This window comes from Cytobacillus oceanisediminis (assembly GCF_004366035.1).
GTDB lineage: Bacteria > Bacillota > Bacilli > Bacillales > Cytobacillaceae > Cytobacillus > Cytobacillus oceanisediminis_C.
In genome coordinates, this window is sequence record NZ_SOEE01000005.1 from 403,700 (window position 1) to 461,370 (window position 57,671).

At 41.0% G+C, this 57,671-nt stretch carries 55 protein-coding genes and 4 tRNA genes (1 of these 59 cut by a window edge); 7 read left to right on the forward strand and 52 right to left on the reverse strand.

Features of this window, described 5'->3' with window-relative positions; all coding sequences use genetic code 11:
* Positions 1-276, forward strand: partial view of a phage tail protein gene (locus DFO72_RS15190; protein ID WP_113882483.1) — the 3' portion only. The gene continues 189 nt to the left of window position 1, outside the view; 276 of the gene's 465 nt are visible here — the last part of the coding sequence; its start codon lies off the left edge, out of view; the stop codon is at positions 274-276.
* Between the two features lie 373 nt (positions 277-649).
* On the opposite strand, the gene DFO72_RS15195 is transcribed toward DFO72_RS15190, so the two are convergent.
* From DFO72_RS15195 to DFO72_RS15205, 3 genes are all read right to left on the reverse strand, one after another.
* Positions 650-1,864: a TerD family protein gene (locus DFO72_RS15195; RefSeq protein ID WP_113882484.1), complete on the reverse strand. Its 1,215-nt coding sequence runs from the start codon at positions 1,862-1,864 to the stop codon at positions 650-652.
* Positions 1,865-2,064: 200 nt separating this feature from the next.
* Complete coding sequence (locus DFO72_RS15200; RefSeq protein WP_113882485.1) at positions 2,065-2,613, reverse strand: DUF488 domain-containing protein; 549 nt, start codon at positions 2,611-2,613, stop codon at positions 2,065-2,067.
* Between the two features lie 105 nt (positions 2,614-2,718).
* Entirely contained in the window at positions 2,719-3,165 is a 447-nt protein-coding gene (locus tag DFO72_RS15205; RefSeq protein ID WP_113882486.1) for a DUF4385 domain-containing protein, read from the reverse strand.
* Positions 3,166-3,656: 491 nt separating this feature from the next.
* On the opposite strand from DFO72_RS15205, the gene DFO72_RS30720 reads away from it, so the two are divergent.
* Complete coding sequence (locus DFO72_RS30720) at positions 3,657-3,761, forward strand: DNA/RNA helicase domain-containing protein (RefSeq protein ID WP_113882487.1); 105 nt, start codon at positions 3,657-3,659, stop codon at positions 3,759-3,761.
* Positions 3,762-4,000: 239 nt separating this feature from the next.
* On the opposite strand, the gene DFO72_RS15215 is transcribed toward DFO72_RS30720, so the two are convergent.
* From DFO72_RS15215 to DFO72_RS15235, 5 genes are all read right to left on the reverse strand, one after another.
* Complete coding sequence (locus DFO72_RS15215; protein WP_113882488.1) at positions 4,001-4,498, reverse strand: LURP-one-related/scramblase family protein; 498 nt, start codon at positions 4,496-4,498, stop codon at positions 4,001-4,003.
* Positions 4,499-4,937: 439 nt separating this feature from the next.
* The gene (locus tag DFO72_RS15220) at positions 4,938-5,465 is read right to left on the reverse strand and encodes a DUF3231 family protein (RefSeq protein ID WP_113882489.1); all 528 of its coding nucleotides are present in this window, start codon (positions 5,463-5,465) and stop codon (positions 4,938-4,940) included.
* A gap of 65 nt (positions 5,466-5,530) precedes the next feature.
* Complete coding sequence (locus DFO72_RS15225; protein ID WP_113882490.1) at positions 5,531-7,231, reverse strand: GMC family oxidoreductase N-terminal domain-containing protein; 1,701 nt, start codon at positions 7,229-7,231, stop codon at positions 5,531-5,533.
* A gap of 26 nt (positions 7,232-7,257) precedes the next feature.
* Positions 7,258-7,746: a hypothetical protein gene (locus DFO72_RS15230; RefSeq protein WP_134177262.1), complete on the reverse strand. Its 489-nt coding sequence runs from the start codon at positions 7,744-7,746 to the stop codon at positions 7,258-7,260.
* A 452-nt stretch (positions 7,747-8,198) separates the two neighbouring features.
* Positions 8,199-8,819 carry a LysE/ArgO family amino acid transporter gene (locus DFO72_RS15235; protein ID WP_113882492.1) on the reverse strand — a complete coding sequence of 207 codons (621 nt, stop codon included), beginning with the start codon at positions 8,817-8,819 and terminating at the stop codon, positions 8,199-8,201.
* 119 nt (positions 8,820-8,938) lie between these two features.
* Between DFO72_RS15235 and DFO72_RS15240 the strand changes: the two genes are divergently transcribed.
* Entirely contained in the window at positions 8,939-10,393 is a 1,455-nt protein-coding gene (locus tag DFO72_RS15240; protein ID WP_113882493.1) for a PLP-dependent aminotransferase family protein, read from the forward strand.
* A 392-nt stretch (positions 10,394-10,785) separates the two neighbouring features.
* Entirely contained in the window at positions 10,786-12,231 is a 1,446-nt protein-coding gene (locus tag DFO72_RS15245) for a DEAD/DEAH box helicase (protein WP_113882494.1), read from the forward strand.
* A gap of 199 nt (positions 12,232-12,430) precedes the next feature.
* Here the strand turns inward: DFO72_RS15245 and DFO72_RS15250 are convergent, their stop codons facing one another.
* From DFO72_RS15250 to DFO72_RS15275, 6 genes are all read right to left on the reverse strand, one after another.
* A complete protein-coding gene (locus DFO72_RS15250) occupies positions 12,431-13,222 on the reverse strand; it encodes an HNH endonuclease (RefSeq protein ID WP_113882495.1) in 792 nt (263 codons plus the stop codon).
* A 67-nt stretch (positions 13,223-13,289) separates the two neighbouring features.
* The gene (locus DFO72_RS15255; RefSeq protein ID WP_113882496.1) at positions 13,290-14,324 is read right to left on the reverse strand and encodes a restriction endonuclease PLD domain-containing protein; all 1,035 of its coding nucleotides are present in this window, start codon (positions 14,322-14,324) and stop codon (positions 13,290-13,292) included.
* A 176-nt stretch (positions 14,325-14,500) separates the two neighbouring features.
* On the reverse strand, positions 14,501-14,983 hold the full coding sequence (locus DFO72_RS15260) for a TIR domain-containing protein (protein WP_113882497.1): 483 nt from the start codon (positions 14,981-14,983) through the stop codon (positions 14,501-14,503).
* Positions 14,983-16,428, reverse strand: a complete 1,446-nt coding sequence (locus tag DFO72_RS15265) for an SIR2 family protein (RefSeq protein WP_113882498.1) — start codon at positions 16,426-16,428, stop codon at positions 14,983-14,985. The genes DFO72_RS15260 and DFO72_RS15265 overlap by 1 nt, the downstream gene beginning before the upstream one ends.
* Before the next feature lie 99 nt (positions 16,429-16,527).
* Positions 16,528-16,860: a hypothetical protein gene (locus tag DFO72_RS15270; RefSeq protein WP_113882499.1), complete on the reverse strand. Its 333-nt coding sequence runs from the start codon at positions 16,858-16,860 to the stop codon at positions 16,528-16,530.
* Between the two features lie 312 nt (positions 16,861-17,172).
* Positions 17,173-17,433, reverse strand: a complete 261-nt coding sequence (locus DFO72_RS15275; RefSeq protein WP_113882500.1) for a hypothetical protein — start codon at positions 17,431-17,433, stop codon at positions 17,173-17,175.
* A gap of 88 nt (positions 17,434-17,521) precedes the next feature.
* On the opposite strand from DFO72_RS15275, the gene DFO72_RS15280 reads away from it, so the two are divergent.
* A complete protein-coding gene (locus tag DFO72_RS15280; RefSeq protein ID WP_258549815.1) occupies positions 17,522-17,905 on the forward strand; it encodes a restriction endonuclease subunit S in 384 nt (127 codons plus the stop codon).
* A gap of 111 nt (positions 17,906-18,016) precedes the next feature.
* Here DFO72_RS15280 and DFO72_RS15285 read toward each other — a convergent pair whose 3' ends face one another.
* From DFO72_RS15285 to DFO72_RS15410, 26 genes are all read right to left on the reverse strand, one after another.
* On the reverse strand, positions 18,017-19,606 hold the full coding sequence (locus DFO72_RS15285; protein WP_134177264.1) for a DUF262 domain-containing protein: 1,590 nt from the start codon (positions 19,604-19,606) through the stop codon (positions 18,017-18,019).
* Between the two features lie 137 nt (positions 19,607-19,743).
* Positions 19,744-20,223, reverse strand: coding sequence for a 23S rRNA (pseudouridine(1915)-N(3))-methyltransferase RlmH (gene rlmH / locus DFO72_RS15290; protein ID WP_009332442.1), 480 nt, complete (start codon positions 20,221-20,223; stop codon positions 19,744-19,746).
* An 80-nt stretch (positions 20,224-20,303) separates the two neighbouring features.
* Positions 20,304-20,474, reverse strand: coding sequence for a CxxH/CxxC protein (locus DFO72_RS15295; RefSeq protein ID WP_374940688.1), 171 nt, complete (start codon positions 20,472-20,474; stop codon positions 20,304-20,306).
* A gap of 147 nt (positions 20,475-20,621) precedes the next feature.
* Complete coding sequence (locus DFO72_RS15300; protein ID WP_113885500.1) at positions 20,622-21,851, reverse strand: S1C family serine protease; 1,230 nt, start codon at positions 21,849-21,851, stop codon at positions 20,622-20,624.
* A gap of 373 nt (positions 21,852-22,224) precedes the next feature.
* On the reverse strand, positions 22,225-23,019 hold the full coding sequence (locus DFO72_RS15305) for an MBL fold metallo-hydrolase (protein ID WP_113885498.1): 795 nt from the start codon (positions 23,017-23,019) through the stop codon (positions 22,225-22,227).
* A 15-nt stretch (positions 23,020-23,034) separates the two neighbouring features.
* Complete coding sequence (locus DFO72_RS15310; protein ID WP_113885497.1) at positions 23,035-23,838, reverse strand: two-component system regulatory protein YycI; 804 nt, start codon at positions 23,836-23,838, stop codon at positions 23,035-23,037.
* Positions 23,825-25,162: a YycH family regulatory protein gene (locus DFO72_RS15315; RefSeq protein ID WP_113885496.1), complete on the reverse strand. Its 1,338-nt coding sequence runs from the start codon at positions 25,160-25,162 to the stop codon at positions 23,825-23,827. Before DFO72_RS15315 ends, DFO72_RS15310 begins: the two co-directional genes overlap by 14 nt.
* Complete coding sequence (walK, locus tag DFO72_RS15320; protein ID WP_113885495.1) at positions 25,159-26,991, reverse strand: cell wall metabolism sensor histidine kinase WalK; 1,833 nt, start codon at positions 26,989-26,991, stop codon at positions 25,159-25,161. The genes DFO72_RS15315 and walK overlap by 4 nt, the downstream gene beginning before the upstream one ends.
* Positions 26,992-26,999: 8 nt before the next feature.
* Positions 27,000-27,710: a response regulator YycF gene (gene yycF, locus DFO72_RS15325; RefSeq protein WP_009332454.1), complete on the reverse strand. Its 711-nt coding sequence runs from the start codon at positions 27,708-27,710 to the stop codon at positions 27,000-27,002.
* A gap of 356 nt (positions 27,711-28,066) precedes the next feature.
* Entirely contained in the window at positions 28,067-29,542 is a 1,476-nt protein-coding gene (locus tag DFO72_RS15330; protein WP_113885494.1) for a peptidoglycan DD-metalloendopeptidase family protein, read from the reverse strand.
* A gap of 366 nt (positions 29,543-29,908) precedes the next feature.
* Positions 29,909-29,981: transfer RNA gene (locus DFO72_RS15335), tRNA-Phe, on the reverse strand.
* A 29-nt stretch (positions 29,982-30,010) separates the two neighbouring features.
* Positions 30,011-30,087, reverse strand: a tRNA-Asp gene (locus tag DFO72_RS15340).
* A 61-nt stretch (positions 30,088-30,148) separates the two neighbouring features.
* A tRNA-Glu gene (locus DFO72_RS15345) sits at positions 30,149-30,220 on the reverse strand.
* Between the two features lie 13 nt (positions 30,221-30,233).
* Positions 30,234-30,309: transfer RNA gene (locus DFO72_RS15350), tRNA-Lys, on the reverse strand.
* A gap of 411 nt (positions 30,310-30,720) precedes the next feature.
* Positions 30,721-32,013: an adenylosuccinate synthase gene (locus DFO72_RS15355; RefSeq protein WP_113885493.1), complete on the reverse strand. Its 1,293-nt coding sequence runs from the start codon at positions 32,011-32,013 to the stop codon at positions 30,721-30,723.
* A gap of 219 nt (positions 32,014-32,232) precedes the next feature.
* Positions 32,233-33,597: a replicative DNA helicase gene (dnaB, locus tag DFO72_RS15360; RefSeq protein WP_113885492.1), complete on the reverse strand. Its 1,365-nt coding sequence runs from the start codon at positions 33,595-33,597 to the stop codon at positions 32,233-32,235.
* Between the two features lie 360 nt (positions 33,598-33,957).
* Positions 33,958-34,404: a 50S ribosomal protein L9 gene (gene rplI / locus DFO72_RS15365; protein WP_113885491.1), complete on the reverse strand. Its 447-nt coding sequence runs from the start codon at positions 34,402-34,404 to the stop codon at positions 33,958-33,960.
* Positions 34,401-36,374: a DHH family phosphoesterase gene (locus DFO72_RS15370; RefSeq protein WP_113885490.1), complete on the reverse strand. Its 1,974-nt coding sequence runs from the start codon at positions 36,372-36,374 to the stop codon at positions 34,401-34,403. Before DFO72_RS15370 ends, rplI begins: the two co-directional genes overlap by 4 nt.
* A 31-nt stretch (positions 36,375-36,405) precedes the next feature.
* Positions 36,406-37,341 carry a YybS family protein gene (locus tag DFO72_RS15375; protein WP_113885489.1) on the reverse strand — a complete coding sequence of 312 codons (936 nt, stop codon included), beginning with the start codon at positions 37,339-37,341 and terminating at the stop codon, positions 36,406-36,408.
* A 242-nt stretch (positions 37,342-37,583) separates the two neighbouring features.
* Positions 37,584-37,823 (reverse strand): 30S ribosomal protein S18, encoded by a 240-nt coding sequence (rpsR, locus tag DFO72_RS15380; RefSeq protein ID WP_009332461.1) that lies wholly within the window; start codon positions 37,821-37,823, stop codon positions 37,584-37,586.
* Positions 37,824-37,880: 57 nt separating this feature from the next.
* Positions 37,881-38,390, reverse strand: a complete 510-nt coding sequence (gene ssb / locus DFO72_RS15385; RefSeq protein WP_009332473.1) for a single-stranded DNA-binding protein — start codon at positions 38,388-38,390, stop codon at positions 37,881-37,883.
* A 37-nt stretch (positions 38,391-38,427) separates the two neighbouring features.
* Positions 38,428-38,715 (reverse strand): 30S ribosomal protein S6, encoded by a 288-nt coding sequence (gene rpsF, locus DFO72_RS15390; protein ID WP_113885488.1) that lies wholly within the window; start codon positions 38,713-38,715, stop codon positions 38,428-38,430.
* Positions 38,716-39,093: 378 nt separating this feature from the next.
* Positions 39,094-40,194, reverse strand: a complete 1,101-nt coding sequence (ychF, locus tag DFO72_RS15395; protein ID WP_113885487.1) for a redox-regulated ATPase YchF — start codon at positions 40,192-40,194, stop codon at positions 39,094-39,096.
* A gap of 162 nt (positions 40,195-40,356) precedes the next feature.
* Entirely contained in the window at positions 40,357-42,360 is a 2,004-nt protein-coding gene (locus tag DFO72_RS15400) for a molybdopterin-dependent oxidoreductase (protein ID WP_113885486.1), read from the reverse strand.
* Positions 42,361-42,387: 27 nt separating this feature from the next.
* Positions 42,388-42,585 carry a DUF951 domain-containing protein gene (locus DFO72_RS15405; protein WP_009332477.1) on the reverse strand — a complete coding sequence of 66 codons (198 nt, stop codon included), beginning with the start codon at positions 42,583-42,585 and terminating at the stop codon, positions 42,388-42,390.
* A gap of 2 nt (positions 42,586-42,587) precedes the next feature.
* Entirely contained in the window at positions 42,588-43,484 is an 897-nt protein-coding gene (locus DFO72_RS15410) for a mechanosensitive ion channel family protein (RefSeq protein WP_113885485.1), read from the reverse strand.
* Between the two features lie 277 nt (positions 43,485-43,761).
* Between DFO72_RS15410 and yyaC the strand changes: the two genes are divergently transcribed.
* Positions 43,762-44,391, forward strand: a complete 630-nt coding sequence (yyaC, locus tag DFO72_RS15415; RefSeq protein WP_113885484.1) for a spore protease YyaC — start codon at positions 43,762-43,764, stop codon at positions 44,389-44,391.
* 128 nt (positions 44,392-44,519) lie between these two features.
* Here yyaC and DFO72_RS15420 read toward each other — a convergent pair whose 3' ends face one another.
* The 12 genes from DFO72_RS15420 to rpmH all read right to left on the reverse strand — a co-directional run bounded on the left by DFO72_RS15420 (position 44,520) and on the right by rpmH (position 55,222).
* Positions 44,520-44,711 (reverse strand): hypothetical protein, encoded by a 192-nt coding sequence (locus tag DFO72_RS15420; RefSeq protein ID WP_113885483.1) that lies wholly within the window; start codon positions 44,709-44,711, stop codon positions 44,520-44,522.
* Between the two features lie 38 nt (positions 44,712-44,749).
* Positions 44,750-45,466 carry a DUF554 domain-containing protein gene (locus tag DFO72_RS15425; protein WP_113885482.1) on the reverse strand — a complete coding sequence of 239 codons (717 nt, stop codon included), beginning with the start codon at positions 45,464-45,466 and terminating at the stop codon, positions 44,750-44,752.
* 120 nt (positions 45,467-45,586) lie between these two features.
* On the reverse strand, positions 45,587-46,432 hold the full coding sequence (locus tag DFO72_RS15430) for a ParB/RepB/Spo0J family partition protein (protein WP_113885481.1): 846 nt from the start codon (positions 46,430-46,432) through the stop codon (positions 45,587-45,589).
* The gene (locus DFO72_RS15435) at positions 46,425-47,186 is read right to left on the reverse strand and encodes a ParA family protein (RefSeq protein WP_113885480.1); all 762 of its coding nucleotides are present in this window, start codon (positions 47,184-47,186) and stop codon (positions 46,425-46,427) included. The genes DFO72_RS15430 and DFO72_RS15435 overlap by 8 nt, the downstream gene beginning before the upstream one ends.
* Before the next feature lie 210 nt (positions 47,187-47,396).
* Entirely contained in the window at positions 47,397-48,278 is an 882-nt protein-coding gene (noc, locus tag DFO72_RS15440; RefSeq protein WP_009332483.1) for a nucleoid occlusion protein, read from the reverse strand.
* A gap of 140 nt (positions 48,279-48,418) precedes the next feature.
* The gene (gene rsmG / locus DFO72_RS15445; RefSeq protein WP_113885479.1) at positions 48,419-49,135 is read right to left on the reverse strand and encodes a 16S rRNA (guanine(527)-N(7))-methyltransferase RsmG; all 717 of its coding nucleotides are present in this window, start codon (positions 49,133-49,135) and stop codon (positions 48,419-48,421) included.
* Between the two features lie 43 nt (positions 49,136-49,178).
* Positions 49,179-51,068, reverse strand: coding sequence for a tRNA uridine-5-carboxymethylaminomethyl(34) synthesis enzyme MnmG (gene mnmG / locus DFO72_RS15450; RefSeq protein WP_113885478.1), 1,890 nt, complete (start codon positions 51,066-51,068; stop codon positions 49,179-49,181).
* A 132-nt stretch (positions 51,069-51,200) separates the two neighbouring features.
* Entirely contained in the window at positions 51,201-52,586 is a 1,386-nt protein-coding gene (gene mnmE / locus DFO72_RS15455) for a tRNA uridine-5-carboxymethylaminomethyl(34) synthesis GTPase MnmE (protein ID WP_113885502.1), read from the reverse strand.
* Between the two features lie 504 nt (positions 52,587-53,090).
* Positions 53,091-53,717, reverse strand: coding sequence for an RNA-binding cell elongation regulator Jag/EloR (gene jag / locus DFO72_RS15460; RefSeq protein WP_113885476.1), 627 nt, complete (start codon positions 53,715-53,717; stop codon positions 53,091-53,093).
* Positions 53,714-54,499: a YidC family membrane integrase SpoIIIJ gene (spoIIIJ, locus tag DFO72_RS15465; RefSeq protein WP_113885475.1), complete on the reverse strand. Its 786-nt coding sequence runs from the start codon at positions 54,497-54,499 to the stop codon at positions 53,714-53,716. The genes jag and spoIIIJ overlap by 4 nt, the downstream gene beginning before the upstream one ends.
* A gap of 138 nt (positions 54,500-54,637) precedes the next feature.
* Positions 54,638-55,006, reverse strand: a complete 369-nt coding sequence (gene rnpA / locus DFO72_RS15470; protein ID WP_113885474.1) for a ribonuclease P protein component — start codon at positions 55,004-55,006, stop codon at positions 54,638-54,640.
* A gap of 81 nt (positions 55,007-55,087) precedes the next feature.
* Positions 55,088-55,222 (reverse strand): 50S ribosomal protein L34, encoded by a 135-nt coding sequence (rpmH, locus tag DFO72_RS15475; RefSeq protein WP_019382473.1) that lies wholly within the window; start codon positions 55,220-55,222, stop codon positions 55,088-55,090.
* Between the two features lie 985 nt (positions 55,223-56,207).
* Here rpmH and dnaA point away from each other — a divergent pair.
* Positions 56,208-57,554, forward strand: coding sequence for a chromosomal replication initiator protein DnaA (gene dnaA / locus DFO72_RS15480; protein WP_113885472.1), 1,347 nt, complete (start codon positions 56,208-56,210; stop codon positions 57,552-57,554).
* The last annotated feature ends 117 nt before the right edge of the window (positions 57,555-57,671 follow it).

The window sequence follows — 57,671 nt, forward strand, 5'->3', positions numbered from 1 at the left end:
AAAGAACGTGATATAGAGTTTGCAGCCAAACCTTTAGAAACGTCGCAATTTCAAGTCGAAAATATCAAATGGACCTACGTCTTTTACGAGGATGGTCTTAGTGTGAACGTCATGTATACGGTTGATGATCCTAAGAAACGTGCTGTTGGTTTTAAGCTTTCTGAGGGGATGGAAGTACCAAAGGAGCTAGAAGGGAAGTTTAAGTTTGCCAGGCGGAAGTCTAAGCTGGCGGGGGTTATTCGGGGGTCGTTTTTTGTTGTTAAAGGGGAGTATTAGGGTTAGAAATAATTCAACACTAAGGACAATATAACAATGATACAGACAAATACATGCAGGCAATCACAAACAGCACCCTCTTCATCGTATTAGGGGGTGCTGTTACTTTTTCGTAAAGTACAGAGTGCATAACATTATTGAATAGTTAGATTTTATAATATATGCTGTTACAGAAAATATACCGGAAAGGAGGATAAGTAATACAACCATAATGGGTATTAATATGTTTGCTTTTATTCTTATAAAGAAAAAAATGATTATTATACTGATAAAAAAGCATTCATAATTAATATATTTTCTATAATTAGTTATCCTCCCGATTGTATATATTTTAGTCCGGGTTTAAGTATTTCTGTTTGTCATATTTCTTCTTTTATTTGTAATCATTTCTAGGCCCTGCATCCATTACAACCTCTACCATATTGGAAGGCCCCATTCTGAGTTTAGGTCTATACTCAGAATCTGGTAAACTGTACAGCTCCAATGGACTTATGATTACTCCATCTTGCGTATTATGGAGGATTCCGGGCACGCAGGTATAAATGCGGTCATCATTGTTGGCATTTTTGGCTGATATCGTAACGGAGGTGCCGTTATGATTATCGATACTCATGGACACTTTGTATCTGTAGAAAGAACCCGTTCCATTAGACTGGGCAGAATAAACGACAGGCACGACTGCCAGGATATCATTATTCAGCCTCAATTTAATTACTTCTGTCTTCGTTGAACTGTAATCTCTTCTAACATCCCCCATATGTTCAACTGCTCCGTTTGCAAAACTTCTAAGTGGAGGTGTGCTGCTTGCACCAAACATTGCGACATCGATCTGCCTGCCATCCTTTGTATAAACCAGAGCATAGATATCATAATCTGTTCCAGTTTTCCAAGATACCGTGGCTGTAATCGTTGGTGTTTTTTCAATGATCACCGGCTTTTGACCTTTGTCGAGACTGATTGTGCCCTTCACCTTTTCAAGAGTGATCGCGTTTTGGAAATTTTTGTTTTCGGCAGTAACAGGAAGAGACTGAACGGTCTTATTTTCAGCAGGCTTATTTTCCTCAGTGGAATCAATTTCCACACCGTAATTTTCACATAACCCTTCAAGCCCGGATTCAAATCCGCGCCAGATTGATTTTGCCTTTATCTGACCATTCCTTACATATAATTCTAAAACCACAATCCCATTTTCCTTTGTAAAACTCGATGGTGTTAACTCGATGGTCGTATGACCCGTACATATATCTGCTTTTAAATTCCTTACATTCGAGAACCCCATGTGGTTATCCTCTGTCAGAGTAATCGCTATTTTATGAATGCCTGCAGGGACTTTACTCATATCAAATTGAATAGTATGTACTTTCCTATTCCCTTTATTATCAGCCGGCAATAGAGCCGCTGCACCAGATGGGCTCTTTGGCTGGTTATAAAAAATAATCCCGCTGTCTCCTTGTACCTTATCTGGATCCGTTAAAAGGAAAGCAGTTAAGGAAATATCGATCAAATGAGACATATCGTAGCTAACAGTAATATAACCATTTGGGGAACTTAACACTGTATTTCCCCCCATTTGCAGCATTGAATTCAATTAAACCACTCCTGTTTCTCTATTTAAAAATAGTTGCAGATCCTTTATATTAAAATAATAATCTCACTGTAAATTATACCATTTTATTGAAACCATATAGGTGAAAACTACTGCAAATTAAAAAGCAGCCACAATATAGCAGCTGCTTCGAAAAGAGGTTCCAGAGCAGGTCAGGCACCTTTTTTTTGCGTTTCCCATTTTTATAGTTTCGGATACACGACGGTTCCATCTTCTTCAATGATTGGCATGGCTCCCCACTTCCCCAATTCATGAGGGACAATCTTCAGATTCCCCTTGGAGTCAGGAATGAGATGGCGCACATCCCATCCATTTGCCTGCAGCCAGTTGCTGATGAGAAGGCGGTGGCATCTTGCCGGATGATATTCTGAACACATATAGACGAGCGTCGTTGCTGCGGCCTGTTCCTTGAGCTGTTCCAAAGCATACTGAAAATCATCCGTCAGTGTATAATCCGCATAGTTGTGAAACGAGCGGTTATTCCATCCTTCATTCAATTGCTCCCCTACCTGGCCCGACATATTCCTTCTCCCGCCAAGACCGGGAAAATGGCGATAATGAATCCCCGCTTCTTTCAGCCACTGGGACATGTTTTCTTTTTTAAAGTGTGAATTCCTGCGGCTTGCAGGAAATGCCCGGACATCTGCCACAAAGCTAATTTCAGCTGCTCCCAGAAACTGTAAAAATTGTTCGATCGAATGGTTATAATGTCCAATCGTATAGACTTTCATGATCATCTCCCCCTTAAAACTCTATTTCGGGCGGCCCTTGGAAAGCGAGTGCCACGGAGTTAAGAGATAATATGGCTGCACGCTGAGTACAAAGTACATGTTGCTTCAGCCATAATTCTTCTGATGCTCTTTTTTTCGCTTAAGATAATCCTCATCCTCTCGCGCGAGCTTCCATTTTTCCATAAAGATGGACGCTGATTCTGCCTTCTCCGGATCATTCTGCCTTTCGTTTACCTTGCCATTCTCATCATATTTTTTTCCGCCTATGTAATTCGTGTACCGGCGGGCTCTTGTATATCCCATCTGCAGAAATTTTCTTGCCATGTCCATACCGACAAAATCTTCCTTCTCCTTATAATCGAGAAACATTTGATAGATTTTATCAGATGACTCTTCAGCAATTTCCAGATTCTTAAATCGCCAATACTTCAGGATTTCACTCTTATAAGGCTCCACCAGCAACACCCCCTGTTCTCCTCTGCCAACCCTATACAGTTCAGGATTTTTGCGAAAATCTATGTTGTCAAAGTCCAAATCGTAATCGAAAGCCATGCCTGTCACCCTTTTTATTTTGGGTTTACCCTTGGCAGTCTTTTTGCATGCAAAATAAAGTTATTTAGTACTTTCAGGAAGCAAAGGGGTGGTTCTCGTTTTCATTCCGCGTCCTGGATCAGGAAAACATATGAGAAAGTCCTTTCTTTCCCAGTTGAGCTATTTTAATTAATTCCCTTCTATTTCTTTGGGGTTTTTTTGTGGGAGTATAGCTCAAAAGGGGATTGCTGGTCTCGCGGATTCCTGCAAGCAAGGAATCTACTTCAAGAACTTTCACGCTTCCATTTTATTCTATTTTTGTCTTAAAGGACTCGGGCAATTAGTTGAATAGGAATTTTGGCATGAAGTGGTGTAAAAAGTTCCTTGGAAATTGTTTGTTCCTCTAAATATGCTGTAGTCATCATTGATCCCGACATAAGTTATGAGAGTGGCAAGGTAATTCAAACTTGCCATAACAGCCCAATCTTAATAAAACTCTAGCTAAAAATAATTTGGAGCAGGCACAAGCAGTAGCTGACCAAATTATACGCAATACTTATCGGACTCTTATGAGCAGAGGACAAAAAGGATGTTTTGTATTTTGTTCTGATCCTTAGTTGAATGCTTACTTTAAAGAGCAGTTGAAGCTAACAAGAACATACAATGATGTTCTACTGGAAGAGTATTGAAAGTGGATGAGGATCGGGAGGTTTATTAGAAAGAGAAATAAAAAAATAGAAAAAGTGCCTTTTCCCTTTATAACATCTAGGTTGGACACTTTTTTTATTGTTATTACTTCTGTAAGGTTCACCGGACCTTTTTTAAATTCTTCAGCCTTTTATTATTTATTCCCACGTTATGGTGTCGCTGCGGAGGAAGCAGCTGCCTGGTCAGCCTTCACACAATCAATTGCAACAACGAGTGCAACTATGATAGCTTCCATCTCTTCCTCTAAAATTTGAACCTTGTAGCTGTCGCCCCAAGTAAACCATTCCTTGCTCACTTCCCCAACAACTTCGCCATGCAGTAATACCTGAAAATCCATGTCCCACCAATTACCATGTACTTCAATGCCTGCCGCATCAATCGTATATCGCGCTTTAAAGAAGGATAACTCCTTCTTAATCGTCAGCACCTCTCGACCATTTACCTCAACAAAAAATTTCGGTAAAAAGCTAAACACCTTTTTCGTAATGAGGGCTATTTCACCTCTTGCTGTATTCATAATGGAGAACGTCTTAGGAATTTTCATAAAACTTCCCTCTACGTAATATACATCGTTCTCCTGCTGATCCTTTACTGTAAATTTGCCACTAAGACTGAATACTTTCTGCTTTATATAAAGCTGCCTCACTTTATGACCCCCTTTTATATAACCTATTACAAATTAGTATAATCTTGTTCTAATTGATATGAAACATCAAAAAGGGAACTCCATGTAACTAATCGGATTTCGAAAAACCGTACCTGCTTATGGTACGGTTTCCTTCATTATATGAGGTTTGTGAGCGATGAGTACTCTCTACTAGAACAACTGAGAACACCATTTTCCTTTGCCTTAAAAACAACTTTTTCGCCTTCCGGTAACTTGATCGAACACCATTGACCATAATTGTTAGTACCACATCTTCTTTTTAGTAAAATCATAGATTTTAAACGCAAAATAATTAACGCAGTACCATTTGTTATAATCAAGTTAAACATTATGTTTGTGATCTTTATTTTAAGACATAGAAGAAATAGCCATAGATTAAAAGGATTTTATTTTGAAATTTGTCTGCCTCTTACAAGTATTATGATTTGTAAGACGGCGGAATGCGCAGCCATTTATTCTGCTCTAAGTATTGTTTTACCTGTAATCCTGCAAGTGTCTTCTTCATTATTATCTTTGAAAACAACAGTCCAACATCTGCCCGAATGGATTCAGTGAGTCCTCTAGCGGCATATGTAACTCCTGAAGCTAAATTATATGACATTAAATTTGCAAGTTCCTCATCGTTTAATTTAGCACCCTCAGGCAGATTCTGAAAATCTCCCACTGGTTTTTCTGGAGTGCTTTGTGGAAGCGGGACTCCTTCCTTTGTTAAAAAATCTCTTATTTCATTCCTTATTGGAATATGTAAATTATTTTTCATATCAAGGATAATTCTTTTTAATTCCTCATCTTCGCTGAGATTGTAACCCAATTCCTCATTACGCAATGTCGTTTCAGTACCTAATAAGAAAAACCATAAATTCGTTACTTCCATTACATTTAAAGGCTTTTTTTCTCCGTCTAAAAATGGTTCGAATGTGTCATGAATCAATTCAAATAGTTTCATCAGAAAAATCCTCCTGACATACTAATTTCTATAGTAGTATCATGACCATTCGCCTAGAATAAATACTAGTTATAATATTTCTCAAACAGTTTTTCAGCTGTGCGTGTGGCTAATGCCTGTGTAGTAAGAGTTGGGTTAATCCCGCCTAAACTGTTAACATGCACACTATTATCAACGATAAATAATTTCTTTACCTGATATGCTTCGCAATTACAATCAACTACAAACCCCATTCTCATCGTACTTTCCAAATGAATCATCATACCTGCTGGCCAATTAGATGAGATAATTTGTTTGGCACCTGCCTTATACAAAATATCATTGGCTATTTTAATTAATTCCCTTCTATTTCTTTGGGATCTTTTTGTGGGAGTATAGCTCAAAAGGGGGACTGAACCGTGTTCATCACTAATCGTAGAATGAAGTTTAACTCCATTTTTTTGATCAACCTCATCATCTGTCATGATTAGTATATTTAACGATCTCCGATAACTTATCATCAGGTTTCTTAATTTATTTCCAACAATATGATTATGAAAATTCGATTTAGGATGTTCCGTTTGATATATATTCCAGCCAAATTGACTAATACCATAAGAAAGAGAAGCTGTTAGACCTGGGCTCATCCCAACAGACTGCAAAGAACCTAAGCCTGGAAAATCCAGCCGTGCACCAGATGTATGTCCAACAAATGGATTTATATCACGTTCGCCTATGCTGGAAATGAGTTCCTTTTCATCAAAAATTCCGGTAATCCAGTCCATGTAATGGTTGGTCAAACCTCTCCCGACCCAGGGGTTTTGAGGAAGATTTGAATTTAACCAAAGCCTCGGACTTTCTATGCTGCCTCCTGCAAGAACGATAACTTTCGCCTTTAGTTCTTCCTCTTCTCCAGTCCATGTATCTCTAATCCGGACTCCGGTGGCATGTAACTCTCGCAAATGACTGGAATCTGTTACTATTTTTGTTGTAAAGGTATTTGGTCTGATCGTTACATTCCCAGTACCCAAAGCCAATGGTATGTAACTAACGGCTGTTGACCGTTTTGCTACCTTATCTACGGAAGGTCCATGTGGGCATCCATTTATACAGTGGCCACAGAGTGTGCATCCTTCCATCCACGATAATTGCTCAAGTGAAACATGTAAATTATTAAGATTTTTATTTACAGGTAAGATTGCGTTAGGCTGAGGCCGAATGCATGGAGTAGTCACATTAAGGGTAGGATTTAGCTGCCAGCCTGCTCTTTTTGCTCCATAATAAAAAATTTCTTCCTTTGCGGTTGTTGGTGCAAAGCTAACCGGTAATGTGTCTTCTACCTTTTCATAATAAGGAATGAGTTCACGATAGGAGATTGGCCAAAATTGATCAATTGCTGACGGATAAGCACGAGGAGAATTAGCTGTATAATGTTGTGTAGACCCTCCTACACCGGCACTTTGCCATATCAGTTGCTTTTGTGTCGTTAATCGAACCCATGGTGCACGACTTCTTTTTGCTGGTCCCCATCGAAACCTGCCTGTAACCAAATTATTCATATTATCTTCACACTTGTTTAACAATCGCCTATAGAGATGAATATCTAAGTCATTTATATCGAAACTTTCTTTTGCGCCAGATTGGAAATTCGGATTAGGCCACTTTTTATTTCCGTACCATGGACCTGCTTCTATTATCAAAACCTTTAAACCCTTTTCCCCAAGCTCTTTTGCAATAACAGCTCCACCACCTCCTGCACCAATAACAATAACATCTGGATTAGTCATGATGAATTCCCCCTCTATTTAGATCATCAATAAAAACCACGCATATTTCGGTATCCAAAAGCTGGTCCTGGATAATTTGTTTGAGTCCACCCAATTGGAAAATACTCTATGAACCTACAGTCAGGTCGATCTAAACGAGTTGCTCCATATCCTGTCCATTCGGAATAATAGCCAAATAACGTTAGCTGGGTTAGAGTATTTTTCATACTTTGCGTCAAACCTGGATTTTTTGTAAAAGGTTCTGGTAAGCTCACCAAAGGAATTTCCAATCTTTCCAATAAATCGATCGCCATTAGCCGGTCACTACGTTTAAGATTGGCAAAATTTCCTTTCCTAGGAGATGTACAAGTATCGTAGAAACACTCCACTCTCCCTGTCCGCACAAGTTGGAAAGCAGCCACGTCTAATAAGTTAGCTGTTGATTTTGAAAAAGGGATACTTCCTCCTTGATTCATTGTAGAAGGAAGAGTTTGATCCAATACAACTATGACATACTCATGGATCAACCCATCCATTACAGAGCACTGAAGAATGGAATCCACTACAGCGTGAAAGGTTATCCTTATATGAGCATCCTGAATTCCACTGGATAATGGTTTTATTTTTGCGCTCCCCCTTAAAAAGAAAAATTTTCATCTTCTCTATCCTTATTTGGGCAATTGGAGGTTTAGAATAAATTAAATTGAGACAAGTTAGGAATAGTCTCTCTAAAGGCATTAGTAAGATCAATTCCCCAGCAGGGAATCAATCCAATTACATCCGTCGCTGCAAGTGCCTCAATTGACCCTAATCCATGACACATAGAGCCTTCTTTTATTTTTATCCTTTACCTTTTAGATGCAAAAAAAGGTAAGGGATACTTCCCTAACCTCTGCTCAGGTGAATGGCCTCACGACACTACAAATAAAAACCTGCTTATATGATATGGTTCACTTTGCATTTATGGTAAAGCTTCCTAAAGTTCATGCTACCTTAATAATGAATACACTTGATATCCCATATAAATAGCCATAGCCCATATAATGAGAGCGGAAGCTTGATTCATATGTTTTAAGAATTGACCATTTTTATCAAATTGACCAATCTTTCTGCCAGAAATCGCTAAGGAAAAGAACCAGATCCAAGAAATCATTATGCAAGCCACGGTAAACACCCATTTCTCATATCCTGTATAAGCCAATGAACTAGTTCCTATAACTCCAATAGTGTCCATAATAGCATGAGGATTAAGTAGTGAGACAGAAGCAGCAAAAGCAACCTGACGACGTGCAGAAAAACGGTCTCGTTCTTGATTAGCGTTTATTTCGGGCGTGTTTTTCCACATAATCCAACCCATATAGGCTAAAAAAAAGAATCCAACTAAAAATAACAAAATCTTTAACCATTCAAAACTAAAAACAATAATGGATACCCCGGCCACAGCTAAATAAATAAGAATTGTATCACAAACTCCTGCTGTAATAATTGCAGGTAAGGCATTGATGAATTTTTTGTGTGTCGCTCCTTGATTAAATACAAATACATTTTGAACTCCTAAAGGTAAAATTAATCCAAATGCCAATATCATTCCATGAAATAATGGTTCCATTATGATTCCCCCTATTCTTATCTAGAATAGCGAAGGATGACCATTATGTCTCCAACCAATTGGATGGGATATTTTCCAACCATTTTGATATAATCGAAAAAAATGATTGGAGCTAGTCTATGACTGAAATAGAGTGGAAACCACAAAAAACTTCATCCATTCCTTTACATCAGCAAATATCTGATTTTATGAAAAAGAAAATAATGAACGGTGAATGGACAATAGGGACAAAAATACCACCACAAAGAAATTTAGCAAAACGATTCCAGGTAAATCGCAGTACAATTGTAATTGCACTTGAAGAACTGACTGCCGATGGACTAATTGAATCTAAGGTTGGCAGCGGTACCAGGGTGATTAACAATACATGGAGCCTGCTTGCTTCAACTACTCCTCCAGATTGGATCAGTTATGTAAAATCCGGTATTCATAAACCAAATATAACGATCATCCAAGAAATTAATAAGGCCGAAGCAGACCCTAATATGATTAGGCTTGGAACAGGAGAACTTTCACCAGACTTGTTACCCAACAAAAAAATGGGGCAAATACTGCAAATGGATAATGAACAGTCTTTATCTCTTGGATACATGGAGCCTAAAGGAAGTCTATCTTTACGTAAAACGGTAAGTGCATATTTAAGAACAAAAGGAATTAAAGCGTCACCCGAATCAATTTTAATTGTTTCTGGAGGACTCCAAGCCTTGCAATTGATATCAATTGGATTATTAAAAAGAGGATCAACAATACTTCATGAATCACCATCCTATTTGAACTCAGTACACGTATTCCAATCGGCTGGAATGAACTTATTGGGTATCCCCCTTGACAAAGAAGGAATTAAATGTGAATCAATTGGACGTATGAAGCGACAACATCATGCAGCTTTACTCTATACGATACCCACTTTTCACAATCCAACCGGCACATTAATGTCTGAAAAAAGGCGGCTCGAATTAATAAAGGTTTGTCAAAGGGAGTCTATCCCTATCATTGAGGATGATGTTTATGGTGATTTATGGTTTGAAAACCCTCCTCCAAATCCTTTGAAAGCCAATGACACACAAGGAAATGTCCTGTATATAGGAAGCATGTCCAAAACATTGAGCCCCGGTTTACGAATCGGTTGGATTGTGGGACCTGAGCCAGTCATAGAACGTTTGGCAGATATAAAAATGCAAACAGATTACGGGTCTAGTTCCTTATCACAATATGCTGTAGACAAATGGCTTCGTAGTGGTATGTATGAGGATTTCTTAAAGGAAACAAAAGAGGAATTAAAACTCAGAAGGGATTTCACTATTCAAATTTTAAAGAAACATTTTTCTGAGATAGCAACATGGAGCATCCCAAAAGGCGGCTTTTATATCTGGCTTACATTACTAACAGGCGTTTCCACCCGAAAGCTATTTGACGCAGCCCTTCGGGAAGGAATTTTATTAAATCCAGGAAATGTGTATGATAATAATGATGATCGGCACCTTCGTATTTCCTATTCATATGCTTCAATGGATCAACTAGAAGAAGGGCTGGTTTATTTAGCACAGCTTATTAAAAATTCTTCTATGAATTAATTTTATTGAGGATACCGTAATAACGGTATCCTTATTTTGATAAACTCCTATATAATAAGGGTTTATCCAGGACAAGTTTAACTTTTTGTTTTAACACTATTTGTGATAAGGTTCTCCGTATTATATCTAAAGAGGTTTTTGGGCTTACCTAAAAGAACAGAGTTATTTTTTATTACTATTGTAAAAAGAAGCATTGTATTGTTCATTATCTTTTTCCCTCAAGTTATCTGAGATCAATAACGCATCCTTATCTGTTACTTTTTAAAATTTAAAATAAAAGCCGTTTTGTCCGCACTTTTCAAGTATAATGAACCATATTCAGAAAATGCATATAATAATTCTTGGAGAGAATTCTATACATATGACGAAAAATCAAAAAACGAGGTTTAAAAATGAGTAAAAGAAGTTTTGCGGATTTTCATGTGAGCGAAGAAATAAAAAGAGCACTAGCTGTGTTAAAATACGAAACCCCAACAGAAGTTCAAAGTGAAGTCATTCCATTAGCAATGAAAAATCAAGATCTTGTCGTAAAAGCTCAAACAGGAAGTGGAAAAACTGCCTCCTTTGGTATTCCTGTTTCCGATATGATTGAATGGGAAGAAAAAAAGCCACAGGCCTTAATTCTTACGCCAACTAGGGAGCTTGCGGTTCAAGTCCGCGAAGATATTACGAATATCGGAAGGTTTAAACGCATTAAAGCTGTGGCCGTTTATGGAAAAGAACCTTTTTCGAAGCAAAAGGATGAATTGAAACAAAAAACTCATGTAGTCGTTGGCACCCCTGGACGAGTCATGGACCACATTGAACGAGAAACCTTAATTTTGGATCAAATAAAGTATCTTATCATAGATGAAGCTGATGAGATGCTTAATAGAGGTTTCATCGATGAAGTGGAAGCGATCATCAAAGAGCTGCCTTCAAACCGAGTAACAATGGTTTTTTCTGCAACTCTGCCTAATGATGTTGAAAATCTTTGCCATAAATATATGAAAGATCCTATTCAGATTGAGATTGAATCGACCAAGGTGACGGCCGAAACCATTGAACATTCTTTAATTGAAGTGAGAGAAGAAGAAAAGATCTCACTCCTTAAAGACGTCACGGTTGTAGAAAATCCAGACAGCTGCCTGATTTTCTGCCGAACCAAAGAACACGTTGATACTGTGTATAGCGAACTAGATAGAGCTGGATATCCTTGTGAGAGACTCCATGGGGGGCTGGAGCAAGAGGACCGGTTCTCTGTTATGGAAGGATTCAAATTAGGCAACTTCCGCTATCTGGTGGCCACCGATGTGGCTGCGAGAGGTATTGATATTGATAATGTGACGCTTGTCATCAACTATGACGTTCCTATGGAAAAAGAGAGCTACGTGCACAGAACCGGAAGAACCGGCCGTGCCGGAAATAAAGGAAAAGCCATTACCTTCGCAACACCCTATGAAGGAAAGTTCATTAAAGCCATTGAAAGATACATCGGCTTTGATCTACCTGCGATAGAAGCACCCAGCCATCTAGAAGTGGCTGGCGGAAAAGCTGCTTTCGAAGAAAAACTTAGCGGCAGGCGTATTGTAAGAAATAATAAAACAGCCCGAATCAATCAAGATATTATGAAACTCCATTTTACCGGCGGGAAAAAGAAGAAAATCCGCGCTGTTGACTTTGTCGGAACGATCGCAAAAATCCCTGGAGTCACAGCAGATGATATCGGCATTATCACCATCCATGATCAAATGTCTTATGTTGATATTCTGAATGGAAAAGGCTCATTAGTTTTACAAGCCATGGAGAATGCGACCATCAAAGGGAAGAAGTTAAAAGTAAGCAAAGCGATTAAATAAGTAGAAAAAACTTAAATCCCCCTCACATTATTAGATGAGGGGGATTTTCATTGGCCGGCTTAACCTTCTAATAAACCCTGCTTACTTATGGTACGGTTCACCGTAATATATCTAAATGAGGTTTTTTTACTAGATTAGAATAAAGTTTACTTAAAACTAAAGAACACCCATTCTGGTTAGGTGTTTTTCAGTTACGAAATTAAAAAGTCCATGGACCATCAATGATTGTCTTTTTAAAGTAGGGATTTATCACCATTTTTTTATTAATATCTTTGTCCCAATTTTTTTCTATGGTTTTAATATATGCATAGAAACATCCAAAAATCTCCAAGTATATTTCTAGTTGACCTTCATCATTAGTAAAATAACCAAAAAAGTGATATCCATACTCATCAATATATTTAATTAAATCCTCGTCTTGAATATCTCTTGAAATCTCTTCTCTAATTATTAATAAGTTATGCTCGGGTATTTCTCCAACTACTTGTTTGCCCCATATAATATTGCGTAAAAAATCTGCTGTTTTTGAAATAATAAAGTCGGGTAAATATTTGCTAGTTAAACCTAATAGCATCTTTGCATGTTCTTTTTTAATAATTTCTTCATCTGTAAATTTAACTTCTTTTAACGGTAAAATTTCATCGTGCCCAAAAATTGTTTGTAATTCGGCCATTTTGTCCGGTGTTAGTTCAAAGTATATCCCGCCTTCTCCATAGTGTGCTTTTACCTCTCCATCAAACAACGCTGCCTCTGAATAAGTTAACCGTTTTTTCTTTTTATTTTTTGCAGCAGCAAATCTTCTAATAAAATCAATGAATTTGTCCTCTATATACTTAGTATCTATTAGAGTATTTGCATCATCATTACATTTCTGACAAATTTCTTTGTTTTTGATAGGCGAGCCAATTGCTTCAGGAATAGGATGCTCACCATCACCATTTGCCCTCTTTGTAGGATTTTTACAATATGCACAGGTAACTAGTCCACTCATATTTAACAACTCCAATCTTTTTGTATATGAACTCTAAATTGTAATACCAAAAATCTTTACATTAAAGTTATTTGACAGACCTTTGAATAATAGTAATAACATGATTAGCAAATTCTTCAGATAATCTAATTTTGTCTGCTCCGAAGTTTAATGCTCCTAGAGATGTTCCACCAACAAATGTAATTGGTTCTGTAGAAGCATATGTAGCCTGGATGCTAGAGATTGTGTTATGGAAGAAATTCCATCTTTTACTGTAGTCAATAGAAAGATTCTTAGCCTTAACCTCCCATGGCCATCTATCAGCATTTTTCAAGAAGACAGGTTCCTCAATAACCTCATAGTAACCCAACAATTTGGTTGTCCCTACAGCATAACAGATTAGTATGTCACCAACTCTTACCGCAGAAGGCTTTCTTTTAGAAAAATGGAGCTTTTCAATATCATTTCCTAAACTTCTATTAGTGGAGAAAGGTCTATCAGACCAACCTACTGGTTTAATAAAATATCGAATGTCCGACTTACTTACATTAACCTTTTTCTTGATTAGGTCACTAACTTTTAAATCAATTTTTGGTTTCTTTGTTTCTCCCGAACTACCAGTGTAACTATCTATTCTTGAAATTATATTAGAAATCTCTTCATTAGTTAGCGCATGGCTACTTACGTTAGTCAAATCATCAATAATTTTTGTAATTTGGTTAGACTCATTTATTTGTACACCCCATTCATGATTAAACCCTAAACCTGCTTCAGTAAAATTAGCAGATGTAATTATTGCCTGTTGGGGCACACCATCTTTTAAAGATATGTATATTTTCCCATGTAATTTATTGTCGATGAATACCTTATAATCAATAGCATGCGTAAAGCAATTAAAACAAAATGAATGTAGCGAATTTGATTTTTTAAACAAGTCAAGATTATCGTCTTTTAATGTAGTTATTAATGAAAATTTTTTTAACCCCATATCTTTTATTTCTTCAAAGAAGATATCAAATGATTCCATTAAGAACGGGCTAATAATATGCAGCTCATCTGCATCCACTAATATTTCCTTTATGTAATTAAAATGGTTTGAATTTAAATTGTTTATAATTTTCATTAAAACTCATCCTTTTACTTGATAGTTATTTTGAACAGGAAGAAAAATACAGAAATGTATTAAGATTGAGAAATATAATTAACATCTATCCCTCTGGCATTCCTTCTAAAAAATACACCATCTAGCAGATGGTGTAACCGGAAGTATCTGTTTCTAATAAACTAAATGGTAAAAGGTTATCTACCTGCTATTTCAGCAGCTTCCTCAATCCAATCAGAAAAATTATCATAACCATTGTCTAAATCCCAATAGTATGTATTAAATACACTCGAAGCTTTCTTTTGCTTCCCATCAACTGTTATATAATAATTATCTAAAGGATTGTCTCCTTTGGTATCCTTTTCTCCAGCTTGATTTTTTAAGCGGTGTATGTAAATCCCTAACAAACCATTACCCTTTTCAATACTCTTTTCAATTTCATACTTAACCCATTTTCTATCTGATGTCTCTTTACCAATAAGAATTACAGTTACAGAAGTACCTTTTAACTGCTCGTCTATCCAGCCACTAATTGATTTATCACCTTTTCTTTTTACTTCTTCCCATTCTGCCGCATCAAGATACCCCTTGATAGCTTGTGTTATATTTGAGTTTCTTACCTGCCCAGCTCTCCACGCATCTCTTTCATAATGAAAACTAAAGAAAACCTTTCTTGCCATTAAACTCTCCTCCTGATTTTTTCGATTATTGTATTTACCTCAGAAATAATATTTTTTGGGTTTCTATCTTTCTCTAAAATATTTATCGAATCCTCTAAATACCAATACTTCTCTAGGTCGCTTTTAACTTCATTAAAAATTCTTTCTGTAACATAACCTGTTGAATTGATTGGTATAATGTACTTTCCAGTATCCCTTGCAATGTGGAATTCTTCTAACATTCCGTTTGCATGGACTATTTCCCCATCTACTAACTTATTACCAAATAAGAAAATCATCACACCCGTATCGTCTATCATTTCTTTTCTATACTCCGTCCAAAGTTCTTTTAGCGACTTTTCACCCGAAGCTGATTGAGGAAATGGACGTAATGTTAGATATTCATTAATTTTCTTTCCCTTATTTTCAAATATTTCTTCAAGTGCGCCATTAATTACATAACTGCCTACTCCCAAGCCGAATCCTGATATAATATGGTGGTTATTAGCCACAAGAGACTTAGAAAGATTATGTAATAAGCCTTTGGCTTCCTCTACAGAATAATTGCCATAATTTTCGGCACTACCAGAAATAAATACTTTATTTACTTTAAACTTTTTTTCAATATTGAATAATATATTTGTAATATCTGTGTACTCATCAATAAGGACTGAATTAATACCATATCTTTTAAGGTCTCTGATTTTCAAATCTTGCTTAACCCTATCGTAATTAAATTCCTCCTCATTAATGGAACCATCGGAATTTTTGTATCGACTATCCGACCTGTTAACTCTTCTAAAGAAGCAGTAATGATTTTTAGGACTATTTCCTAGTAAGTCTACACGAATTTTACTTAAAATTTGCTCTAGATTTGGGTCTTCAAAGCTAAAACCTATAAATATAAAAGTTTTAGATATAAGTTCACCTTTAAGTTGTGTAGTAAATAAAGTTCTTTCACTGTCATATTTTTCATAGTCATCTCTCGTTATAACAGCATCATCTGGAAATTCCTTATCACCATGCATTTTATAAACAACAACATCCCGGTTAGGCTTATAATTTTTCATCTGACTTTGGCTAATTTTTTTATCTACTGTTTTTCCTTTATCACCCAAAGTATCTTCAATAATCGAATCATAGTTTGTAGTCCAATAAGTATCAATAGGTAGTCGAGATAAAATATCCATATTTACATTTCTTTCTGCCGTTCTTTGAAACTCTTCTACAATCGCCTCATTGATAGTTTGTCTACCATTTGCATTAAAATGATATTGAGCTATTGAAACTAAATCAAATTCTTTATTAATATCCAAGTCTAATTCAGAAGCAACATCACTAAGCAATCCTCGCCAATCAACAAAACCTGACCCCCTTGAAAGTCCAGCCCCTGCAAATATAGCCAAATTATTATTGCGAAGCTCTTTCAATACCGCTCTTTCAAACATCGCTATAGATGTACTCATTAATTTCACCTTCTTTCATAATTTCATAGAATTTCCTTACTATATTATAACAAAATTATACAATTTACCCCAACTAAATAACTATAAAATTCACCTATTCTATACATTTAGATTACATTTGTCTTTAATTGCAAAATATAGTTGTACATCTTCATCAATATTTATTCCTATCCTGTAGATAACTAATTGAGTTAGCTCAACCTCTTCTACAAACTCTATATTTAAAGTACTATTCAAGATTATATTAATCTCTTCATCCTCCTCCAGTATTACCATATTTTGATAATTAGGTAGGCTGAAGCTCTCCAGTTTATCACCATTGTTAAGATAATCGTAAAGACCATAAAATTCGCTTTTTAAATACTCTACAAAATGATTTGATAATATACATTCAACTTTCTTAAAGTCCTTTAAACATTGTATTTTTTTCATTAACGATAGCTCCTATTTGGTTTTTGTGTTAATTCCGTTGCTAAAGAAACTACAACCCCAAAGACTGCACCTAGTAAAAAGTATTGCATTGCTACCACCCCTTTTATTTCCCTTGATTAGTGTTCTGCTTAATAAATACATAGATGGATACTCCGAATGCTACTCCTGCTTTAAATAGGTCAATTGGTGACATGCGCTCACCTCCTTTACTGTAAAATCACGCACGAAAAAAGAGACGATAACTCTTTAAGAGCAAACCTCTCCGACCTTTTATCATATTAAGTTGTCCTGTATACTCATCTGCCAGTGGCTTTACACAAAGCATATAGGCTTAATAAGTTCATCACCTTTCAATAAACCAATTCCTAAATCCTGCAAACCCTGTTTATCCTGTAACAAGTAAACAACATTCGATACACCGCCATCATATAAGAATACCCAACACGTTAGTTCTCCCTGAAATTCATTCGGAACACTAGCCTTAATCTCTTCATTCCTGATATCGTTCGCTGATAGGGATCTAACATCTACTTTCCAATCTTTCCAAACTAGATGTGGGTGGTGCTCCTCCATGTAGCTCCTAAATACTTTAATAGAGTTCCAAGGGCGCTCTTTTGCTGGAGAATCTGTTGCAAATTATCATGTAGTTCATACTGGAGATATTGTATATACTAAGAGTCCTCTAAAATCTAATCCTTATGGAATTATTAAGTGCAACAAAAAGAAAGCTGGTATAGTTTCTACACTTTATGCCGTTTATTCTTGTAAAGAAACTATAATTGGAGAATTCCTGGATTATTACTTCAAACTAGATGATCATACAAATTCATATCTTCGACCTTTAGTAAATAAGGGTGCTAAAAATGATATGAAGATTAATAATGAAAATGTATTAAAGGGTGAAATTACAGTACCTTTAATCAAGGAGCAGAAAAAAATAATCCAATTCCTTTCAACTTTAGATAAGCAAATTTATCGAGAACAAGCAAAATATGAAGAACTAGATCAACAAAAAAAATACTTCATGCAACAAATGTTTATTTAATTAAAACAGCACCTTCCACACTAACTGGAACGGTGCTGTATCTGTATTACAGAAAAGACTCATTTACTTATGTACTGTTCTCATTAACAAGTCTAAGTACGATAGCATAATTTAATTGTTAAGCATTAAATTATTAGCTTTATTTACTAATAATTCCAAACGCTCTTCTAAAAATTTATTAAAATTATCATGGAAAATATCCTCAGGACATAAAGCATGATTCATAATTTCTTTTAGTTTCTGAGTATCAGATGGCATTTGTGTTTTATAAAGACTCGGTTTTTCCCCACTAAGTGAATTATTTGGGCCTCTTGAGATAATACAAATATTTGCTAATGAATTAATCAATTTATTATTAACACCCAAAGATTTCAAGTAACTTTGTGGATAGATATGATGAAACTCTTTTTTATTACAGTTTCTTAATACATTTTCTAATGCAACTACACTACCATCTGTAAAATTTAATGGCTTTTCATTAGCCAACATTAAAATAAATGTTTTAGCGTTAACGTAACTTACACTAAATGTATTATTTTTAAAAAATGTTTCATCAATATTAACTGCAAATTCTCCTAGAGTATTTGATTTATCATTTTTAAGTTTAATTATCTCTAAAATATCTAAGTTTAATTTATCTAAGCTTTTACTATATCTTCTAGAGAAGAATGTTTTCCAAATCCATATTATTAATGTTTCATGTTGTTTTGCTGTAACTCTTACTCCTTGTTCTTTATCAGTAGCAAAGAATACAGATAAGGGTATTATAATATTTTTAAATGGAAGTACTTTGGTTGAATACACATTTAAATTGGTTTTTAAAAAATCAACAGCCCCTAATATTCCATTCTTTATTAAACTAAAATTATTTCTGACTAGTGTTCCATCTAAATTTATTATAGTCTCAGGTGTGGTACTACTCTCTAGAATAGCGCTACAACATCTTAATAATAGGTCATTATCTTCTCCAACCTCGTCAAAGCCATAAGGAGCCAGTTCTTCACTTAATTCATTAAATTGTTCTTGTAGATCAAAATCCTCACTCCATGTCCATGCTGACAATAACTGAAGGGTATCTAGTTTTACTCCTAATCTATTTATTCTTTCAAATACTATTGCTACCGTTGTACGATCATCAGTTGTAAAAGTTTGTACAGGAATTTTTGCTTTTGTAAATCTATCGTATAAACTATCAACTTGTGTTGCTACACTTTCATCCATACTTTTTAAGTATTTTCTGTATTCTGGAGGATTGAATAAAATGCTCAAAGGAAAATGTTTTTTAGTATCTACATCATCATCTTCCAAAAAAATAAAATTTGAACCTTGTGCATCTACAGGTTTTTCTAAATCAAAATAAATTTTAAAAATATTCATATCGAAATTAGATGTTGCTTCTAAATTGTTTTGAAACACTCCAAATATTGAGGTTATTCTTTGTTGTCCATCTAAAACATAATCTAAAGGGTAATCTGGATCATTTTCTGGTAATTGATATGGTCCTAATAATCGTTCAGATTTTAATGGCGTTTTAGTTCTCCAAACTAATATACTTCCAAATGGAAACCCTTTGTAAATACTGTCCATTAATTTAGCTACACGTTCACCATCCCAAACAAATCCTCGTTGGAATGAAGGAATTCTAATTACTCCCTTTTCTATTTTAGAAATAATATCATCTATAAATAATGGTTCAGACATAAAGCAATACTCCCTCTATTTTTTTATAATTATACCATTTTATAGAAAAATAAAAACAGTCCAACTAGTTACTTAGTTAAACTGTCTCATCTAATAGACTTTTTACTATTAATAGTAATAAATTTAAAAAACCTCATTTACTTATGGTACGGTTCCCCCCGATTAATCCGAAACGCCCGATAAACCTGCTCCAACAAGATAAGCTTCATCAACTGATGCGGAAACGTCATCTTCGAAAAGGACAGCTTATCATCCGCCCGCTGCAAAACCTCCTGGCTCAACCCAAGCGATCCGCCAATGACAAACGCAATCTTGCTCTTCCCGTATGTAGCCAGTTTATCAAGATTATCTGCAAGCTCTTCCGAAGATTTCATTTTCCCTTCAATCGCCAAGGCAATAACATGTGCATCCGGATGAATCTTCGCCAGGATCCGCTCACCCTCTTTTTGCTTCACCTGAATCATTTCCGTTTCGCTTAGTTCTTCAGGGGCTTTTTCGTCTGGAACCTCTATGATATCCATTTTGGCGTAGGCCGACAGTCTTTTCAGGTATTCGTCAATTCCTTGCTTCAGGTATTTTTCTTTTAGCTTTCCGACCGTAATAATTGAGATATTCACAGTATGTCCTCACTTTACAAACAAGATATCCACATAAGTTATCCACATGTCCACATTTTTCATCCACATCTTGTATGGGATCATTCGTTCGCTACAACATATATTGCGTTATTTTGACAATATTCACAGGTTGTTGATAACTTTTTATCCTCTTCAAGTTTTGTCAATTGCGGGAATGTTTCGTACTCATCAACCACTATATCTATTGCCAGATCAACGTGTTCGTCACAGCAGTAAATCATTTTCAGCATGCTCCTTTTTTGGCTGGCAGCCTGTTTTTTTATCCGATCTGTGGATAATTTTTATTTTCGCCTATGTATATAAGTTATCCACATCTCATCTTAACAAAACAATAAAAAACAGGAAAGCGATTGCCGCTTTCCCGTTTAGTCTTTCCATTAAAGTGTCTCGCCGCTCAGCTTCATGGTTACTTCCTGGGTTTTGCCGTCGCGGTAAATTTTAATTTTCATCTGGTCGCCCACTGATTTCTTCGTATACAGATGCTGGCGCAATTCGATGATGTCTTTGATTTCTTGTCCATCCATCTCGACGATGACATCCATTTCCTTCAGTCCTGCCTGTGCAGCTGGAGAGTTCGGTTCAACTGAAGTGATGGCCACACCTGATTTAACATCCTTAGGCAGTTTTAGCGCTTCCTGCTGGTAGTAGCCAGGAATCTCGTTGACTGATGCCAGTTGTACGCCCATATACGGACGTTTTACCTCTCCGAACTTTTCAAGATCATCAATGACTGGGCGTGCGTAGTTAATCGGAATCGCCAATCCAATTCCTTCTACCGCACTCTCAGCGATTTTCATGGAGTTGATGCCGATGAGCTGGCCGCTGATATTAACCAGCGCCCCGCCGCTGTTACCAGGGTTGATGGCGGCATCTGTCTGCAGGACCTCAGCCTGCCAGTCGACGGTACCGTTCTGGTCAATATCGACCGGTATAGCACGTTCCAATCCAGATATAATCCCCTGAGTGACAGAGCCGGAGAACTGGCCAAGAGGGTTCCCGATGGCCATCACAGGTTCGCCTGGCTTCAGTTTGTCAGAATCGCCGAATTCAGCAACCGTCTTAATTTCCTTAGCATCTACCTCAAGCACAGCAAGATCCGTCCAAATATCACTTCCAACCAGTCTTGCCGGCAGCTTGGTGCCATCCTGCAGGCTTACCTCCAGCTCCTCAGCGCCTTCTACCACATGGTGGTTTGTAACGATGAAGGCTGTATTTCCTTCCTTCTTATAAATTACTCCGGAACCTGTACCGGCTGGCTGTCCGGCACTTCCATTTCCTTCATTCGACCAAAAGCCAGCTGTCTGGATGTTCGTAATGCTTACGACCGAATCACCAGCTTTATCGACCGCCTTGGTTACATCTGTTGTCACATCAAGCGAGACATTCTGAACATTGGCGTTATTGTTATTCTCAGCTGCTTCATCCTGAAGCCTTTCATCCGGTTCAACCGTATAAGGCAGCACGTTGTAGTCAGATAGCTTTGGCACCGCAACCACGACCAGGATGGCCCCTAATATGACTCCAACAAGGCTGGCCAGAAAATATCCGCCCTTATTGCCTTTTTGCCCTTTATAACGGTTCTGATGATCTTGATCATAATAGCCCAAACTGCACCCATCCTTTCTTTCATTTGCAAAAAAACGCTGTTAAAAAAGCTCTTTTTAAAAATAAATGCTAAAATTTAGTCTTCCTTTATACCCATTATTATACTCTCCTGTTTTCAAAAATCTAACAAAAACGCACTTGCTTCAGCAATCTTACGACTTTGTTCATACTTTTTTTATATTTTTTTAAGAAAAGCGAAAGCGCCTTCGGAACAACAAGTAAAAACCACTTGTTCATGCGAGGTTTATCCAAGGAAGCATTCCTTGGTGCTCACCCCTTTCACCTCGAGAGGGGGCAGGCGCTGGAGCTGGACATAAAAAAAGAGGAACACACGGAAACGGCTGTCTCTCTGTGTATTCCTCTTCTGGTTTATATTTAAACGGCTGTTAAAATCGTTGGGACCTTCGGATCTGTATCATAAAGGTCAAATTGTTCGCCGACAAGGATCCCACGGCTTTCAAGTGTCTGGGATACGGACATTCTCGCCAGATCCTTGATATTGTTATCCTGGCTTAAGTGAGCCAGATAAAAGCTCTTCGTCCGGTCGCCCGCCACTTCACTCATCGCAAGGGCTGCATCCTCATTGGATACATGGCCGACATCGCTTAAGATCCTTCTCTTAATATTCCACGGATAGCGGCCCATGCGAAGCATCTGGACATCATGATTGCTTTCAAATACATAAGCCTCCGCATTGGAAATCAGACCTTTCATGCGGTCGCTGACATAGCCTGTATCGGTAATCAGCACAAGTTTTTTCCCACTATGATGGAACACATAAAACATTGGGTCGGCTGCATCATGGGAAACCCCGAAGGATTCAATATCAAGGGATCCGAATGTTTTCACTGCTTCCATATCAAAATGGAACTTCTGGTCAACCGGGACTTGTCCAATCAGTCCGTCCATGGCCAGCCATGTTTTTTCATTCGCATAGATCGGCAGGTTATACTTCCGGGCAAGAATCCCGACACCCTTAATATGGTCACTATGTTCATGGGTCACCAGTATCCCTGAAAGCTTGCCGATGTCCCGGCCAATATGCTGAAATAATCCTTCCATTTGCTTCCCGCTTAATCCGGCATCAACCAGAAAGGAATGTTCCTCTGTCTCGACAAAGATTGCATTCCCAGTACTGCCGCTCGCGAGAACGCTGAATTGTAAAGACATGTTCTCCTCACTCCACTATATTTTCTCTTCGTTTCCAAGCTGAATAATTTTCCCTTCAAAGGCATCAACAAACAAATTCTCCTCGCCATTAATGACAAATCGCCAGGCAGGCCTTAATAATTGAGAAGAACTTAAATGCACATACGTAAAATAACCCAGCTCTATATTTGTAATTTTTGACTTCGGCTGCAGTGACCCACTCTTGTAAAGTGTTTCAACGGCATTTATCGGCTGAATGACTTTTTCACTTTCCTCCTTAGACTCAATCTCTTCCAGGAGCGTCTGCTTGTAAGTAACAATTTCATTTTCATCATTCAAATAAAAAGTGAGCTCGCCGTTTAAATTCATATAAAACATCTTGTCTTCAAATTCCTGATAATACGTGATGGTATTTTCGCTTTTGCTTTTTTCCCAAAAGCGGTACTGCTCGCCGAACAATACCCTATTTTTAATAAAAGCGTTTAATTCAGAAGGACTGAATTTGTCACTGATTTTGATCGGCTCATCCAGGATTGAATTCAGAGTGGTTCCATCCGTTATCGTAATATCCTGGCCTTCAAGTTTACTATCTTTCAATCCTTCAAGATATTCAATATCAAATTCCATTGGATTTGCCTTCAAATACCGGTCTTTTGGGTTGCTTTTCGGAAGGGTCACTTCAAATGTGATATCATCACTTTTAAGCTGCCTTTCCAGGGATGCCTGAGCAATCGGTTCAAATTCACTGGCTTCCTTCAGCTTAAAAAACTCGTACATCAAATAGATATCCAGCACCAGGAAAGTTAAAATAAAGATTGTTTTGATCTTACTCCAATCCATTATTCATGCCCCCTGACTCATCAAGCGTAATGCTTTTTAACGTCCCGTCATACCGGTAAAACCAGGAAGGTTCCAGACGAATGAAGGTGGTCTGTGCTTCCTTGACCAGCATCATCTTATATCCAAGCATTACATTCTCCAGCAAGTCCGGATCAAACCCTTTCAGACCTGACAGGTAGTCCATCACACTGGTTCCGGAACTTAGAGATACTTCTGTTGGAGATTCGGCACTCAACCCCAGCTGGAAATTACTTCGAGAGTACTCGTAAATTTCATTTTGCCCCCAAACCTGGCGAATTTCCGATAGTTTCGGATCATCGCTGAAAATAGGGTAACCTGAAGAATCATACATCCTGAATATCACTTTATGATTCAGTTGATCTATATCGGCAAACTGGTAATTGTCTGTCCATCCTGCATGTGCATTAACAAAATCAATGCTCTTTTTAAGCAGATCGCCAGGTGCAAATGTCTGGCTATCTGCTGAAGCTGGTTTTACATAGCTAAGTGTATTCTTATCATAATTCACTCTCAATAAGCTTAATGTATCATTGTACTCCTCTTCAGATTGCTGAAAGCTCTTTTGCACAACACTTGGATCACTGAACAAGGCATTTTTATATTGTTCAGAGTCCAGCTTCTTCTCCAAAAACTGATATCTAGCCATTTTTGTATCCTGCGAAGGTAGATAGATGGTTTTTTTATCAGATGGCTTATAAGCAAAATAGGCTTTAAATTCAGGGTTATACTCCGACAGATTGAAGAATTGGCTTTTGAAATTCTGAATAAAGGAAACTGGCACATGGCTTCTATAAACCTGCAGGGTATCCATTGAAACAAAATCGACATTTCCATCCTTTTTATCTACTGCCCTGGTATCAATGACAATACGGTCAAACTGAAAATTAGTCAGATTTTGATCACCGATTTTGATCACTGATTTATATAAATCTATCGGAACAGAATCCGGAAACACAAGGACAGCATTTCCTTCATCGTGAACAAATGAAGGAAGATTGCCTGTTTCATCTGTTATATTTTCAAAATCAGCAAAGTTCCAATCACTGATTTCTTTTATAATTTTATTGATTTCAGCAGGGCTGACTGTTCCATAGGTCTGTTTTTCCCCAAGATGAAACAAAAGGGTGTCCGGTTTTACAATCTGATTCACATCTTTTTTTTCCGCAACCGTTACTTCCTTAACTGTATTTGCTTTTTCAATAGGTTCAAAGTTCGGCTGGTAGGTCCATAGGTTCCAGGTCAAGAGGACACTTGTCACTACTAGAATGGTCAGTATAATGGTTTTTATATTTTCGTAGGTCATTCCCAATCATCCTCTTCCGTACGAACATATGGAAGGCTAAATGAAATCGTTGTTCCTTTTCCTTCCGTACTCGCTGCCCAAATTTTCCCGCCATGCGCTTCTACCATTTCTTTCGCAATGGCCAGGCCAAGGCCTGTTCCGCCAAGCTTCCTGGTTCTTGCTTTATCAACGCGGTAGAAACGCTCAAAAATCTGGTCAATATTTTCCTTTGGAATTCCGACTCCCTGGTCTGAAACGCTGACAATAATAAATTCATCTTTTTCCTCAATGCTGAACGTCACTTTTCCGCCTTCCGGAGAATATTTAAGTGCATTTGAGATGATATTGTCCAGCACCTGGGTGAGCTTGTCTTCATCTATTTCCACAAAAGCCGAATGATCCGGAAGCTTTCTTTCAAACGTAACGTTCTGCTGCTTCGTCATTTCAAAACGGTCTATAATTCTATTATAGAAAAAAATGAAATCAGTCCAATCCTTGGTCAAGCGGTAATCCTTACTGTCCATTTTAGACAGCTGCAGCAGATCATTGACCAGGCGGATCATCCTCTCTGTTTCATTTTGGGTGACATCCAGGAAGTTTGGGGCAATCTCTTCATCCCTCCAGGCGCCTTCCGCGAGAGCCTCCAGATAGCTTCTCATCGTGGTCAGCGGCGTTCTGAGTTCATGAGATACATTTGCCACAAATTCGCGGCGTTCCATGTCAATTTTCTCCTGCTCGGTGATATCATGCAAAACCGTAATTAAGCCGTTTACAAATCCGGTTTCTTTTTGGATAACCGAAAAATTAGCGCGAAGGATCAGCGTTTTCGACTTGCTGCTGTAATCCAGGATGACCGAATCCCGCTCGTTCAGAAGCTCTTCAAAGGTATAATCCTCTTCAAGGCCCAGCAGGGAAACAATCGGGGAAGACAGGACAGTTTCACGTGAAACATTCAGCATTTTTGCTGCAGGCTCGTTAATTAAAATAACCCGCCCTTTGCGGTCAGTCGCGATTACTCCATCTGTCATATAGGAAAGGACGGATGAAAGCTTACGCCGTTCACCCTCCGTTGTGGCATGAGCTTCCTGAAGTTTCTTTGTTAAACTGTTAAAAGTAATGGCCAGCTGGCCAATTTCGTCATATCCATAGACCTTAACCTTGCGGGAGAAATTTCCTTTTGCCATGGCAAGCGCCTGTTTCCGCATATCCGATATTGGGCGTGTCACCGTCTGGGCAAGAAGTATGCCAAGAACAGCTGTGATTGCCAACGCAATAGCTATACCCGTGGTGAAAATATTATTAATCTGTCTCATCTGCTCATAGATATTTTCTATTTTCGCCACCAGATAGATGGCTCCATTTGCTTCCCCATTACTTAAAATAGGCGTAACGAGCACCCAAATCCGCTGGCCTGTCTGGGGGTCAACCATGTCCTTCGGTACCTGCTGCTTAGTGGCTATCGCCATCTTTATTAAATTGTCTTTGGACCTCTGGCCGACAACCCCCTGATTGTCGGGATCAGAGGTCCCAAGGATTTTAAGTGATTCCCCTTCTATTACACGGACTTCTGTTATATCCGCAGAGTTGTAGTCACTTAATAGCCTTCTGATATCTTCCTCTAATGAGGGTGTTTCTTCATCCGGTAGCCTTTCTTTGGCCATCTGTTCCTGCACATAATAATCAAGAAGATTAACCCGTTCCTCAATAGCATCTTTAAAGTTGGCCCTTAAAGTCGATTCCAGCTGCCTGACAAAGTAGACCCCGATAATCTGCATCGCTACCAGGATGAGAAGAACATATATGATCACAAACTTCAAATGAATGGACCGAAAAAAACCAACCTTTTCCATGTACCCTTTTACTCCTGTTCAGGATTCCGCAAGTAATATCCGACTCCTCTTCTTGTCACGATCCATGTCGGGTGGCTTGGATTATCCTCAATTTTCTCCCGCAGTCTCCTTACGGTTACGTCCACTGTGCGGACATCACCATAATAATCATAGCCCCATACAGTCTGAAGGAGATGCTCCCTTGTCATGACTTGTCCAATATGTTTGGCCAAATAGTGAAGAAGCTCAAATTCACGGTGTGTTAATTCAATCGTCTCACCGCGCTTGGAAACCACATAGGCATCCGGATGAATAATCAGGGAGCCAACTTCAATTTCGTTGGATTCGTCCTCTTCTTCCGTCTTGGAAGCTATTTGCTGATGTCTCCTCATATTAGCCTTCACACGCGCAATCAATTCTCTCGTGCTGAACGGCTTTGTAACGTAGTCATCTGCACCGAGCTCAAGGCCTAAAACTTTATCAATTTCAGAATCCTTTGCTGTCAGCATAATGATTGGCATATCATATTTCTTGCGCACTTCGCGGCAAACCTCAATGCCATCCCGCTGCGGAAGCATGATATCAAGCAAAATCAGATCCGGCTTGATTTCTTCTACTTTATCGAGTGCGTCATTGCCGTCATAGGCACATACCACTTCATAGCCTTCTTTTTTCAAATTGAACTGCAGTATATCTGCAATTGGTTTCTCATCGTCTACAACCAGAATTTTTTTATCCATACCTATCTCCTTTTTCTTGCTCATTTATTTATTTTTGGAGCAGTAGAAGTCAGTTTCATACATATGTTATCTACTTTACTTTACCATTTTAACAGTGGGAATTCACCTATTAGCAAAGGCCTGTAAAACTTTGGTGCTATTTTTTATATTATTCTTAACTACAAAAGCCTCTAGCATGAAAGCTAGAGACTTTTTAGCATGAATTATTTATTTATCGCAGTCTAACGGGCAGTAAGCCCCACCTTCAAGTCTGTGAAGTATCAAAGTAGGGCTAGGTGGGAGCAAACTGCCTGTAAAGGCCCGATTGGTTCAACTAACAATCAATGAGGAAAAGTAAGCCCCCACTGATTGAAGTTTCACTTTATATATTTAAGCGGATCTTGCATTTTTCCGTTTTTGTATACTTCAAAATGCAGGTGGACACCGGTTGAATCTCCAGTGGACCCCATTATACCGATCTTTGAGCCCTTTGAAACGGTTTGGCCAACACTTACACTGATGGAGTCGAGATGGGCATAAACCGTGCGGAAGCCATTATTATGGTCGATGACGATTTTGTTGCCATATCCGCCATCCCTTCCTGCTGAGACAACCGTTCCATTATCAGCAGCCTTTATCGTCCGGTCGCTTGGTCTTGCAATGTCAATTCCCTTATGCATTTTCCCCCAGCGGTATCCCATTTTACTTGAGATATAGCCGCCGACTGCAGGATAGGCAAAGCTGCCTTCACCGCGGGATGGAATGACCTTGGTTCCCTTGATGACAATTTGTTTCACAGGCTCTACGAGAACCTTTTCTTCTTTTACTTCTTTTTTGACCGTTTGTCCGTTTTCTTCGGAAATCAGATAGGTTGCAGCGCGAACGCCTTCCTTGCCTTCTTGCTTTACTTTCGTTTCACCTTTAGGCATGCTGCTGTCTTCAATGACTTCTTGTTCATAATCGATTTTTTCTTTCTTGAAAACTTCCTTATCTGCTATCACTTTTACATACGGTTTGTAGACAGTAACATTTAATTCCTGACCTGCTTTGATAAGGGAATCTTCCTTGAGTCCGCTGTTCAGCTCAATCAGCTGGTTCATATCAAGGTTATGGGCACTCGCGATATTGCTTAGTGCGTCACCTACTTTAACCTCATATTTCTTTTCCTCAAGAGTTCCCTTTTGGAGAAGCTTCACCGCTTCATCTGCACTGATGATCTGATCCGGTTTAACGGTTGTTTCGGAAATGGATACATCTTCCGTAAAACGGACATCTAAAAGACGTGTTTCATTTTCTTTCAGCTGAGGTAAAGGAGTATTAGCAGATGCCTTTCTTTCCTCAAGAGCCTTTAGATCTTTCTCTGATACATAGGAAGTCTTGATATTCTGAAGAGCCGCTTTGGCCTGCTCCTCATTTTCAACATAAGCCACTTCCTTGCCGCCAATGACTAGTGCCGCCGCTTCGGCATGTACTTCCATCTTATCTTTTAATCCATTGAGCGCTTCAGATTCATTCACTTCTGAACTGGACTCAAAAACCTGTTCAGGAATAAAAGATAGTTCAGTTGCCAGCGCCAGCTTTAATCCCTTGTGGGAACCTTCTGCCTCACTGATCTTTTTATCGGCCATATCCTCAATGACTTTCTTATCTGACACCGTTCCGATATATTCGTCACCCATATAGACATAATAAACCGTCACAAGTCTATCATCATTGGCAGAAGCGGAAACACCGCCTGCAAAAGTTAAAGCCGCCGCTGCCAAACCAGCAGCAATCGTTCTATTTATGGTTTTATTTAAGCTCTTCGCTGTAGATTCTGATGCTGAGGTTACTTTCTTCACCCATTTGAACATGGTTACATCCCCCTAGACTACGGTAACAAAAGACACTTTCATTTAGTGCTATGTAACTACGAATTTGTCAGCCTGATTTTTTCACAATATTTACTTTACCATACAGCAAAGCAAATAGATTATTAGACTCGGGAATGTAATAAAAATGTATAATAGCTGACATTTTATGACTATTAACAACAAAGCTTAGGAAGTTTTTGTCGAAAAGAAGATAGGAAATAATCCCTATTTATAGAGGTTTTTTAGTGGTGCGAAAGAAGAGGAGTTAGAGAAGTGCTTAATTACACGGCCACGCAGCGCCAACCTGCTTGTATTACAAGAATGTAACAAAAAGGAGCATGCTTGGTTACATACTCCTTTTTGGAATGGCTCAGGACGGAATCGAACCGCCGACACAAGGATTTTCAGTCCTTTGCTCTACCGACTGAGCTACTGAGCCTTATTTAGTTTTGAGGCTAAATATGTAAATGGCGGTCCGGACGGGACTCGAACCCGCGACCTCCTGCGTGACAGGCAGGCATTCTAACCAACTGAACTACCGGACCAAATAATAACCGCCAGCAAGTAAGCTGGGCTTGCCAGCCGTTTGCTGACGGTTATTCGCCATGACCCCTACGGGATTCGAACCCGTGTTACCGCCGTGAAAGGGCGGTGTCTTAACCGCTTGACCAAGGGGCCAAATAAAAATAAATGGTGAGCCATGAAGGACTCGAACCTTCGACCCTCTGATTAAAAGTCAGATGCTCTACCGACTGAGCTAATGGCTCATGCTATGTGTGTTACCAAGCTTGCCACCTTGGCGACGCTTTTTATAATATCATAGAGTTTTATAAAAGCGCAATAACTTTTTTATAAAAATTTATTTTAGTTGAATGCCTGAGATGGATGTGTTTGATCTCGGACTGGAAACCGCGTTTGAGTGTTGCTTTCCTCAGATTAAAGGTTCATTTCCCTGGTTTATGGATTTCTTTCCCCAATTTTCACGGATTATTCCTCAAACTTCAATTCTTTTCAAATTAAAGCCAAGTCCGGTATCGGTTTCTCTGATTTCTTGCTCTACTGTCCGAGTGTGAGTCTGCTTCGGACTCGCTTCCCCTCATTTTCCCCTTTCCTTGTCCAAATTTGAGCCTGCCCCACAAAAAAAAGCCCTAATTCGCATTAGGGCTTTCAATCAAGTATTAGTTTTGTCTCCATGGGCTGCGGACTACGTTTGTTTGTGTGCGGTCCGGACCAACTGAGAAGATCGATAATGGAATTCCAGTCAGCTGTGAAACGCGCTCCAGATAGTGGCGGGCATTCGCAGGAAGCTCATCCAGTGATTTGCAGCCTGTGATGTCTTCTGTCCAGCCTGGAAGCTCTTCGTATACCGGCTCACAGTCAGCCAGTACTTTTAAGCTTGCAGGGAATTCTTCGATTACTTCTCCATTATAACGGTATGCTACACAGATTTTTAATGTCTCAATTCCAGTCAATACGTCGATGGAGTTAAGAGAAAGGTCTGTAATACCGCTGACACGGCGGGCATGGCGGACAACCACGCTGTCGAACCAGCCGACACGGCGGGCACGGCCAGTTGTTGTACCGTATTCACGGCCTACTTCACGGATCTGGCTGCCGATTTCATTATCAAGTTCAGTTGGGAACGGGCCGTCACCTACACGAGTCGTATAGGCCTTAGATACACCCACAACATGCTTGATTTTTGTAGGGCCGACACCAGAACCGATTGTTACGCCGCCAGCCACAGGGTTAGAGGATGTAACGAATGGGTAAGTACCCTGGTCGATATCAAGCATAACTCCTTGTGCACCTTCGAAAAGCACGCGGCGGCCTTCATCCAATGCGTCATTAAGCACAACAGATGTGTCGCAGACATAATGCTTGATCTGCTGGCCATACTCATAGTATTCATCTAAGATTTCTTCGATGGTGAATCCTTCTGTTTCATAGAAGCGCTCAAGCAGGCGGTTCTTTTCTTCAAGGTTGCGCTCAAGCTTTTCTTCAAACACTTCACGGTCAAGAAGGTCCGCGATGCGGATTCCGTTGCGTGCTGCTTTATCCATGTAAGCAGGGCCGATACCCTTTTTTGTTGTACCAATCTTGTTAGCGCCTTTGCGTTCTTCTTCCACTTCATCAAGCTTCAGGTGATATGGAAGGATAACATGTGCGCGGTTTGAGATGCGCAGGTTGTCTGTTGTAACTCCCTTGTCATGAAGATACGCCAATTCCTTTACAAGCGCTTTTGGATCGACAACCATTCCGTTTCCGATCGTGCAAATTTTATCGCTATAGAATATTCCAGATGGAATTAAATGAAGCTTGTATGTTTCACCATTAAATTTAATTGTATGTCCTGCATTGTTTCCGCCTTGGTAGCGTGCGATGACTTCTGCATTTTCAGAAAGGAAGTCTGTAATTTTTCCTTTCCCTTCATCTCCCCACTGTGTTCCAACTACTACTACTGATGACATTAAAAAGCACCTCCGGGAATCCCATGGTTTTAAAATTCTATAAAATCATTTTTAATTAAGTAACTTTTTTCAACCACTTTAGTTTATCAAGGTGATGTGTGATAGTCAATAAAACACGAACATTTTTAATAAAAATATAAAAATATGTTCGTAAAACCATGAAAATATGAAAATCAGAAATTCAAATAAAAAAGAGGACATGCAAAATGCAGGCCCTCTTTATGCACCAGGCGGCGCAAAGGAATCATCAAAACGTTTCTCTAAGTTTACGAATTTATTATACTCTTTCACGAATGCCAGCTGAACGGTTCCAACCGGGCCGTTACGCTGCTTGGCGATAATGATTTCGATGATATTTTTATCTTCGGATTCTTTGTCATAATAGTCATCGCGGTATAGGAATGCCACGATATCGGCATCCTGCTCAATACTTCCCGATTCACGGATGTCCGACATCATCGGGCGCTTATCCTGTCGCTGTTCCACACCACGGGAAAGCTGGGACAGTGCGATAACAGGGACCTGAAGTTCACGGGCCAATTGCTTAAGGGAACGTGAGATTTCAGAAACTTCCTGCTGGCGGTTTTCGCCAGAACGTCCACTTCCCAGGATTAGTTGCAGGTAGTCGATCAGAATCATGCCAAGCCCATGCTCCTGCTTTAAACGGCGGCACTTAGAGCGAATATCTGTGATTCTGACACCAGGGGTATCATCAATAAAAATTCCTGCATTTGATAGGCTTCCCATTGCCATGGTCAGCTTTCCCCAGTCCTCATCTGTCAGGGAGCCAGTACGAAGCCTTTGTGCATCTATATTTCCTTCTGCACATAGAATACGCATGACAAGCTGTTCGGCACCCATCTCAAGGCTGAAGATCGCGACGTTTTCCCCGGTTTTTGTTGCCACATTTTGCGCGATATTCAGGGCGAAGGCTGTTTTACCTACGGAAGGGCGGGCACCGACGATGATGAGGTCATTTCGCTGGAAGCCGGCAGTCATGCGATCCAGCTCGGCGAATCCAGTCGCAATCCCTGTAATATCTCCTTTACGGTTATGCATTTCCTCAATATTATCGTAGGTCCGGACCAGAACATCCTTAATATTATGAAAGGCACCTGCGTTTTTGCGCTGTGCGACCTCCATGATATTTTTCTCAGCTTCTCCCAGCAGAACTTCTACTTCATCCTCACGTGTATAGCCGTCCTGGGCAATGCCCGTCGCCGTCCGGATCAGCCTGCGAAGCAGTGACTTTTCTTCAACGATCTTTGCATAGTACTCGATATTCGCTGCTGTTGGAACAGAACCGGCCAATTCACTTAAATAGCTGACCCCTCCGGTATCCTCCAGCAGTTTCGCTGCACTGAGCTCTTCTGTCACGGTCACTAAGTCGACCGCTTTTCCCTGGTCGCTCAGCTTCAGCATCACATTGAAAATCTTCTGGTGTGCCGCACGGTAGAAGTCCTCGGGTATCAAAATCTCTGATGCTTGTGTAAGAGAGGAGGGTTCAAGAAAGATTGCCCCAAGCACTGCCTGTTCCGCTTCAATATTTTGAGGCGGGAGCCGATCCGCAAATAAATCACTCATCTGTTTAAACCTCCTAATAAGAAATGCACAAGCGCCCTGGTCACCCCCGCCAAGCACAAGACAAGCCTCACAGAAAGGCGTTCGCTGCCTTGGCTTGTGAACACGAGGGTAGGCGCTCCTTCTAAAAGCTAAAGCTCTTAGTCGTATGATGATAATGCTGTCGAAGCGTTCCTTGTGAAGCTGGACAGTTATCTATAAAGCCATACTATATCTATATAAAAACCTCTAAATTTCCCTTTAAAAAATGTGACCAGCCGAAACTGATCACATTTTTAATCAACCCTTTTATTTTAACATGTTTATCGGCAAAAGCCACTTCCAATATTAGTTTATCGCATTCTAACTAATTGAAGTTTCACTTTAAGCTTCTTTTACATGTACGTTTAATGTTGCCGTTACTTCAGTATGAAGCTTGACTGGAACCTTTGTGTATCCGAGTGTGCGGATCGCATCTTCCATTTCGATTTTGCGCTTGTCGATTTTGATGCTGTGCTTCTTATGAAGCTCTTCAGCAATTTGCTTGCTTGTGATGGAGCCGAAAAGGCGGCCGCCTTCACCTGATTTTGCTGTAAATTCAACCGTCAGCTTTTCAAGTGTTTCTTTTAGTTTTTTTGCATCAGCCAATTCTTCTTCTGCAAGTTTAGTTTCTTTTTTCTTTTGGGCGTTCAGGCTGCTGACATTCGCCTGGTTTGCTTCGACAGCAAGCCCTTGCTTAATTAAAAAGTTATGTGCATAGCCATCTGCTACATTTTTCACTTCGCCTTTTTTGCCCTTGCCTTTAACGTCTTTTAAAAAGATTACTTTCATTCTTTTTTTCTCCCTTCAAAGTATTCATCTATAGCCTCTTTTAATCGGACCTCAACATCATCAAGTGTTGCATCATGAAGCTGCGTGGCAGCGTTAGTTAAGTGTCCGCCGCCTTCAAGGTTCTCCATGATCACCTGGACATTGATATCCCCGAGGGAACGTGCGCTGACCCCTATCATGTTTTCAGAGCGGTTTGAAATGACAAATGAAGCAACCACACCATCCATCGTCAGCAGGGTATCTGCTGTCTGGGCAATCAGAACCTGGTCAAATATCTGATCCGGCTGTCCCTTTGCAATCGCAATTCCTTCTCTGTAAAATTGAACGGTTTCAATCAGCTTAGCCCGCTTGATGTAGGTATCTACATCCTCTTTTAAGAACTTTTGGACGAGCACGGTATCTGCACCCTGTCCGCGCAGATAGGAAGCCGCATCGAACGTCCTGGATCCTGTCCGCAGTGAAAAACTCTTCGTATCGACAATAATCCCGGCAAGCAGGGCCGTTGCTTCCAGCATTTCAATTCTGCCGTTTTTCGGCTGATACTCCAGAAGCTCTGTCACAAGTTCTGCTGTGGAGGAGGCATATGGCTCCATATAAACCAGCAGAGGATTATGAATGAACTCTTCAGCGCGGCGGTGATGGTCGATGACGACAACATGTTCAATTTTATGAAGCAGCTTTTCCTCAATCACCATGGATGGCTTGTGGGTGTCAACGACCACGAGCAGGGTATCGTCTGTTGCAATTTCCATCGCCTGTTCCGGGGTAATGAATTTAGAAAAGAGCTCTTCATTCTTTTCAATTTCCTTCATCATTCTTCTGACGCCTGTATCGAGTTCATTGAAATTCACAACCACGTAGCCTTCACGCTGATTCAGGCGCGCCACTTTCTGAATCCCGATGGCCGCTCCAATCGCATCCATATCCGGGCTTTTGTGGCCCATGATAATCACTTTATCGCTTTCGGAAATCAATTCCTTCAGCGCATGGGAAATCACGCGTGCACGGACCCGTGTTCTTTTTTCAACAGGATTGGTTTTCCCCCCGAAGAATTTAACCTTCCCGTTTGTCTGTTTGATGGCCACCTGGTCTCCGCCGCGGCCTAATGCCAGGTCTAAGCTGGACTGGGCCAGTGAACCGAGCTCAGGAAGGGAAGAAACCCCTGTTCCGACGCCCACGCTTAACGTTAATGGAACGTTCTGCTTGGAAGTGGTTTCCCGGACATCATCGAGAATAGTGAACTTCCCTTTTTCCAGAAGCTGCAGAATATGTTCATTAAATACGGCGATAAACCGCTCAGACGAGACTCTCTTCAAGAAGACCCCATTGTCTTGTGCCCATTTATTCAATATCTGGGTCACCAGGCTATTGAGGCTGCTTTTTGTCTGGTCATCCATCCCCTGAGTCAGCTCATCATAATTATCAAGGAAAATAATGGCGATAACCGTCCGTTCTTCCTGATACATTTTTTCAATTTCGGTCTGTTCCGTGACATCAAAAAAGTATAATAGGCGCTCTTCCGGTTTATGGATCACCCGGAATTTGCGGTCATGAAGGGTAATGATTTCGGTTTCCACTTCTTGTTTGATCAGCGGAACAAGCGAATCCGCGACATCATAAAGCGATCTTCCGACTAGCGTATCTTCATCGAAGCAGGATGCTAAAAAGGGATTGGTCCATTCAATGTAATAATCATCATTAATGAGCATGATCCCGATCGGCATTTCCATCAGAGCTTCTTCGCCGACTTTTTTCACCCTGTAGGAAAGGGTCGAGATGTATTCTTCCGTCTCCTTCCGATGCTTCTGATTCAGCTGAAAAAGATAGTAGAAAGGAAGGATGGCCAGAAACAGCCCAATTAGTGCAAAAAGCCAATTGTAGTACGCCAATATACCGAGAAGCACCACTGTTATGCCCATCAATCCAAAAATCGGATAGCGTATGGACCGCTTTTCTAAATACGAAGGCATGTTTTCAGCTCCTAAACAGTAGTGTTGTTCATCACTTTTTTCCTAATCTTTGTCTTAAATCGAATCCTAAGTCAATTATACCTAATATCCTCACAATATAAAGGAGAAATGGCATAAGAAATGTAAATACAGCTGCCAGGACAGGCACAGCTTTCGGCCAACCCTTTAAATGGCTGAAAAAGAAAATCAGGGACAGGCCTTGAATGACCATGAAAATCTGCAGAATGAATGCAATATTTACAAGCGCCATAAACCAGTAGCTTCCTTCTGACGGATTAAAAAGGAAAGAAACTATAATGGTAATGAGATAGTACCATAATATGCTTTTCGGCAGGCTCATTTCCCTGAAAGGCTTCCAGCTTTCAACCTGAATACCGAATCTTTTGGCAATAGGAAAGGAGACAAGCTGGATGACACAAACGGAAATGACCGATGTCATGACGAATAAGCTTGGCGTCAGCGTCTCAATCATTTTCAGGCCTTCTGTAAATTGCTCGACTGCTTTATCCGCGTTCTGCCCAAAGCCTTCAAGCACTCCTTCTGAAATTTGGATGGACTCCTCCATCATATTGATGCCTTCTTGAATAATATTCACATTAAAAAGAGCAACTGCGGCCGCATACAGGATCAGCAGCGATGCAAGGAATACCAGGGTGCCCGCAATAAAGGAAGGCAACCGTCCTTTGTTTTCACTGATAAAAATGCCGATTACTGTCCCGGTCAGCCCAAATGGCAGCACAAGCGGAAGCGCCATAAATGAACCGATTATCAGAGAAAGCAGGACGCCTCCCGTCAGAAATACGATCGCATACATCCGGTTATTTTTTGCTGCAAACATAATAAACGGAAGAGCCAGGAAGAAAACCGAAAGGGTACCGAGAAACGGCACGTAGAGCGAAATCAGAAGAAGCACTGCAAAAACAGCCAGAAGCACTGCACCCTCTGTTAATTTATGTACATTATTCATTGATACACCCCTCAAACTGTGTATCCAAAAAGGGGGAACTCCTTTTCCCTGCTTTTTGAACCATTCCAAATAAGACAACTCATAAAGTCTATTGTAGCTAGTATTAAATGCAGGTTCAACCTTCGCGATTTCGGAAGAGGGAATGCCGGGCTTTTTATCAAGTTTTCACTTTAATACAATCCTGCACTAAAGAAGAAAGCATAATAAAAAAGACGCCGGATACCAGCGTCTTTTCATATTTATTATTCACCTGAAACGTATGGCAGTAATGCCATTTGGCGCGCACGCTTAATAGCAATCGTTAATTTACGTTGGTATTTAGCGTTAGTGCCAGTTACACGACGTGGTAAAATCTTACCGCGCTCAGAGATGAATTTTTTTAGAAGATCCACATCTTTGTAGTCGATGTGAGTGATTCCGTTTGCAGTGAAAAAGCAAACCTTACGACGTTTAGCACGTCCTCCTCTGCGTCCTCCAGCCATGGTCAGTTACCTCCTTTAGCTTTTTGATTATATATTTCCGTTCATAATCGGGCACTATTAGAATGGCAGGTCGTCATCGGAAATGTCGATTTGGCCGTCATTTGCGAATGGGTCCTGATCCACGCGAGTATAGCCGCCCTGATTACGATTATCCTGGCGTTGATTCTGATTGCTGTTATTTCCAAATGGGAAATCCTGATCTCTTGGACCGCCGTAATTCGGATTGCCGCCCTGGCCGCCAGAACTATTCTTCGGCTCAAGGAATTGCACACTCTCAGCCTGAACTTCTGTCACGTAAACGCGCTTTCCATCCTGGCCTTCATAGCTGCGGGACTGAATCCGGCCATCTACACCTGCAAGACTTCCTTTTTTAAGGAAGTTTGCTACGTTTTCAGCTGGCTTTCTCCATACCACACAGTTGATAAAGTCTGCCTCCCGCTCACCTTGCTGATTCGTAAAAGTACGATTCACGGCAAGAGTGAATGAAGCGACAGGAACTCCGTTCGGGGTATACCGCAAATCAGGATCCTTTGTCAAACGTCCGACAAGAACAACACGGTTCATCATCAGAATCAACTCCTCTCGGTAAAAATGGCTTTATCTATTATTTTTCGTCTTTAACAACGATGTAACGGATGATGTCTTCGCTGATTTTAGCTAAACGAGTGAACTCGTCAACTGCTTTTGCTTCAGCACTAACGTTCATTAGCTGGTAGTAGCCATCGCGGAAATCATTGATTTCGTATGCAAGGCGACGCTTACCCCAATCCTTTGATTCAGAAACCTCCGCACCATTGTCAGTTAAGATTGTGTTGAAACGCTCAACTAGGGCTTTTTTAGCCTCATCTTCAATGTTTGGGCGGATGATGTACATAACTTCGTACTTTCTCATCACTTTCACCTCCTTTTGGTCTAACGGCCCTTCAAAAGGGCAAGGAGCAATATATTCATTACTCACAAGTTGAAATTATAGCACATTAATTATGCAAAAGCAATAACACTAGAGTTAATTGGCAGATAGAAGATTATTTTGTGTGAGTTCTGTATTTATGCTGGTCTGGAATGATGATGTTTTTCAGTTGCCTTCTATACCGGTCACTTTCATCAGCTTTTCGGTCAGATTTCATTTTTATCGGATACTTTGAAAATATATCGGTCAAACTCCCAGGCTTATCGGCCACTTATTTCATATATCAGTCACTCCGCCAGAAATCAGCTTCCTAACGCCTGCATACTAAAAAAGAACCCCTAAATAGAGGTTCTCAGTAAATTAAACGTTAAAACGGAAGTGCATGACATCTCCGTCTTTAACAATATATTCTTTTCCTTCGAGACGGACTTTTCCTGCTTCTTTGGCAGCTGTCATGTTGCCTGCAGCGACTAGGTCGTCATAGGAAACTGTTTCTGCACGGATAAAGCCTTTTTCAAAGTCTGAGTGGATAACTCCCGCACATTGAGGAGCCTTCATCCCTTTGCGGAATGTCCAGGCGCGGACTTCCTGTACGCCGGCAGTGAAGTAAGTTGCCAGTCCAAGAAGATTGTAGGCTGCTCTAATCAGCTGATCAAGACCGGATTCTTCGATGCCAAGCTCCTGAAGGAACATTTCTTTTTCTTCCCCATCAAGCTCCGCAATTTCAGATTCAATTTTTGCACAGATTACAATTACTTCCGCATTATCCTTTGCGGCAAATTCTTTAACCTGCTGCACATATTCGTTTGAAGAAGGATCAGCTACATCATCTTCGCTTACGTTCGCCACATAAAGCACAGGTTTAATTGTCAGCAGATGAAGACCTTTTACAAGCTTCATTTGTTCCTCTGTAAACTCAACTGTACGCGCCGGTTTATCTGCTTCAAACGCTTCTTTTAATTTTTCCAGGATCTCAAGTTCAAACACAGAATCTTTATCTTTCTGCTTTGCCAGCTTGCTCACGCGGCCGATTCGCTTTTCAACCGATTCAAGGTCAGCCAGAATCAATTCCAGGTTGATGACTTCAATATCGTCGATTGGATCAACTTTCCCTGCAACGTGTGTAATATTGTCATCCGCAAAACAGCGGACAACCTGGCAGATGGCATCTACTTCACGGATATGAGAAAGGAATTTATTCCCAAGACCTTCCCCTTTGCTCGCACCTTTTACAATGCCTGCAATATCCGTAAATTCAAAAGCCGTTGGCACAGTCTTTTTCGGCTGAACCAATTCAGTTAATTTATTCAAACGTTGGTCAGGCACTTCAACAATTCCCACATTCGGATCAATTGTACAGAACGGATAGTTCGCAGATTCCGCTCCTGCCTGGGTAATTGCATTAAACAACGTAGACTTTCCGACGTTCGGCAAACCTACAATACCAGCTGTTAAAGCCATCCAAGTCACTCCTCAATCTAATTTCATCTATAAAAAAATACGATTGTTTCACATTTAAACAAGCCTCTAACAATTATAGATAGTTGCCGGAGAAATGTAAAGAAAAGGTGACAGTCCCCTATACCACTTTGCTGAACTGGCATAGGAGCCTGTCACCCAACTTTATATTTTCTCAATATTAACAAGGCAGTCGTACAAAGTGCTTCCAAGGCCATTGTCCGATTCGCGGCTGGAAGTAAGATTATTGACGGGACCGCCGAATTTTGCCCAAATGCCTTCATCAATATTGATAGTATCCGGATGGGCTTTTTTCATTATATGGACAAAGCCCTTCATTTCCCCCCGCTCATTCCACACTTTGACATAATCGTTCTCCTGCAGGCCAAGCTTCTCAGCAATATTGCCGGCAATTTCCACCTTTGCCTTTGGCTCGGGCTTTAAAAGGTGATAATGCTGCGAGTGATTAGATCGAAGCGGATGAATCGTCAGCAATGTATAAGGAAACTGATTGGCACGCTCCTGGTCCGTCCACTTGGATTCCCGAGGAAGAGCGAGTGTCAGCCTGCTTTCGGAACCCTTTCGGAACGCCTCAGCAGAGGTGAATTCATACTTGCCGCTTGGCGTTTTGAACTGACGGTCTGCCCAGGGCACCATATCAATCGGGAGCTCCTTATGATGGGAAACTCTTATGCTATCCAATGTGATGCCATGCTCTTTAAGCGAACCGAGGCCCATGCTGATAAACTCTTCTCTTGTAAAATCGAAATCGGCTTCGAATCCAAGACGCTTGGCAAGCTCAGTCCATACCCATAAGTCAGGCTTTGCTTCTCCTGGCGGTTCAACCAGCTTTGGACCATGATTGACATAGTGATGGTACATGGAAGAGTAATAAACATCTTCCTGTTCAAAGACTGTGGCAACCGGAAGCACATAATCAGCCATTTTGGCCGTATCTGTCATAAATTGCTCCATCACGACAACAGTCTCAACAGAGGCAAAAGCCTCGCGGACCCGTGATGAGTCAGGAACCTGTGTTAAAGGATTTCCGCACGTGACAAAGATCATGTTTATCTCAGGATCTTTTGCTGTTAAAATCCCCTCTGCCTGCCGCATCATCGTAAATTGCCTGAAAGCCATTTTCCGTTCAGGGAGGGTGAGGGCATCCCCATCAAAGCTTTGCCCAACCTGCCTGTTGGCATAGTTTGCGCCTCCGCCCGGAATGCCGATATTTCCACTCACGGCAATTAAAGCATCCATCAGCCGGATCGTGTTCCCGCCGTTTTCATAGCGCTGCATGCCAAGTCCGAAGAAAGTGGAAACAGGACGGTCCCCATACACTATCGCAAGCTCGGTCATCACCTCTGCAGGCACTTCCGTTTTCTCTGCCACTTCCTCAAGTGTCACACTGCTCAGCAGTTCATTCAGATCTTCAAAACCAATAGAATACTTATCTATGAAACTTCTATCTTCTAAACCCAGACGGATCATTTCCTTCATGATGCCGGCCGCAAGCCAGCCATCCATCCCCGGCTTGATGGAAAAATAGCGGTCCGCCATTTTAGCGGTCGCATTAAAAATTGGATCAATCACATACAGTTTGGCACCTTGTTTCTTTGCTTCCTGCAGCTTTTGATACAGGTGCATATTGGTGCGCGCAACATTTCTCCCCCAGACAACCATATGTTTGCTGTTTAAAATATCTTCAGGACCGTGGCTATATGCATCTCCGAAATCCCAGCTCTGAGCCTCGATTCCGGCTCCCCAGCAGATGGATCCCGTCAGCTCAGTCACTCCGCCATAACAGTTAAAAAAGCGCTGACCCAAGTTCGTCAGCAAGCCTCCATTGGCATAATCATGGCTGTGCAGGACCGAAGTGGTGCCAGCCGTTTCTTTTAGCTCTTTCATTTTCAGGGAAATATCGTGCAAAGCCTGTTCCCATGAAATCCGCACAAATTCTCCATCCACCTTCTTCAGCGGATGAAGCAGGCGCTCCGGAGAATTGGTCCTGCTTTCAAGCATTCTGCCGCGGCCGCAAATCTTCCCCTTTGTTATAGGATGGTCGTGATCTCCATCTACCTTTGTCACCTTACCGTCTTCAACTGTTACATGAAAGCCGCAGCTGTCCCAGCAGTTAAGGGGACAGGCTGACTTGAATGCATCCGCCAAAACCCTCATCTCCCCGTATTTATCTTTTTATCCCTCATGCTTAACAAGAATTTTCTTCATTTTGCGGGCGAATTCCCTTCTTGGAATCATCACGCTGTGGCCGCAGCCTTCGCACTTAATGCGGATATCTGCTCCCATTCGGATGATTTTCCATTTGTTGACCCCGCATGGATGAGGCTTTTTCATTTCCACCACATCGTGTAAATCAAATTCCTTTTGCTCCATGTTTATCCCTCCGCATTCAGTTTAGGATTTTCCTGTGCCTGATCATTCCGCGTATACATAACAAGACGCGGGAACGGAATTTCAATGCCATGCTCATCTAAACAAAGCTTAATTTCTTTCCTCAGCTGCCGTGCAATATAAAAGTGCCTCATTGGCAGTGTCTCTGAAACCACACGCAGCACCACATCAGAAGCAGCCAGATTTTGGATGCCGAGAATCTCCGGCGGCTTAACCATATCCTCATATTTTTCCGGCAGCTTTTCGAATAATTCCTGAAGAACTCTTTCAGCTTTCACAATATCGCCTTCATAAGCAATGCTGACATCCACAAAGGCAACGCTATTATTTATGGAAAAATTAGTGACCTGCATAATGCTTCCGTTCGGAAGGATATGAACTTCACCTGTCCAGTTTTTAATCTTTGTCGTCCTCAATCCGATTTCTTCTACCGTTCCTTCAAATTGATCAATCCGGATATAATCCCCCACCGAGAACTGATCTTCAAAAATGATGAAAAACCCGGTGATGATGTCCTTTACAAGACTTTGTGCCCCAAACCCAACAGCCAGCCCGACGATTCCAGCACCGGCCAAAAGAGCTTTTACATCAATCGTCAGCACCGATAATATCATGATTGCTGCAACGAAAAATACCACATACGTAAGCATATTCTCAAGCAGCTTCAGGAGGGTAGCTTCCCTGCGCTCTGAAATTCGGAGCCTTGACGGCGTCCTCACTTTAAATATATTGCGGATAGCCAGCTTGCCAATCCTGATCAGGATTCCCGTAACGATCAGAATCGCAATAATTTTAAAGATGCCTTCCCCGATGGTTATCCATGCTTTTTCGTTAGAAATCTTATCTATCATACTGTGAATCAATTTTTCAATAGGACTCATGGTTTCACCTGCTTTACTTTAGTGAAAATAAGAAGTACAGCACCCTCTTCTTTGGCTTGTATGAAATTATACTGCATCTTGCCTCTCAGTGCGAATCCCTCTGTAAAACAAAATAATTTTATCAATTTTTCTCATGATTTTACAGTTTAAAACCCGATTGTTTAACGATTAAATAATACAGGTATGTATAGATTACACAAAATTTCCGTATACTGTTAAAAACGTATAAATACTTGTATTTCGGGCATGGCAAGGAATAAAGAGGGAGTGGACCTATATGAACTTCAAACCAAACTTGTTTGACAAAAAAGGCGGGGCTTCTGCCAGAATCTCGCATGAAGAAACAAACTCTGCTGAAAAATTGGCTGCTGAACTGAAGAATATTCTGCCTACAGGCATCAGCTGCCGTCCCATCGTTTTTGTCTGCATTGGCACAGACCGCTCTACAGGCGATTCATTAGGTCCGCTGGTCGGCACACTCCTCGAGGAAAAATCCATTTCATCATTCCATGTATACGGAACACTGGAGGACCCGATACATGCCGTAAACCTGGAAGAAAAACTGAACGAAATCAAAAAAAAGCATTTTAATCCCTTTATCATCGGGATCGACGCCTGCCTGGGCCGCTTAAAAAGCGTCGGAGTCATCCAAATCGGAGACGGGCCCGTCAAGCCTGGCGCCGGAGTCAATAAAGACCTGCCGGAAGTAGGGGACATGCACATAACCGGCATCGTCAACGTCAGCGGATTTATGGAATTCTTTGTCCTCCAGAACACAAGACTCAACCTCGTCCTCAAAATGGCCAAAACCATCGCGGGCGGCATCTATGAAGCAAGCCTGACCCACCAGACAGCGCCAGCATGGCCTGCATTCAAATGGGAACTGAATCGTGAACAAACACCTTAATGAATAGGAAATCCGCAGGGGAATTGGGCCTGCGGATTTTTTGGTTAGCTGGGGGATGGGAGGAGGATTGCGCTGTTGGCAAATTTTTTTGCGCTTTTCTGAAAGGGTTCCGCTCTAATTCGATAAGTTTATGTGCTGTATGAAGATGCTTTTGCGCTTTTATCAGGGATATGTGCGGTAAACATGTCTTTTTGCACTGTTATTCCTATTTTATGCGCTGCTGCAGCCGGCTTTCGCGTCAATTTCAATAGTTTATGCGCTGCACCCAAATTGTTTAGAAAATTCACAGGCCCCGCAAGCACAATAATTCCGGTGGACATGCTTCACACCACCGCACCAGCAACGAAAACCCCACCACCTAAAAATAAATCCCATAAAAATAAACAACCGACACAATAATCCCCGTAACCACAATTCCAGGAAGCAGGTTCGCAACCCTGATCTTTGTAATTCCTGTCAGATTTAGACCAATCGCAAAGATCATGATTCCGCCTGTTGCGGTCATTTCCTTGATAAAGCTGTCCATAAGAAGCTGGGGGACAAACCGGTCGATTTGGGTGGCAAAAAGGGCAATGAGTCCTTCATAAAGCATGACCGGAAAAGCTGAAAAGAGCACACCAATCCCTAATGTAGTCGTTAAAATAAGGGAGGTGAAGCCGTCAATAATCGATTTGGTATAAAGAACCGAGTGGTCGCCACGGATGCCGCTGTCGAGTGCGCCTATAATGGCCATAGCTCCAATGACAAAGATAAGCGTAGCTGTTACGAATCCCTGCGAAATGCTGCCTTGGCCTTTTTTTGAACCGATTTTTCTTTCGAGCCAATCGCCAAGTTTGTTCAGCTTATCTTCGAGAGCAAAGTATTCCCCGATAACTGCTCCGAACACAAGACTTAAAATCACAACCAGGAAGTTTTCGCTCTTAAGACCCATTTGCAGGCCAAGCACCATGACAGCAAGGCCGATCGCATGCATCACCGTGCCCTTCATACTCTCAGGAATCCGATGAAGCAATTTTCCCAGCAGTGTTCCTATAATAATCAATAATCCATTCACAAGCGTACCTAGCAAAAACATATTCTTCACCTTATTATTTCGCAATGCGAATTATTTTCTATTAAAATTACCACGAAAGGTACTGACCTATAATCTTTTTTTATAGAGTACTGTAAAAAAATAAACCATCATTAAGATGGCTTACGAATTGGTTTCTAAAAGTTCCATAATGCGTTCCAAATCTTCTTTTGAGAAAAATTCAATTTCTATTTTCCCTTTGTTTTTGGACTGTTTAATATGGACCGTAGTTCCGAATCTTTCTCGGAGGGTGGATTCGCGTTCCTTAATAAAAATATCTTTTGGGGCATTTGGCTTTTTCGTTTCACGTGAAACATCATTCAGCTGCTGAATCAGCTGTTCAAGCTGACGGACATTTAAGCCGTCTTTAACTGTTTTTTCAACGAGCGCCTGCAGTTTCTCCTTTTTACGCAGCCCCAATAGTGCTCTGCCATGACCCATGGAGATTTTCCCGTCAGAAATCAAACCCTGAATTTTAGGAGGAAGGGAAAGCAGGCGAATATGGTTGGCAATATGCGGCCTGCTTTTTCCCAGGCGCTTGGCCAGCTCCTCTTGTGTCACCTTGAGCTTCTCCATTAACAGCTGGTATGCAGCCGCTTCTTCAATCGGAGTTAAGTCTTCACGCTGCAGATTCTCAAGAACAGCAAGCTCCATCATCTGCTGTTCATTCAATTCCCGTATGACAACAGGAACTCTTTCAAGATTTGCTTCTTTTGCTGCCCGGTAGCGGCGTTCTCCAACTACAATTTCATAGCCTTTTATGCTTTTGCGGACAATGATCGGCTGCAGAATTCCGTGTTCAAGGATGGACTGCTTCAATTCCTCGATGGCTTCCTTTTCAAACACTTTGCGCGGCTGATAAGGGTTTGGACGGATGTCCTTTATTTTGACTTCCTGCACGGTTTCTTCTTTTTCGGTTTCAATATTATTGAAAAAAGCATTCAGACCTTTTCCTAAACCTTTAGCCATTTGAAACCACTTCCTTTGCCAGTTCTAAATATACTTCAGCTCCGCGTGACTTCGGATCATAAGTAATGATAGGTTCTCCATGGCTTGGAGCCTCTCCCAGCCGCACATTGCGGGGAATGATTGTTTTATATACTTTATCCTGAAAATACTTTTTCACTTCTTCAATGACCTGAATGCCAAGATTTGTACGGGCATCAAGCATCGTCAGCAGTACGCCTTCGATTTTCAAATCATGATTCAGATGCTTCTGCACAAGGCGGACCGTATTCAGAAGCTGACTCAGACCCTCAAGCGCATAGTATTCACATTGCACTGGTATGATGACGGCATCCGAAGCGGTCAGCGAGTTAATTGTCAGTAATCCTAGAGAAGGGGGACAGTCGATAATAACATAGTCAAAGTTTGCCTTTACTTCTTCAAGAGCCCTCTTTAATCTTACTTCCCGCGAGATGGTCGGCACCAGTTCAATTTCTGCACCTGCCAGCTGAATGGTTGCCGGGATTGCGTATAAATTCTCTACCGAAGTTGATTTTATAACCTTTGATGCTTCCACATCATCAACGAGAACGTCATAGATGCAATGATCGACATCAGCTTTTTCAATGCCAATTCCGCTTGTGGCGTTCCCCTGCGGATCAATGTCGACCAGCAGCACTTTCTTGCCTATGTATGCCAGGCATGCGCCAAGATTGACGGAAGTGGTCGTTTTGCCGACTCCGCCTTTCTGGTTCGCAACGGCTATAATCTTGCCCACGGTTACACCTGCTTTCATCTATCAGTATTACGATCTATCTATCTTCGAATTTATTAGTATGGTTAAATCACGTAGTCTATTTTATCACGAAAAACAGGATAGAATAATTTTTTTGTAAAAAATAAGAAGATTCTAATAGTCTTTTTATCGTCCTAAAAAAAACGCGAAAAACAAAACAGGGAGTCCCCGCTTTATCTCTCGCGTTAAAAATTATTTCTTTTTAGGAATCTTAATCGTAATTTGATAAAATTCATCAAATTCTTCTTCTTCCGAATCAAGATTAATGCCGCTGTCAGAAACCATGGATAATGATTGGCGGATCGTATTGACCGCAATTCTCATATCCTTGCTGAACGCCTTTCGCTTCGGCTTCGGCTTTGGATTTTTCTGTTCGAGAATCTTGACAACCCTGTCTTCTGTCTGCTTCACATTCAGATTCTTCTCCACTATCTCCTGAAGCAGGGCGACCTGCTTCTCCGGGTCCTTCAGCGGGATGAGCGAACGGGCATGCCGCTCTGTGATTGATTTGTTTAATAACGCATCCTGGACAGGCTGAGGCAATTTCAGCAGCCGAAGCTTGTTTGCAACGGTTGACTGTCCTTTTCCAAGGCGCTGTGCCAATGCTTCCTGTGTCAGATTATGCAGTTCTAAAAGCTTTCCGTAGGCAACAGCTTCTTCAATCGGAGACAGTTCTTCCCTTTGAAGGTTTTCAATTAAAGCCACTGAAGCCGTTTCTGTATCACTTAGATTTTTTACGATAGCCGGAGCTTCTTCCCAGCCCAGTTTTTTCATGGCCCGGTATCTGCGTTCACCTGCTATGATTTCAAACTGGCCATCCTCAAATTCCCGTACGACAATCGGCTGGATGATACCATGTGTATGGATGGTCCGAGAAAGCTCTTCTATCTTCTCATCATCAAACACCGTTCTTGGCTGAAAACGGTTGGGGACGATTTGATCAATAGGTATCTTCTTAACTTCTTCTCTGTCGCTTAAGTCTTCAATATCCAATTGTTCTTCTGCTGGTTTTTCCGCTGTAACTTGTTCTCCCTTTTCGCCTAGGCCAAAAAAGCGTGAGAAAGAATGCTTCATCACCCTGCACCACCTTTACGAAACTCCCTATTACATATTCTCTATCATCATGACAAATCCTGCCGGACAGGAGCAATATAAATATCTGGAAAAATCGATTAGTTTACACCATTATGTCATACAATGGCAAATTGCGCACCCTATTCAATTGGTGTTTTATTGGGTGTCCCCGGCTTTCGCGGGTACTTTTTAGGAGTGCTCTTTTCTTTTTTAATGATTAAAATATTGCGCTCACTCTCTTCTTCAGGCAAGGTGAACGTGTGGGAATCAACGAGTTTTCCGCCAAGAACCGAGATGGCCTTTTTGCCGGCATCCAGTTCTTCTTTTGCACTTGCACCCTTCATGGCCACAAATGTGCCGCCTGTTTTTGCCAGAGGCAGACACAGCTCGCTTAAAACGGACAATCTGGCAACAGCCCGTGCTGTCACAACATCAAAAGACTCACGGTATTCTTTGTTCTGGCCAAAGGTTTCCGCACGGTCATGGATAAAGCGGACATTATCAAGCTCCAGCTTCTTTGCCAAATGTTCCAGAAATCCAATGCGCTTATTAAGAGAGTCAACGATCGTAATATGTAAACCCGGAAAAGCAATTTTAATCGGTATGCTTGGAAAACCGGCCCCAGCACCGACATCACAAACCTTTAACGGCTGGTTGAAATCAAAGTAAAAAGCAGCGCTTATCGAGTCATAAAAATGCTTTAGATAAACATCTTCCTTTTCCGTGATGGCTGTTAAATTCATTTTTTTATTCCATTCCACCAGTGTGGAATAGTAGGTGTCATATTGCTGCAATTGCTGTGGCGAAAGGGCAATCCCCTTCGCCGCCAGCATTTCTGTAAATTGTTCGGTATTCATTTATAAATCCTTTCGGTTCTCAGACATGATCGGATTTTCCCTTTTACTCCGCTGAAACTCGTGCAATTCTGCCCTGTTCTAAATAAACAAGCAAAATAGAGATATCGGCAGGGTTTACACCGGAAATCCGTGAAGCCTGCGCGAGAGATAGCGGCCTTACTTCCTTCAGCTTTTGTCTTGCTTCGGAAGCCAGTCCGTTAATATCATCATAATCGATGTTTTCAGGGATCTTTTTGTTTTCCATCTTCTTCAGGCGCTCTACCTGCTGAAGTGACTTTTCAATATAGCCTTCATACTTGATCTGGATTTCTACCTGTTCGGTTACATCCTCATCAAGCGTGCTCTCAGCTGGAACTACCTGCTGAATATGCTCATACGTCATTTCCGGACGCTTCAGCAAATCTGATGCTCGGATGCCATCTTTCAGCTCGCTTCCGCCCTGGCTTTTGATCATCTCCTGCACGTCAGAAGACGGCTTAATGATGATGCCCTGCAGACGTGCCTTCTCTTCTTCAATTGCCTGCTTTTTCAGCAGGAATTTTTCATAGCGTTCTTCACTGATCAGCCCTACTTTGCGGCCAAGCTCTGTTAGGCGCAGGTCGGCATTATCATGGCGAAGCAGCAGGCGATATTCCGCTCTTGAAGTCAATAGACGGTAAGGCTCGTTCGTGCCTTTGGTCACAAGGTCATCAATCAGGACGCCAATATAAGCATCTGAACGGCTTAATATGACTTCTTCTTTATCCAGCGATTTTAATCCGGCATTCATGCCTGCCATTAGCCCCTGGCCGGCAGCTTCTTCATAGCCGGATGTTCCGTTTATCTGGCCGGCAGTATAAAGATTTTTCACCTTCTTGGTTTCAAGTGTCGGCCATAATTGCGTTGGTACGATGGAATCATATTCAATCGCATAGCCGGCACGCATCATCTGTACATTTTCAAGTCCAGGAATGGTTCTGAGAATCTTCTGCTGCACATCCTCAGGCAAGCTTGTTGAAAGCCCCTGCACATACACTTCCTGTGTATTGCGGCCTTCAGGCTCGAGGAAGATCTGATGGCGCGGCTTATCATTAAAACGGACAACTTTATCCTCAATCGACGGGCAATAGCGCGGTCCTGTCCCTTTGATCATACCGGAATACATTGGCGAGCGATGAAGATTATTGTCGATTAAAGTATGCGTTTCTTCATTGGTATACGTAAGCCAGCAAGGAAGCTGATCTGTAATATACTTTGTGGTTTCATAGGAAAAAGCTCTTGGCACATCATCGCCAGGCTGGATTTCCGTTTTGCTGTAATCAATGGAGTGGCTATTGACGCGCGGCGGTGTTCCTGTTTTAAAACGGACCAGATCAAAGCCGAGCTCCTGCAAATGCTCTGAAAGCTTAATGGATGGCTGCTGGTTATTAGGACCGCTTGAGTACTTCAGCTCACCGAGGATGATTTCCCCTCTTAAGAAGGTTCCTGTTGTAATAACTACCGCTTTTGAATGATAAACGGCACCTGTCTGGGTGACGACGCCCCTGCATTCTCCATCTTCAACAATCAGCCGTTCAACCATTCCCTGAATTAACGTCAGATTTGGTTCATTTTCCAGCGTTTTTTTCATTTCATGCTGATACGTGAACTTATCGGCCTGAGCTCTTAAAGCACGTACTGCAGGGCCTTTTCCTGTATTGAGCATGCGCATCTGAATATGGGTTTTATCAATGTTCTTGCCCATTTCTCCGCCAAGTGCGTCGATTTCCCTTACCACAATCCCTTTTGCAGGGCCTCCTACTGAGGGGTTGCAGGGCATAAAGGCTACCATATCCAGGTTGATTGTAATCATTAATGTCTTTGCGCCGAGACGGGCCGAAGCAAGGCCTGCTTCCACACCCGCGTGTCCGGCACCGACTACTATGACATCATAACTTCCAGCTTCATATGTCATGATGCGGCCTCCTTTGCTGCAATCAGGCAAGCACAGGCACAAGCTTTTGAAAAACCAGGGGCTGAGCCGGCCGATTGCAAAAGTTAAAAATCCATTTCAGCTGCGTCAGCTGACACAGCCTGCTTAAATCATCTATTTCCCTAAACAGAACTGCGAGAATAACTGGTCGATCAAACTTTCATGGACGCTGTCGCCAATAATTTCACCAAGCAGCTCCCATGTTCTTGTCAAATCAATTTGCACAATGTCAATCGGGGTTCCCATCTCAACACCCTGCATCGCTTCGTCAATGGCATTTTGCGCCTGGTTCAATAGGGCAATATGGCGGGTATTGGATACATATGTCATATCCCCGGCTTCGATGGAGCCTGCAAAGAATAGAGAAGCAATAGCCTCCTCAAGATCGTCGACTCCCTGATCCTCCAATAAAGAGGTCGTAACCAGTTTATGATGTTTGGAAAGCTCACGGACGCGACTCATGTCGATTTTTTGGTCAAGATCGGTTTTATTGACAATCACAATAACATCCATGCCTTCAACCGCTTTAAAAATATTTTCATCCTCAGACGTCAATTCATCCGAGTAATTGAGCACAAGCAAAATCAAATCTGCTTCCTTTAATACCTGCCTTGATTTTTCAACACCGATCCGTTCTACTATATCTTCCGTTTCGCGAATGCCGGCTGTATCAACCAGGCGGAGAGGCACTCCTCTTACATTCACGTATTCTTCGATGACATCACGGGTGGTGCCCGGAATATCTGTCACAATCGCCTTATTCTCATGGACAAGGCTATTCAATAAGGAAGATTTTCCAACGTTTGGACGCCCGACGATGACCGTTGAAAGTCCTTCACGCAGTATTTTCCCCTGCTGTGAGGTCTGAAGAAGCTTTTCGATTTCCTTCTTTACATAAGAAGCCTTCTCCATCAGCATATGATGGGTCATTTCCTCGACATCATCGTATTCCGGATAGTCAATATTGACTTCTACATGGGCAAGAATCTCCAGAATTTCCTGCCGAAGCTTCTGAATAAGCTTTGACAGCCTTCCTTCCATCTGGCCAAGTGCCATGTTCATAGCCCGGTCTGTCTTGGCACGGATTAAATCCATAACTGCTTCTGCCTGGGATAAATCAATTCGCCCGTTCAAGAAGGCGCGCTTTGTAAATTCCCCCGGCTCTGCCAGGCGTGCACCATTATTCAGCAAAAGCTGCAGCACGCGGTTTACGGAAACCAGTCCCCCATGGCAGTTGATTTCAATGACATCTTCTTTAGTAAAAGTCTTCGGTCCCTTCATGGCCGAAACCATTACTTCCTCAGCAATCTGTCCGGTTTTGGGGTCCATAATATGCCCATAATGAATGGTATGGGAAGCAACATCCTTTAGACGCTTGCCTCCCACTCCTCTGAACAGCCGGTCTGCAATTTCAAAAGCCTGGTCACCGCTCAGGCGGACAATGGCAATGGCTCCTTCTCCCATCGGAGTAGATATCGCGGCTATTGTATCAAATTCCAATTCATTCACCTCTCTTTTTCCTGTTATATCGATCTATATAAAGAAAAGCGGAAGGCGCCCGCTTGTCGGCGACAAGCATAAGACAAGCTGAAAGGCTGTTCTTTAACCTTTTAGACGGATTGGCTTATACCCGAGAGCCGATGACGCCTGGAGCTGACAGTAATCCAAGTTTAAGGAATGTTTTACTATCTTTAGAAATAATAATATCGATTCCCCAAATTAATAGAATATCACATGGCTTTTTTTTAGAAAAGCATATCAGCCCGCAGTTCCGGCTTGTCCATCAGTCAGCATGAACCGTCAGCATGAACTTATCAACAGCCCGCTTAAATACAGCCAGTAAAAAAATATCCACACGTCTCATAATTAATATGCTCTATTCTAACTTATCCACATGTGAATAACAATAAAACCATTTGAGATTTAATAATTTGCGGAGGGATAACAAAATGCGCAAAAAAATCCCAATCCGTAAATGGACTGGGATTTTTTCTAATCTTCCTGCTATCTTGTTCTGGCTGGTGCAATGACGATATGACGATGAGGGTCATTGCCATCAGAATACGTCTTGATTCGCTTATTATTTACGAGGGCGGTATGGATCACTTTGCGTTCATATGAAGGCATAGGTTCCAGCGCAATTTCTTTTCCCGTCTTCAAAGCTTTTTGAGCAAGCCTATCAGCCAATTGAATCAGGGTATCCTGGCGTCTTTTCCGGTAATCCTCTGCATCGAGCACCACATTTAAGTACTGCTCGGCATATCGGTTAATAACCAGCTGTGTCAAATACTGGAGGGAATTGAGCGTTTGTCCTCTTTTTCCGATTAAAAGAGCAATCTTTTCACCGGATAGGATAAATTGAACATTTTTTCCGTCCCTTAATGTTTCAATTTCAATGGTCACGCCCATTTTCCCGCTGACGTCTTTGAGGAATTTTTCGGCTTCCTCAATCGGATCAGGCTTTTTCACAGCTTTTACCACTGCCGGACGGGATCCGAAAATCCCGAAAACGCCTTTTTTACCTTCATCAACAATAGTAATCTCTATGCGGTCTTCTGTTGTGTTTAATTGAGCTAAAGCTGACTCTACTGCTTCCTTGACGGTCTGTCCTGTAGCAGTTACTTGTTTCACTTTTTGGCTCCTCCTGCATTTCCGGCCGCTGCAGCTTTCAGGTCCGGACCTTTAATGAAATACGTTTGAACGATCATGAAGATATTACCCACTACCCAGTATAAAGAAAGAGCTGCCGGGAAGTTAATGGCAAAAATAACGATCATAATCGGCATCAGATAAAGCATCATTTTCATTTGTGCAGCCATTTGCCCCGTTTGCTGAGTGCCGGCCATCATCATTTTCTGCTGAATGAACGTTGTCACACCTGCAATTAAAGGCAATAAGTAAATTGGATCTGGAGAACCAAGGTCAAACCAAAGGAAATTATGGTTTGCAATTTCGCGGGTACGTGTAATCGCATGGTAGAAACCGATCAGGATTGGCATTTGAATCACTAACGGGAAACATCCGGCAAGCGGATTAACACCGTGTTTTTGGAATAAAGCCATTGTTTCCTGCTGCAGCTTCTGCTGGGTTTTCTGGTCTTTAGAGCTGTATTTTTCACGAAGCTTCTGCATTTCTGGCTGAATCGCCTGCATCGCTTTTGAACTTCTCGTTTGTTTAATCATTAATGGCAGGATGACCAGACGGATAATGAGTGTCACAATAATGATCGATAGCCCATAGCTGCCGCCTGCAAATTCTGCTACCTTAATAATAAACAGTGAAAGCGGATAGACAATATACTCGTTCCAAAAGCCTTCGCTTTCAGACGTAATCGGCTGGTTGATTTCTGTACAGCCCGATAAAAGGGACATCACAAACACTAAACCGATTAATAGGAATATTCGTTTCTTCAACCGTTTTTTCCTCCTTAATTGCTCCTGATAATAGTATGGATTTAATTTGCGTGTCCCCAGTCACAGGGCACACGCTCATATGTATCTTATTTTAACATCTTTTAAAATGGAGTGCTTCAAAATAAAGATAGATAAAGATTATTGATTTTTAGTATTTCCAAGTCTCGGTTTATTCAAAACCCGCGAAACCTTCAATACATGAATCAGACTCTTTTTCACTTCATGGAAGTCCATTTCTGCCACCGGTTTCCTTGCAATGACAATCAGATCAAATTGCGGCTTTATTTCCTCCTCCAGTTCTAAGAATGCCTGGCGGATATACCTTTTGATCTGGTTCCTCATAACGGCATTGCCGATTTTTTTACTGACAGAAAGGCCAATGCGGAAATGATTCTGCTCCTCTTTTCTCAAGATGTAAACGACAAATTGACGGTTGGCGAATGACTTTCCCTTTTTAAAGGCCTCTTGAAATTCTTTATTTTTTTTTACACGGAACTCTTTTTTCATGTCATCACCTTTTCAAAAAGCGCAGAGCGCCTTGAACATTTATCTTTACATGGAAAAAAAGACCACTGACGTTTCAGTGGCCTAAGCAGATAATACTTTTCTTCCTTTGCGGCGGCGGCGAGCTAGAACGTTACGTCCGTTCGGTGAGCTCATGCGGCTGCGGAAACCATGAACCTTGCTTCTTTTACGCTTGTTTGGTTGATAAGTTCTTTTCATATATGACACCTCCCTGAGGAATTGCTGTTAAAGACAGTCTTTCTAATTATATAGATGTAACTAGAAAATTGTCAACTATGCATATAAGTCAATCTGCCTTCAATGGCAAAAAACTAGTTTCGGCTCTTTCTTTCGCAATTTGTTTTTTCTTATAAAGTTAGCTCGTTGTTTTCAGGCACGGGGCACTTGCTTTCCGATCCCAATCAACTCAGCATTAAAATTTATTATGAATAAACAACTCACGAAATAACATTTTAAAAACGCTTAGCTGCTCTTTCTCTTTTTGCATACCTGAAAGAACCCACTCAGAAAGTTTACCTTCTTTTCGCATGAATGTCATCCTAAAATTTCATTTTTCCACGTTTTTCTCATTAGTTCATAGTAAAAGTTACTATTTGAGACTGCAAGTTCCTCCGGTAGCCAGACGATATGGCCACGAAAAAATGGCATCTCTCCATCAGATATTCCGAAGTCCATATGAATTCGATCTTCTCTAAAAACAGGTCTGTGGATAAAATTTCGACAGCATTTTCATTATCCACATCACATATTGACAAGTTTTTCACACAACCAGAGGCTGTGGACAATTTTTATGAACAGGGATGGCATGTTGTGGATAAAGCTTTAAAAAGCATTGCAGACAAAAGCATTATCTGTTATCATAATTGTGTTTTAACACTTAATAAATCATTGTGCATATCTTCATTATCCACAGATTGTGGATAACATGTGGACAGGTTATCCAAGGGGTTTGTAAAAGTTTGTCCACAGACAGTGGATACTGTCGAAATTCCACTTTACTTCCTTATTATATATTTTTCCACATAAACAGTTTCGTATATTTATAAACTTCAGGGTTATACAGCGTGTATAACCTATCGTTTTTGTGGCTCGAAACAAAGAAAAGCAAGGGGAGCCTTCGAAAGGCACCGGAGCTGGACAGTAATCTAAATTCCCAAATATAGATGGAAAAGGAGGGATATCATTGGAAAACATTGCGGATCTTTGGAATAATGCTCTGTCCAATATCGAGAAGAAAATCAGCAAGCCAAGTTTTGACACATGGCTGAAATCGACAAAAGCGCATTCTCTGCAGGGAGACACTTTAGTCGTTAAGGCCCCTAATGAGTTTGCCCGCGACTGGCTTGAAGAGCGTTATTCCCAGCTGATCTCCGGAATTCTTTATGACATTACCGGTGAAGAATTAGGAGTAAAATTCATCATTCCGCAAAATCAAAGTGAAGAAGAAGTCGATCTTCCTCTTCCGCCGAAAAAGAAAAAGCCGGAGGAAGAACAGCCTGAACTGCCATTAACGATGCTAAATCCGAAGTATACATTCGACACTTTTGTCATCGGATCCGGAAACCGCTTCGCCCATGCAGCTTCACTTGCTGTAGCGGAGGCTCCGGCCAAGGCATACAATCCTTTATTTATTTACGGGGGAGTTGGACTCGGAAAAACTCACCTTATGCACGCAATCGGCCATTATGTATTAGATCATAATCCATCAGCTAAAGTTGTATACTTATCTTCCGAGAAATTTACAAATGAATTCATTAACTCGATCCGAGATAACAAAGCGGGGGATTTCCGCGATAAATATCGAAATGTGGATGTTCTTCTTATCGATGATATTCAGTTTTTGGCTGGAAAAGAACAGACACAGGAAGAATTTTTTCATACTTTTAATACATTGCATGAAGAAAGCAAGCAGATCATCATCTCAAGTGACCGTCCTCCAAAAGAAATTCCGACATTGGAAGACAGGCTTCGCTCCAGATTTGAATGGGGCCTTATTACAGATATAACTCCGCCGGACCTGGAAACGCGAATCGCGATTCTCCGCAAAAAGGCCAAAGCGGAGGGACTTGATATTCCTAATGAGGTTATGCTGTATATTGCCAATCAGATTGATTCCAACATCCGTGAGCTTGAGGGTGCCCTGATTCGTGTAGTAGCTTACTCCTCTTTAATAAATAAAGATATTAATGCAGATCTTGCAGCAGAAGCATTAAAGGATATTATTCCAAGCTCCAAACCGAAGGTCATTACGATCCTTGAAATTCAAAGGGTAGTTGGGGAACACTTTAATGTAAAGCTTGAGGATTTTAAGGCGAAGAAACGAACAAAGTCTGTTGCATTCCCCCGTCAGATTGCCATGTATCTCTCAAGGGAATTAACCGACTTTTCTCTTCCTAAAATAGGGGAGGAATTTGGCGGAAGGGACCATACGACCGTCATTCATGCCCATGAAAAAATCTCAAAGATGCTTCAGTCAGATTCACAATTTGAAAAGCAGCTGAAAGAAATCAATGAAATGCTCAAGGTATAATGTGTATAACTTGACCAAACTTACACACAGTCTGTCCACATGTGGATAGGCTGTGTTTCCTTTCAAAAAATACAGTTATCCACATACTAACAGGCCCTACTAGTACTTCTACTATTT

What these genes read in the sequence shown, in the direction of transcription:
- DFO72_RS15230 (WP_134177262.1), bottom strand. Translation starts at nt 7,746, where the DNA reads ATGGATGGGTTGATCCATGAGTATGTCATAGTTGTATTGGATCAAACT.
- DFO72_RS15375 (WP_113885489.1), bottom strand. Translation starts at nt 37,341, where the DNA reads ATGAATAATGTACATAAATTAACAGAGGGTGCAGTGCTTCTGGCTGTT.
- DFO72_RS15285 (WP_134177264.1), bottom strand. Translation starts at nt 19,606, where the DNA reads ATGTCTGAACCATTATTTATAGATGATATTATTTCTAAAATAGAAAAG.
- DFO72_RS15245 (WP_113882494.1), top strand. Translation starts at nt 10,786, where the DNA reads ATGAGTAAAAGAAGTTTTGCGGATTTTCATGTGAGCGAAGAAATAAAA.
- DFO72_RS15255 (WP_113882496.1), bottom strand. Translation starts at nt 14,324, where the DNA reads ATGAAAATTATAAACAATTTAAATTCAAACCATTTTAATTACATAAAG.
- DFO72_RS15295 (WP_374940688.1), bottom strand. Translation starts at nt 20,474, where the DNA reads ATGCTGAAAATGATTTACTGCTGTGACGAACACGTTGATCTGGCAATA.
- DFO72_RS15260 (WP_113882497.1), bottom strand. Translation starts at nt 14,983, where the DNA reads ATGGCAAGAAAGGTTTTCTTTAGTTTTCATTATGAAAGAGATGCGTGG.
- DFO72_RS15205 (WP_113882486.1), bottom strand. Translation starts at nt 3,165, where the DNA reads ATGGCTTTCGATTACGATTTGGACTTTGACAACATAGATTTTCGCAAA.
- rpsR (WP_009332461.1), bottom strand. Translation starts at nt 37,823, where the DNA reads ATGGCTGGAGGACGCAGAGGAGGACGTGCTAAACGTCGTAAGGTTTGC.
- rpmH (WP_019382473.1), bottom strand. Translation starts at nt 55,222, where the DNA reads ATGAAAAGAACTTATCAACCAAACAAGCGTAAAAGAAGCAAGGTTCAT.
- noc (WP_009332483.1), bottom strand. Translation starts at nt 48,278, where the DNA reads ATGAAGCATTCTTTCTCACGCTTTTTTGGCCTAGGCGAAAAGGGAGAA.
- DFO72_RS15315 (WP_113885496.1), bottom strand. Translation starts at nt 25,162, where the DNA reads ATGACCTACGAAAATATAAAAACCATTATACTGACCATTCTAGTAGTG.
- DFO72_RS15265 (WP_113882498.1), bottom strand. Translation starts at nt 16,428, where the DNA reads ATGAGTACATCTATAGCGATGTTTGAAAGAGCGGTATTGAAAGAGCTT.
- ychF (WP_113885487.1), bottom strand. Translation starts at nt 40,194, where the DNA reads ATGGCTTTAACAGCTGGTATTGTAGGTTTGCCGAACGTCGGAAAGTCT.
- DFO72_RS15420 (WP_113885483.1), bottom strand. Translation starts at nt 44,711, where the DNA reads ATGTCCACCGGAATTATTGTGCTTGCGGGGCCTGTGAATTTTCTAAAC.
- rnpA (WP_113885474.1), bottom strand. Translation starts at nt 55,006, where the DNA reads ATGAAAAAAGAGTTCCGTGTAAAAAAAAATAAAGAATTTCAAGAGGCC.
- DFO72_RS15355 (WP_113885493.1), bottom strand. Translation starts at nt 32,013, where the DNA reads ATGTCATCAGTAGTAGTAGTTGGAACACAGTGGGGAGATGAAGGGAAA.
- yyaC (WP_113885484.1), top strand. Translation starts at nt 43,762, where the DNA reads ATGAACTTCAAACCAAACTTGTTTGACAAAAAAGGCGGGGCTTCTGCC.
- DFO72_RS15200 (WP_113882485.1), bottom strand. Translation starts at nt 2,613, where the DNA reads ATGAAAGTCTATACGATTGGACATTATAACCATTCGATCGAACAATTT.
- DFO72_RS15430 (WP_113885481.1), bottom strand. Translation starts at nt 46,432, where the DNA reads ATGGCTAAAGGTTTAGGAAAAGGTCTGAATGCTTTTTTCAATAATATT.
- DFO72_RS15275 (WP_113882500.1), bottom strand. Translation starts at nt 17,433, where the DNA reads ATGGAGGAGCACCACCCACATCTAGTTTGGAAAGATTGGAAAGTAGAT.
- rsmG (WP_113885479.1), bottom strand. Translation starts at nt 49,135, where the DNA reads ATGAATACCGAACAATTTACAGAAATGCTGGCGGCGAAGGGGATTGCC.
- DFO72_RS15250 (WP_113882495.1), bottom strand. Translation starts at nt 13,222, where the DNA reads ATGAGTGGACTAGTTACCTGTGCATATTGTAAAAATCCTACAAAGAGG.
- DFO72_RS15270 (WP_113882499.1), bottom strand. Translation starts at nt 16,860, where the DNA reads ATGAAAAAAATACAATGTTTAAAGGACTTTAAGAAAGTTGAATGTATA.
- rpsF (WP_113885488.1), bottom strand. Translation starts at nt 38,715, where the DNA reads ATGAGAAAGTACGAAGTTATGTACATCATCCGCCCAAACATTGAAGAT.
- ssb (WP_009332473.1), bottom strand. Translation starts at nt 38,390, where the DNA reads ATGATGAACCGTGTTGTTCTTGTCGGACGTTTGACAAAGGATCCTGAT.
- walK (WP_113885495.1), bottom strand. Translation starts at nt 26,991, where the DNA reads ATGGAAAAGGTTGGTTTTTTTCGGTCCATTCATTTGAAGTTTGTGATC.
- DFO72_RS15225 (WP_113882490.1), bottom strand. Translation starts at nt 7,231, where the DNA reads ATGACTAATCCAGATGTTATTGTTATTGGTGCAGGAGGTGGTGGAGCT.
- rplI (WP_113885491.1), bottom strand. Translation starts at nt 34,404, where the DNA reads ATGAAAGTAATCTTTTTAAAAGACGTTAAAGGCAAGGGCAAAAAAGGC.
- DFO72_RS15235 (WP_113882492.1), bottom strand. Translation starts at nt 8,819, where the DNA reads ATGGAACCATTATTTCATGGAATGATATTGGCATTTGGATTAATTTTA.
- DFO72_RS15310 (WP_113885497.1), bottom strand. Translation starts at nt 23,838, where the DNA reads ATGGATTGGAGTAAGATCAAAACAATCTTTATTTTAACTTTCCTGGTG.
- DFO72_RS15220 (WP_113882489.1), bottom strand. Translation starts at nt 5,465, where the DNA reads ATGAAACTATTTGAATTGATTCATGACACATTCGAACCATTTTTAGAC.
- DFO72_RS15425 (WP_113885482.1), bottom strand. Translation starts at nt 45,466, where the DNA reads ATGTTTTTGCTAGGTACGCTTGTGAATGGATTATTGATTATTATAGGA.
- mnmG (WP_113885478.1), bottom strand. Translation starts at nt 51,068, where the DNA reads ATGACATATGAAGCTGGAAGTTATGATGTCATAGTAGTCGGTGCCGGA.
- dnaB (WP_113885492.1), bottom strand. Translation starts at nt 33,597, where the DNA reads ATGAGTGATTTATTTGCGGATCGGCTCCCGCCTCAAAATATTGAAGCG.
- yycF (WP_009332454.1), bottom strand. Translation starts at nt 27,710, where the DNA reads ATGGATAAAAAAATTCTGGTTGTAGACGATGAGAAACCAATTGCAGAT.
- DFO72_RS15305 (WP_113885498.1), bottom strand. Translation starts at nt 23,019, where the DNA reads ATGTCTTTACAATTCAGCGTTCTCGCGAGCGGCAGTACTGGGAATGCA.
- DFO72_RS15240 (WP_113882493.1), top strand. Translation starts at nt 8,939, where the DNA reads ATGACTGAAATAGAGTGGAAACCACAAAAAACTTCATCCATTCCTTTA.
- DFO72_RS15405 (WP_009332477.1), bottom strand. Translation starts at nt 42,585, where the DNA reads ATGGAGCAAAAGGAATTTGATTTACACGATGTGGTGGAAATGAAAAAG.
- DFO72_RS15330 (WP_113885494.1), bottom strand. Translation starts at nt 29,542, where the DNA reads ATGTTCAAATGGGTGAAGAAAGTAACCTCAGCATCAGAATCTACAGCG.
- DFO72_RS15410 (WP_113885485.1), bottom strand. Translation starts at nt 43,484, where the DNA reads ATGAGTCCTATTGAAAAATTGATTCACAGTATGATAGATAAGATTTCT.
- DFO72_RS15370 (WP_113885490.1), bottom strand. Translation starts at nt 36,374, where the DNA reads ATGCCTTCGTATTTAGAAAAGCGGTCCATACGCTATCCGATTTTTGGA.